General features: G+C 44.0%; 52 protein-coding genes, 2 pseudogenes and 1 riboswitch (1 of these 55 running past the window's edge). Of the genes and pseudogenes, 42 read left to right on the top strand and 12 right to left on the bottom strand.

The window, feature by feature from the left end:
• The 7 genes and pseudogenes from G603_RS0113990 to G603_RS23255 all read left to right on the top strand — a co-directional run.
• Positions 1-832 carry the 3' portion of a hypothetical protein gene (locus G603_RS0113990; RefSeq protein ID WP_026670620.1) on the top strand. Its footprint begins 725 nt before the window's first position, so only the last 832 of its 1,557 coding nucleotides appear in the window; its start codon lies beyond the left edge, outside the window; it ends in the stop codon at positions 830-832.
• A 211-nt stretch (positions 833-1,043) separates the two neighbouring features.
• Positions 1,044-1,271 (top strand): FeoA family protein, encoded by a 228-nt coding sequence (locus G603_RS0113985; protein WP_026670619.1) that lies wholly within the window; start codon positions 1,044-1,046, stop codon positions 1,269-1,271.
• Positions 1,268-3,301 (top strand): ferrous iron transport protein B, encoded by a 2,034-nt coding sequence (gene feoB, locus G603_RS0113980; RefSeq protein ID WP_026670618.1) that lies wholly within the window; start codon positions 1,268-1,270, stop codon positions 3,299-3,301. Before G603_RS0113985 ends, feoB begins: the two co-directional genes overlap by 4 nt.
• Positions 3,302-3,307: 6 nt before the next feature.
• Positions 3,308-3,580, top strand: a complete 273-nt coding sequence (locus G603_RS20500) for an Lrp/AsnC family transcriptional regulator (protein ID WP_035793345.1) — start codon at positions 3,308-3,310, stop codon at positions 3,578-3,580.
• Positions 3,581-3,591: 11 nt separating this feature from the next.
• Positions 3,592-5,391 (top strand): ABC transporter ATP-binding protein, encoded by a 1,800-nt coding sequence (locus tag G603_RS0113970; RefSeq protein WP_026670617.1) that lies wholly within the window; start codon positions 3,592-3,594, stop codon positions 5,389-5,391.
• Positions 5,369-7,102: an ABC transporter ATP-binding protein gene (locus G603_RS0113965; protein ID WP_026670616.1), complete on the top strand. Its 1,734-nt coding sequence runs from the start codon at positions 5,369-5,371 to the stop codon at positions 7,100-7,102. Before G603_RS0113970 ends, G603_RS0113965 begins: the two co-directional genes overlap by 23 nt.
• 64 nt (positions 7,103-7,166) lie before the next feature.
• Positions 7,167-7,298: pseudogene (locus tag G603_RS23255) on the top strand (diguanylate cyclase); the annotation flags it as partial.
• Here G603_RS23255 and G603_RS23320 read toward each other — a convergent pair.
• Positions 7,286-7,525, bottom strand: a complete 240-nt coding sequence (locus G603_RS23320) for an AraC family transcriptional regulator (RefSeq protein WP_196808080.1) — start codon at positions 7,523-7,525, stop codon at positions 7,286-7,288. The pseudogene G603_RS23255 and the gene G603_RS23320 overlap by 13 nt on opposite strands.
• A gap of 151 nt (positions 7,526-7,676) precedes the next feature.
• Here G603_RS23320 and G603_RS22450 point away from each other — a divergent pair, with 151 nt between their 5' ends.
• On the top strand, positions 7,677-7,841 hold the full coding sequence (locus tag G603_RS22450) for a hypothetical protein (protein WP_155830959.1): 165 nt from the start codon (positions 7,677-7,679) through the stop codon (positions 7,839-7,841).
• Between the two features lie 38 nt (positions 7,842-7,879).
• Positions 7,880-8,644, top strand: coding sequence for a helix-turn-helix domain-containing protein (locus G603_RS20495; RefSeq protein ID WP_051207903.1), 765 nt, complete (start codon positions 7,880-7,882; stop codon positions 8,642-8,644).
• Here G603_RS20495 and G603_RS0113950 read toward each other — a convergent pair.
• Positions 8,628-8,810 (bottom strand): hypothetical protein, encoded by a 183-nt coding sequence (locus G603_RS0113950; RefSeq protein WP_026670615.1) that lies wholly within the window; start codon positions 8,808-8,810, stop codon positions 8,628-8,630. The two genes, G603_RS20495 and G603_RS0113950, sit on opposite strands and share 17 nt — an antisense overlap.
• A 62-nt stretch (positions 8,811-8,872) precedes the next feature.
• A complete protein-coding gene (locus G603_RS20490) occupies positions 8,873-9,559 on the bottom strand; it encodes a helix-turn-helix domain-containing protein (protein ID WP_081669944.1) in 687 nt (228 codons plus the stop codon).
• Positions 9,560-9,888: 329 nt separating this feature from the next.
• Between G603_RS20490 and G603_RS0113940 the strand changes: the two are divergent.
• From G603_RS0113940 to G603_RS0113930, 3 genes and pseudogenes are all read left to right on the top strand, one after another.
• A pseudogene (locus G603_RS0113940) lies at positions 9,889-10,707 on the top strand (ABC transporter ATP-binding protein); the annotation flags it as partial.
• Complete coding sequence (locus G603_RS0113935) at positions 10,704-11,495, top strand: ABC transporter permease (protein ID WP_026670613.1); 792 nt, start codon at positions 10,704-10,706, stop codon at positions 11,493-11,495. The pseudogene G603_RS0113940 and the gene G603_RS0113935, both read left to right, overlap by 4 nt.
• Positions 11,496-11,506: 11 nt before the next feature.
• Positions 11,507-12,307, top strand: coding sequence for an ABC transporter permease (locus tag G603_RS0113930; RefSeq protein WP_026670612.1), 801 nt, complete (start codon positions 11,507-11,509; stop codon positions 12,305-12,307).
• A 133-nt stretch (positions 12,308-12,440) separates the two neighbouring features.
• Here the strand turns inward: G603_RS0113930 and G603_RS0113925 are convergent, their stop codons facing one another.
• Positions 12,441-13,127, bottom strand: coding sequence for an MIP/aquaporin family protein (locus G603_RS0113925; RefSeq protein ID WP_026670611.1), 687 nt, complete (start codon positions 13,125-13,127; stop codon positions 12,441-12,443).
• Between the two features lie 152 nt (positions 13,128-13,279).
• On the opposite strand from G603_RS0113925, the gene G603_RS0113920 reads away from it, so the two are divergent.
• Entirely contained in the window at positions 13,280-14,140 is an 861-nt protein-coding gene (locus G603_RS0113920; protein WP_035793343.1) for a DNA-3-methyladenine glycosylase family protein, read from the top strand.
• A gap of 31 nt (positions 14,141-14,171) precedes the next feature.
• Positions 14,172-16,634: a glycoside hydrolase family 2 TIM barrel-domain containing protein gene (locus tag G603_RS0113915; RefSeq protein ID WP_026670609.1), complete on the top strand. Its 2,463-nt coding sequence runs from the start codon at positions 14,172-14,174 to the stop codon at positions 16,632-16,634.
• An 86-nt stretch (positions 16,635-16,720) separates the two neighbouring features.
• On the opposite strand, the gene G603_RS0113910 is transcribed toward G603_RS0113915, so the two are convergent.
• The 4 genes from G603_RS0113910 to G603_RS0113895 form a co-directional block, all read right to left on the bottom strand.
• Positions 16,721-17,473 (bottom strand): amino acid ABC transporter ATP-binding protein, encoded by a 753-nt coding sequence (locus G603_RS0113910; RefSeq protein WP_026670608.1) that lies wholly within the window; start codon positions 17,471-17,473, stop codon positions 16,721-16,723.
• A gap of 25 nt (positions 17,474-17,498) precedes the next feature.
• Complete coding sequence (locus tag G603_RS0113905) at positions 17,499-18,155, bottom strand: amino acid ABC transporter permease (RefSeq protein WP_026670607.1); 657 nt, start codon at positions 18,153-18,155, stop codon at positions 17,499-17,501.
• 21 nt (positions 18,156-18,176) lie between these two features.
• Positions 18,177-18,968, bottom strand: coding sequence for a transporter substrate-binding domain-containing protein (locus G603_RS0113900; RefSeq protein ID WP_026670606.1), 792 nt, complete (start codon positions 18,966-18,968; stop codon positions 18,177-18,179).
• 195 nt (positions 18,969-19,163) lie between these two features.
• Positions 19,164-20,609, bottom strand: coding sequence for an alpha-L-fucosidase (locus G603_RS0113895; RefSeq protein WP_035793341.1), 1,446 nt, complete (start codon positions 20,607-20,609; stop codon positions 19,164-19,166).
• Positions 20,610-20,839: 230 nt separating this feature from the next.
• On the opposite strand from G603_RS0113895, the gene sdaAB reads away from it, so the two are divergent.
• From sdaAB to G603_RS20485, 3 genes are all read left to right on the top strand, one after another.
• Positions 20,840-21,508: an L-serine ammonia-lyase, iron-sulfur-dependent subunit beta gene (gene sdaAB / locus G603_RS0113890; RefSeq protein ID WP_026670604.1), complete on the top strand. Its 669-nt coding sequence runs from the start codon at positions 20,840-20,842 to the stop codon at positions 21,506-21,508.
• A 3-nt stretch (positions 21,509-21,511) separates the two neighbouring features.
• Positions 21,512-22,393 (top strand): L-serine ammonia-lyase, iron-sulfur-dependent, subunit alpha, encoded by an 882-nt coding sequence (sdaAA, locus tag G603_RS0113885; protein ID WP_026670603.1) that lies wholly within the window; start codon positions 21,512-21,514, stop codon positions 22,391-22,393.
• Between the two features lie 165 nt (positions 22,394-22,558).
• On the top strand, positions 22,559-24,196 hold the full coding sequence (locus tag G603_RS20485; protein WP_051207901.1) for a methyl-accepting chemotaxis protein: 1,638 nt from the start codon (positions 22,559-22,561) through the stop codon (positions 24,194-24,196).
• Between the two features lie 119 nt (positions 24,197-24,315).
• Here G603_RS20485 and G603_RS0113875 read toward each other — a convergent pair whose 3' ends face one another.
• Entirely contained in the window at positions 24,316-25,161 is an 846-nt protein-coding gene (locus G603_RS0113875; RefSeq protein ID WP_026670602.1) for a hypothetical protein, read from the bottom strand.
• Positions 25,162-25,332: 171 nt separating this feature from the next.
• Positions 25,333-25,557: riboswitch (cobalamin riboswitch) on the top strand.
• A 131-nt stretch (positions 25,558-25,688) separates the two neighbouring features.
• Here G603_RS0113875 and G603_RS22895 point away from each other — a divergent pair.
• The 19 genes from G603_RS22895 to G603_RS0113780 all read left to right on the top strand — a co-directional run bounded on the left by G603_RS22895 (position 25,689) and on the right by G603_RS0113780 (position 46,365).
• The gene (locus tag G603_RS22895) at positions 25,689-27,383 is read left to right on the top strand and encodes a sirohydrochlorin cobaltochelatase (protein ID WP_242834886.1); all 1,695 of its coding nucleotides are present in this window, start codon (positions 25,689-25,691) and stop codon (positions 27,381-27,383) included.
• 6 nt (positions 27,384-27,389) lie between these two features.
• Positions 27,390-28,895, top strand: coding sequence for an ABC transporter substrate-binding protein (locus tag G603_RS20475; RefSeq protein WP_051207899.1), 1,506 nt, complete (start codon positions 27,390-27,392; stop codon positions 28,893-28,895).
• Between the two features lie 84 nt (positions 28,896-28,979).
• Positions 28,980-30,461: a cobyric acid synthase gene (locus G603_RS0113860; protein ID WP_026670601.1), complete on the top strand. Its 1,482-nt coding sequence runs from the start codon at positions 28,980-28,982 to the stop codon at positions 30,459-30,461.
• 69 nt (positions 30,462-30,530) lie between these two features.
• Positions 30,531-31,157 (top strand): precorrin-8X methylmutase, encoded by a 627-nt coding sequence (locus tag G603_RS0113855; RefSeq protein WP_026670600.1) that lies wholly within the window; start codon positions 30,531-30,533, stop codon positions 31,155-31,157.
• Positions 31,158-31,165: 8 nt separating this feature from the next.
• A complete protein-coding gene (cbiD, locus tag G603_RS0113850) occupies positions 31,166-32,296 on the top strand; it encodes a cobalt-precorrin-5B (C(1))-methyltransferase CbiD (protein ID WP_155832685.1) in 1,131 nt (376 codons plus the stop codon).
• Between the two features lie 13 nt (positions 32,297-32,309).
• On the top strand, positions 32,310-33,077 hold the full coding sequence (cobM, locus tag G603_RS0113845) for a precorrin-4 C(11)-methyltransferase (protein ID WP_026670598.1): 768 nt from the start codon (positions 32,310-32,312) through the stop codon (positions 33,075-33,077).
• Complete coding sequence (locus tag G603_RS0113840; RefSeq protein WP_026670597.1) at positions 33,070-34,098, top strand: FecCD family ABC transporter permease; 1,029 nt, start codon at positions 33,070-33,072, stop codon at positions 34,096-34,098. The genes cobM and G603_RS0113840 overlap by 8 nt, the downstream gene beginning before the upstream one ends.
• Positions 34,088-35,170 carry an ATP-binding cassette domain-containing protein gene (locus G603_RS20470; protein ID WP_051207897.1) on the top strand — a complete coding sequence of 361 codons (1,083 nt, stop codon included), beginning with the start codon at positions 34,088-34,090 and terminating at the stop codon, positions 35,168-35,170. Before G603_RS0113840 ends, G603_RS20470 begins: the two co-directional genes overlap by 11 nt.
• Positions 35,157-36,152, top strand: coding sequence for a cobalt-precorrin 5A hydrolase (locus G603_RS20465; RefSeq protein ID WP_051207895.1), 996 nt, complete (start codon positions 35,157-35,159; stop codon positions 36,150-36,152). Before G603_RS20470 ends, G603_RS20465 begins: the two co-directional genes overlap by 14 nt.
• On the top strand, positions 36,142-36,882 hold the full coding sequence (gene cobJ, locus G603_RS0113825) for a precorrin-3B C(17)-methyltransferase (RefSeq protein WP_035793338.1): 741 nt from the start codon (positions 36,142-36,144) through the stop codon (positions 36,880-36,882). Before G603_RS20465 ends, cobJ begins: the two co-directional genes overlap by 11 nt.
• Complete coding sequence (gene cobK / locus G603_RS0113820; RefSeq protein ID WP_026670595.1) at positions 36,872-38,935, top strand: precorrin-6A reductase; 2,064 nt, start codon at positions 36,872-36,874, stop codon at positions 38,933-38,935. The genes cobJ and cobK overlap by 11 nt, the downstream gene beginning before the upstream one ends.
• 78 nt (positions 38,936-39,013) lie before the next feature.
• Positions 39,014-40,411 (top strand): cobyrinate a,c-diamide synthase, encoded by a 1,398-nt coding sequence (locus G603_RS0113815; RefSeq protein ID WP_026670594.1) that lies wholly within the window; start codon positions 39,014-39,016, stop codon positions 40,409-40,411.
• Positions 40,404-41,525, top strand: a complete 1,122-nt coding sequence (locus G603_RS0113810) for a nicotinate-nucleotide--dimethylbenzimidazole phosphoribosyltransferase (RefSeq protein ID WP_026670593.1) — start codon at positions 40,404-40,406, stop codon at positions 41,523-41,525. Before G603_RS0113815 ends, G603_RS0113810 begins: the two co-directional genes overlap by 8 nt.
• Entirely contained in the window at positions 41,526-42,065 is a 540-nt protein-coding gene (locus G603_RS0113805) for a bifunctional adenosylcobinamide kinase/adenosylcobinamide-phosphate guanylyltransferase (protein WP_026670592.1), read from the top strand. It begins immediately after the preceding gene.
• Positions 42,052-42,822, top strand: coding sequence for an adenosylcobinamide-GDP ribazoletransferase (locus tag G603_RS0113800; protein ID WP_026670591.1), 771 nt, complete (start codon positions 42,052-42,054; stop codon positions 42,820-42,822). Before G603_RS0113805 ends, G603_RS0113800 begins: the two co-directional genes overlap by 14 nt.
• A 19-nt stretch (positions 42,823-42,841) precedes the next feature.
• Positions 42,842-43,828: an adenosylcobinamide-phosphate synthase CbiB gene (gene cbiB, locus G603_RS0113795; protein ID WP_026670590.1), complete on the top strand. Its 987-nt coding sequence runs from the start codon at positions 42,842-42,844 to the stop codon at positions 43,826-43,828.
• A 15-nt stretch (positions 43,829-43,843) separates the two neighbouring features.
• Entirely contained in the window at positions 43,844-45,001 is a 1,158-nt protein-coding gene (locus G603_RS20460) for a pyridoxal phosphate-dependent aminotransferase (RefSeq protein WP_081669943.1), read from the top strand.
• On the top strand, positions 44,998-45,444 hold the full coding sequence (locus G603_RS0113785; protein ID WP_026670589.1) for a hypothetical protein: 447 nt from the start codon (positions 44,998-45,000) through the stop codon (positions 45,442-45,444). Before G603_RS20460 ends, G603_RS0113785 begins: the two co-directional genes overlap by 4 nt.
• A gap of 108 nt (positions 45,445-45,552) precedes the next feature.
• Positions 45,553-46,365 (top strand): hypothetical protein, encoded by an 813-nt coding sequence (locus G603_RS0113780; RefSeq protein ID WP_026670588.1) that lies wholly within the window; start codon positions 45,553-45,555, stop codon positions 46,363-46,365.
• An 86-nt stretch (positions 46,366-46,451) separates the two neighbouring features.
• Here the strand turns inward: G603_RS0113780 and G603_RS22640 are convergent, their stop codons facing one another.
• Both G603_RS22640 and G603_RS0113770 read right to left on the bottom strand, forming a co-directional pair.
• On the bottom strand, positions 46,452-47,639 hold the full coding sequence (locus G603_RS22640) for a response regulator transcription factor (RefSeq protein ID WP_026670587.1): 1,188 nt from the start codon (positions 47,637-47,639) through the stop codon (positions 46,452-46,454).
• Positions 47,640-47,646: 7 nt separating this feature from the next.
• Positions 47,647-49,329, bottom strand: coding sequence for a sensor histidine kinase (locus tag G603_RS0113770; protein ID WP_196808079.1), 1,683 nt, complete (start codon positions 49,327-49,329; stop codon positions 47,647-47,649).
• Positions 49,330-49,472: 143 nt separating this feature from the next.
• Here G603_RS0113770 and G603_RS0113765 point away from each other — a divergent pair, with 143 nt between their 5' ends.
• Genes G603_RS0113765 through G603_RS0113750 form a run of 4 tightly spaced genes read left to right on the top strand, consistent with a single transcriptional unit; the run spans position 49,473 to position 55,328 of the window.
• Positions 49,473-50,378, top strand: a complete 906-nt coding sequence (locus G603_RS0113765) for an ABC transporter permease (RefSeq protein WP_026670585.1) — start codon at positions 49,473-49,475, stop codon at positions 50,376-50,378.
• A gap of 55 nt (positions 50,379-50,433) precedes the next feature.
• The gene (locus G603_RS0113760; RefSeq protein WP_035793325.1) at positions 50,434-51,321 is read left to right on the top strand and encodes a carbohydrate ABC transporter permease; all 888 of its coding nucleotides are present in this window, start codon (positions 50,434-50,436) and stop codon (positions 51,319-51,321) included.
• A gap of 33 nt (positions 51,322-51,354) precedes the next feature.
• Positions 51,355-52,968 (top strand): extracellular solute-binding protein, encoded by a 1,614-nt coding sequence (locus G603_RS0113755; RefSeq protein ID WP_026670583.1) that lies wholly within the window; start codon positions 51,355-51,357, stop codon positions 52,966-52,968.
• Between the two features lie 20 nt (positions 52,969-52,988).
• Positions 52,989-55,328, top strand: coding sequence for a glycoside hydrolase family 31 protein (locus G603_RS0113750; RefSeq protein WP_026670582.1), 2,340 nt, complete (start codon positions 52,989-52,991; stop codon positions 55,326-55,328).
• A gap of 112 nt (positions 55,329-55,440) precedes the next feature.
• Here G603_RS0113750 and G603_RS0113745 read toward each other — a convergent pair whose 3' ends face one another.
• Positions 55,441-56,595: a glycosyl hydrolase family 8 gene (locus G603_RS0113745; RefSeq protein WP_026670581.1), complete on the bottom strand. Its 1,155-nt coding sequence runs from the start codon at positions 56,593-56,595 to the stop codon at positions 55,441-55,443.
• A gap of 227 nt (positions 56,596-56,822) precedes the next feature.
• Between G603_RS0113745 and G603_RS0113740 the strand changes: the two genes are divergently transcribed.
• Positions 56,823-57,275, top strand: coding sequence for a C-GCAxxG-C-C family protein (locus G603_RS0113740; RefSeq protein WP_026523853.1), 453 nt, complete (start codon positions 56,823-56,825; stop codon positions 57,273-57,275).
• A gap of 101 nt (positions 57,276-57,376) precedes the next feature.
• A partial coding sequence (locus G603_RS23250) for a transposase (protein ID WP_026670580.1) occupies positions 57,377-57,671 on the top strand: 295 nt, incomplete at its 3' end.

The following is a 57,671-nucleotide window of genomic DNA, read 5'->3' as shown; positions in this document are numbered from 1 at the left end:
TGGCGGAATCATGACAACAGGTGGTGGTATCACAGAGGCATCAAATCTTACCATTGAGACTAGCGGAAGATCTTCAGCTGCCATAAGAACTGACCGTGGTGGCGGTACAGTTACAGTCGACGGTGGCAGCTATACAACAAATGGACTTGGATCACCTGCGATTTATTCAACCGCAGATATTACAGTTTCTAACGCAACACTCACTTCAAATTTGTCAGAAGGTGTATGTATTGAAGGAATTAATTCCATTACATTAAATGACTGCGACATGACGGCAAACAATACAGATACCAACGGTAATGCCACCTTTTATGACACTATCATGATCTATCAGTCTATGTCCGGAGATGCGGACAGTGGAACTTCCACATTTACAATGAATGGTGGAACACTGACGAGCAAAAATGGTCATGTTTTTCATGTGACAAACACACAGGCTGTGATCAATCTTGATAATGTAAAGATTGTTAATGAGGATTCAGCGAATGTTCTTCTCTCGGTTTGTGCTGATGGATGGAAGGGAGACAGTAACGTTGCTACAGTAAATGCAAGCAATCAGACACTTGATGGAACAATTCTCGTAGGAAGTGATTCTGAGCTTACTTTAAACCTTACTGATGGTTCAGATTTTACAGGTGCAATTGATGGTAATATCACAAATGCCAAGGGTGAGAGCGTTTCTACAGAAGTAGGAACAGTTTCAGTATCTATCGATAAAAGCAGTACATGGACACTTACTGCAGACACATATATCACATCTTTTGATGGAGATATGTCCAGCGTGAATACAAATGGATATACACTTTATGTAAATGGCGAAGCTATGAATTAAACAGAACTGTCCCAGGGGGACGGGATATGGAGTTAAAATAAACGACTCTGTACCCCGCCCCTCATTTTTTATTAATCCTAAAACGGCAGAGCAGATGCAGGAGGAGCAAATGGTTGAGAACTTTTTTCATTAAACTCAAAACATCATTTAATATAAGAAAAATGTGCTATCATTCAGTTAGCATTCGCTAACATTGAGAGAGGAGAAAGTTATGAGTTTAAGTGAAGTAAGGGAAAACAACGATGCTGTAATCACAGCAATCAATGGCGACACAAGATTTATGAGCCGTATCACATCGATAGGTTTGACACCCGGATGCAAGGTCAGTGTCATCAAAAATGATAGTAATAGACCCATGCTTGTCTATTCAAGAGATACCATGATCGCACTGAACCGCAGAGAATGCAATGGAATCATGGTTGAGGAGGTGACAGTATGAGCGCAGCTGCAACTATAGCCCTCCTGGGACAGCCTAATTCGGGCAAGTCAACTTTGTTTAATGCGCTTACAGGCCTTCGTCAGCATGTCGGCAACTGGCCGGGTAAGACAGTTGAGAAAAAAGAAGGCTCTTTTACCTATGGTGGAAAAGAGTATAACGTTGCAGATTTACCGGGATCATACAGCTTATCGGCAAACTCCGATGAAGAGGTCATCACGAGAGACTTCATCACTTCAGGAAAAGCAGATGTGGTCTGTATCCTGGCAGACAGTTCACAGCTTCAGAGAAGCCTTTTCATGCTGGCTGATTATGCCGGAATCAATGCACCATGTTTTCTATTGCTCAACATGGCGGATGTCGCTGCAGATCAGGGGAAAAAGATTGACGCAGCAGCTATAGAGGAGAAGCTTGGAATTCCGGTAATACCCTTTTCGGCAACAGATGTGAAGTCCTACGATGAATTTTATAGGACCTTGGAAAAAGCTATCAGGAAGGATTCAAGACTTGATGTTTCGGGGCTTAAAGAGCAGTACGAGAGCATTAAGGAATATCAGGAAATCTGTAACCTGATTCCGGAAGGCATTATTCCGGGATATTCTTCAATGTGGCTTACTTCTAAGGTTTTGGAGAACGACAGAGTAGTAGTGGGAAAACTGGGTAATGCACTCGATGCAGAAACGTTCGACAGAATAAAGGAAATAAGAAAATCGTCTCAGGGGGCTGTGGCAGTCGGAGGCTGCAAGTTTGCATGGATTGATGATGTTATCGATGGTGCAATCCAGTCTAAATCAGTAAAAGTGACCCTTGGTAAGCTTGACCGTATTTATACAAGTAAGGTCTGGGGAAAGCCTGCAGTTATTCTTACGGTTCTGTTGGGGCTTATAGCATCTTTTATTCCGGCTATTCCGCCTATGATCATTGGCGAGCTCGTTCTAATGCTTAAAGAGCCTGTCGCTGCAGGATTATCAGCTATTGGATGTGCTGAATTCATAATTCTTATCGCTACAGATGTAATTATCCAATCATTTTCATATATTTTCAAAATGTTGGGATTTGTTTTTGGAGTAACTCTTGTATTTGGCCTTCTTGAGGAGGTTGGCATCATGGCCCGCATCTCCTATGTGTTTGACAATACAATGGGGAAACTGGGACTTCAGGGCAAATCTGTTATGCCTTTCCTTGTAAGCTTTGGTTGCACTATGGGTGGTGCGGCAGGAGCAAGAGTTATCGATAACTGGGGGCAGAAGGTTTTGACAATCGCTCTAGCATGGGCAGTTCCCTGTGGCGCAGCATGGGCTACTATCCCTATGCTTTCATCTATATTCTTTGGACCCGGCGCAGTTTTGGTGGTCACTGTAATCCTTCTTACAATGCTTTTACATATGTATGTGACAGCAAAAATCTTTGGGGCAAAGCTTGTTCAGAAAGAAGATCGCTACGGAATGATCATGGAACTTCCTCCGTATCACAAGCCGAAGTGGGGAGCACTTTTCAGATATGTATTTGGAAGAACAAAAGAGACATTTATCAGAGTAACAAGTGTGGTACTGCTTGTCTGTGGTGTATTCTGGCTCCTTAGCTATTCTCCATCGGGAACAGGCGGAATCCTGTACACAATCGGTGTAGCGATAGAGCCTGTAACAAAGTTCTTTGGTATGCCATGGCAGTTATTCCTCTCATACTTAGCATCGGCTATAGGAAAAGAGGGCGCTATCGGTGTTATCAGCGCACTTTATAGCGGTGGTTCATACAGTGCTGCATTTACCAATGCTATGAGTGGTGCCGGATCAACAGCAAATATGGCAAATGGTGTGACCTTAAGCTCTATTCTTCTTGCAAACGTAACAAAGCCGGAAGCATTAGCATTTATCTTTGCCATGACCTTCAACATGCCTTGCGTTGTTGCTCTGGCAGCGACATATCAGGAGACACATTCAGCGAAATGGACAGGAAGGATTGTGCTGTATTACACGGCAGTGTCTCTTTTGCTGGCGTTTATCGCATATCATGTTGGAATGCTTATTTGGTGATGAAAAATGGAACAATTATTGGAATTACTTAAGGATGGCCATGCCAGAACTACGAAACTTCTTGCAATGGAACTTCATACCAGTGAGGAAGATGTTTCCAGACAGATGGAATATCTCGAGAACATGGGAATCATAAAAAGAGTTATCTTTTCATCGAAAGGATGCTCAGGGTGCAGTGGATGTTCATCCGGAAGTCACTCAGATGGACATACCTGTAAAGGATGCCTTCCTCAGGATGGATTTCAAAACATGGGCCAAATGTGGGAAGTCGTGAAATAAGAAGGGGAAAAATGAATAGAAATAAAAGTGTTATATCGCAGCTATTGGATTACGCAGGTAATCACAAGTATTTAACTATCAGTTCATGGATTCTGGCCGCAATAAGCGCCTTGGTTGCATTGGTGCCGTTTTATTATATCTGGTGCATCATCAAGGAAGTTGTGGAGGTCAGACCTGATTTTTCAAAGGCAACGCACATAGTCAGCTATGGCTGGAGCGCCGTGGGAATGAGTCTTCTTGCGATGTTTCTGTACATCTCAGCGCTGATGTGCTCCCATTTAGCAGCCTTCAGAGTTCAGACAAATATGAGAAAAGCCATGATGGAGCACGTTATGAAGCTTCCTATGGGGTACATTGAATCCGAAGGAAGCGGCAAGATCAGGAAAATCGTGGCTGAGTCCAGCGCAGCAACGGAGACGTTTTTGGCACACAGTCTTCCGGACAAGGCAGTCAGCTACGCCACACCGGTTGGTCTTATCGCGATGCTCCTAATATTTGACTGGAGGATCGGCCTTATCTGCCTCGTGCCTGCGGTTTTAGCCTTCCTTATGATGGGAGGAATGATGGGGGAAAAGATGCAGAATGACATGAAAGAGTATCAGAATGCTCTTGATGAGATGTCTGCAGAAGCGGTTGAATATGTCAGGGGAATTCCCGTTGTAAAGACCTTTGGTCAGTCAGTTTTTTCTTTCAAAAGATTCAAAGAAGCCATCGATAAATATGAAAAGTGGACAATCACCTACACCATCGGCATGAGAATGCCTATGATAGGCTTTACCACAGCTGCGAATGCAGTGTTTGCAGCCCTTGTGGCCTGCAGTTTTATCTTCGCAAGAAACGGCGTTTCAAATACATTCCTATACAACATTCTCTTTTACATCATCATCACACCGATCCTGACGGTTACCCTCATGAAGGTGGCCTATGCCGGTGAGAGCCAGATGATAGTAAAAGATGCTCTAAACAGAATGTATGAGCTTCTTGATGTAGAGCCTCTTAAGGAAGCTTCTAATCCGCAAAATCCCAAGGATAGCAGCATAAAGATTGAAAATATCATATTTACATACGATGAAAAGAAGGCCAACGCCATTGACGGCATAAGTCTTGATATTAAGCCCGGAGAACATGTGGCATTCGTCGGTCCTTCCGGCGGCGGCAAAACAACCCTCGCTTCCCTTATCGCAAGATTCTGGGATGTGAAGCAGGGCAGCATCAAAATCGGCGGCGTAGATGTAAAGGATATTTCCTCGGCAGATCTGATGAAAAATGTATCCTACGTTTTTCAGGACAGTAAACTCCTTAAGATGTCCATCCTTGATAATGTCAGGATGGGAAAGCCTGATGCCACAGAAGCAGAAGTGGTGCAGGCCCTTAAAGACGCCATGTGCTGGGATATTATCGAAAAGCTGCCTGATGGCATACACACCATGATAGGTAGCAAGGGAACCTATGTCTCAGGCGGAGAAGCTCAGCGAATTTCTATAGCGAGAGCTTTCCTTAAAAATGCTCCGATCCTTATTCTGGACGAAGCCACAGCCTTTGCAGATCCTGATAATGAGATCATGGTCCAGAAAGCCTTCGCAAATCTGTCTAAAGATAAAACAGTCATCATGATTGCGCATCGCCTATCAACTGTGGTGGATGCAGATAAAATCTGCGTTCTTTCAGATGGCAAAATTGTAGAAAGTGGAAAGCACGATGCCCTGCTTGCAAAGGGCGGAATTTACGACCACATGTGGAATGAGTATAAGAAATCAGTTAATTGGAAAATGGGAAGGGAGCAGGACAATGATAGAAAAGTTACAGCATAAATATGCGCTCTCTGAGCAGGGAGCAAAAGATATGGTAAAGGCTTTCGGAGCCTGCACCTTAGCAAATCTGGCACAGATGATGCCAGTAGGAATTCTTTTCATGATGACGGGAGATCTACTAAACGGCGAGATTCCGGGAAATCATGTAAGAATATTCATACTGGGTTCCGTGATATGCCTTTTACTTGTAGCATTTACTGAATATTTGCAGTACAATGCCACTTTCTTTTCAACCTATGTAGAAAGCGGCGTAAGAAGACGTTCTCTAGCTGAAAAACTTAGAAGAATCCCGCTTTCATTTTTCGGAAAAAAGGACTTAGCTGACCTTACAAACACTATCATGGCGGACTGTGCAATGCTTGAAACCGCTTCATCGCACTGGCTTCCGGAGCTGGTTGGTGCCTTCATTTCAACTACCATTGTAGTCATCAGCCTTTTCTTCTTTGATGCCAGAATGGCCATAGCTGCAGTGTGGGTGCTCCCTATAGCCTTCATTATTGTCTTTTCATCAAGACATGTAATGCACAAGGTGAACCGAAAGGGAAGCAAATACAAGGTTGCCTGCCTAGACGGTATTCAGGAAGCGCTGGAAACAGTGAGGGATTTAAAGGCTTATAACGCCCAGGACACATATATGGTGGGACTTAATAAAAAGATTAAGGCTGTTGAGTCCCACACTATTTTCACAGAATTCGTAAACGCAGCATTTGTCAGCAGCTCCCAGATGATTCTGAAGTTAGGAATCGGAACGGTGGCTATTGTTGGTTCATCACTTCTTATGAAAAATGAGATAAATGTCGTTACTTTCTTTATGTACCTGCTGGTGGTTTCAAGAATGTATGAGCCACTGCAAATATCTCTGATGAATTTCTCGGCCCTCATCGCAACCGATACTCAGTGCGAGCGAATGGATGAGATTTTGTCTCACTATGAGCAGACCGGAAGTGATGAGCTGACAAATCAGAACTATGATATTGAATTTAAGAATGTGCGGTTTTCATATGAGGATGGGGAAACAGTGCTTAAGGATGTGAGCTTCGTCGCCAAGCAGGGGGAGGTTACAGCCCTTATTGGTCCCTCCGGCGGTGGAAAAACAACGGTTTCAAGGCTTGCTGCCAGATTTTGGGATATTGAAAAGGGACTTATCACTGTTGGAGGCATGGATATTTCCAAGATTGACCCTGAGAAGCTCCTTTCCATGTATTCAATAGTTTTCCAGGATGTCACGCTTTTCAATAATACTGTTCTTGAGAATATCCGAATCGGCAAGAAGGAAGCTACGGATGAAGAGGTCAAGGCTGCAGCAAAACTCGCCCACTGCGACGAATTCATTGAAAAACTTCCTGAAGGCTACAACACACTTATTGGTGAGAATGGTTCAGAGCTTTCAGGGGGAGAGCGCCAGAGAATCTCTATCGCCAGAGCCTTCCTCAAGGATGCGCCTATCATACTGATGGACGAAGCCACCGCATCTCTTGATGTGGACAACGAGTCGCTGATACAGGAAGCAATAAGCGATCTCATCAAGAATAAGACAGTGCTTATCATCGCCCATCGCATGAGAACTGTGGACGGCGCCGACAAGATAGTAGTTCTCAAGAATGGAAAAGTGGCAGAGTCAGATTCACCTGCAAAGCTGAGGGAAGCTGACGGAATTTACAGTCATATGCTTGCAGTTCAGATGCAGACTGAAAATTGGAAAATGGCATAATTAATCTTTGCGCACAATTAGATTGGACATTGACACGGCGTGTAAGTCGGTGCTATATTCATGAAAGCATCCCCTTGAGAAGCTTGGAATTGAAGGCGATTTTGAAGGAATCGGACACTGCGCTCTTGGATATGCAGCAGAACCTGCTAAGGATGCTGCTCCCAGAAAGGCTAATTACGTTTATTACGCAGAATAAATAAGAATATAGAGATAAAAACATTCTGAACAAGTGTAAAACAGACCATTATTAGTGTAATGATGGTCTGTTTTTTTTCGTGAAATGTGGTGCTTATACTCTCTATCCCGGAACTGTTTTGGAGTTATTCCATTCTTTTTACGGAAGGCCTCTGTGAAGTGGCTCTGAGAGCCAAGAGCCAGAAAGCTGCTTATCTCGGAGCAGGAGTATAAATAACTTAGAAACAAACAAGGCAAGCGCTTCAAGCAATGAACAACAAATAGAAACAAAAACAAATGAATATTATGTTTTCAAAACCGGTTAAGAAGCATAATACAGACATAAGGAAACACAAACAACCAATCAACCAGACAATAAACAATTTTAGGAGGAAGTACCATGAGATTTAACGACGTTCAGGATACAAGAAAAGCAGAAGTAAAAAAAGAGCAGAGAAATGCAGCAGTTCAGAAGATGTATTCACAGTTTATAGAGAGTCTTTTCTGCATAACAATGTGCAACAGAAAAGCTATCATGGCATTTGGAGCTACATTCACAATCTGATACAATTAAATAAAAATTGTCTACTAAGGAGTGGGTGGATGCAGGATAAAGTGGTAAAACAGATGGAAGTGGCGCTTTCTGATTATCTGTTCAAGCAGAGAGAAGAGGAATTTGTCCATGCGACACTGAGTCAGGAAATGTCCGGATTTGATTTCGTAAAAAACGGTGATATATCCGGCTTAAAAAGGTTCCTAGTAAAGCATAGAAAGGCAAAATTTCCAAAGCTTTCACAGTCTCCTGTACTACAGGAAAGATACCTTTTTGTATCAGTAATAACCACATGCTGCAGAGTCTGCATCGAGAGCGGCATGCCATCCGATGAATCCTATGGATTATCTGACTTATATATTCTGAAGATGGACAAATTAAACTCGGCTGATGAAATAAAGGCTCTGTATGAGGAGATGATGCTGGATTATGCAGTAAGAATGAAGGCATATCATGAAAAGTCGACTGATTATTCGCCCAGAATCCTTCTATGCATGGAATACATCGAAAACCACATGCATGACAGAATAACCGTACAGACACTTGCAGATGAGCTTGAAATGAATGCATCATGGCTGTCTACTGTCTTTGCTAAGGAAGTTGGAGTCTCGGTATCAGACTTTATCAGGCAGAAAAAGATCTCCGCTGCGAAATTTCTTCTTTCATACAATGAATACACCTGTACTGACATTGCAGAATATTTAGGTTTTGCCGGGGAGAGCCATTTTTCTACTCTTTTCAAAAAATATGAAGGAGTCACGCCTAAGGAATACAGAAAGAAAACCTATAACAAAACATTTACAAATTTGGCATAAGCAAGCGGTATTTGTCAGTGTTTTCCCAAGCCTTAAGTATATTTAATGCCATTTTCAAATCTACAAGTGCGTCTTCTCTGTCGTAGGTAAAGTTTTCCGGGACAGAATCGAACAACTCAATGTTTTCAAGCTGTCCCAAAATGAAATTCTTTTTTCTGTATACCATATCTTCTCCCATCTCCAGTTTATGAGGCTCATTTTAAAACGCATAGGTCTGTTTTATTATGATTACTTCCCGCCGATTTTCCCAAACAGCATATCAGCTGTCTTTTCAAGCTCCATCCTCTCCTTGGTATTGTCGTAGGATGTTTCCTTATCGTCAATTCCCTTAACGACATCAATTGAGAAAAGACCGTCTCTATTGCAATAGAAAAAGATTTTGCGCACGCCGCTTATCTTGAATCTGGCATCTGCGCTTCCTTCAGGATAGAGCTTTACCATCTGAATTCGATCCGGGGAAGATGCTGCAATAAAGGATATGTAGTGATCCTTGGTCATTTCGTGGTCGATTCTGACATAATACTCATCTTCAACACGTTCAATGAAAATCATGTGGTTTTCATCGGTCTGCTCCGGCTCTGCGGGGAGGAGCTGCACGCCATGGCACTGAATCACTGCCTCGCCCATGCTGTGAATTGCATTTCCGCAAACGGGACAAACATAGAATTTTGAACGCATCATGTTTGCGGATACATTTTCGTTTTTGATCTTGTTGCCGGAAATCAGCTCTGTCACTGAAATTCTGAAGGCGTCCGCAATTGGCTCAAGGAGGGTTATGTCAGGATAACCTTTTCCCGTTTCCCATTTTGAAACTGTTTTATCGGTCACGCCAAGAAGCTCAGCAAGCTGGAGCTGTGTCATTTTCTTTTGTTCGCGCATTTCCTTAATTACTGCGCCTGTTACATATTGATTCATGGTCTATACCTCCATAAGTTCATTATCATTAAAGCTCTTATAGAAATATTAACGTAGCAAGCATACCATAACCACCTACGGAAAGTAGAGTTATTTTCTAATTCTTTTAACAATTAATGCGAGAATTTGGTAGAATATTCTGAGGCAATCAGAAAGTTTTTGTTGGATTAAAGGGAAGCATAATGAGTTATATAGAAGTTAACAACTTACAAAAGAGCTTTGTTGTTAAGAAGAAACGTGAAAAAGGAAGGCTTTTAAGGGAAAAAGATACGGTCAACGCCCTTAAAGGCATTTCTTTTTCTGTTGATAAGGGAGAACTTGTAGGATACATAGGTCCCAACGGAGCAGGAAAATCAACTACAGTTAAAATTCTTTCGGGAATTCTTACGCCGGATGGAGGAAGTGCTACTGTGGGCGGTCTTGTACCATGGCATGAGCGCAAGGCACATGTAAAAAATATCGGAGTAGTGTTTGGGCAGCGAAGCCAGCTGTGGTGGGATGTTCCCATTATAGACAGCTACTCACTTCTTAAGGATATTTACAGGATTCCGCAAAGGGACTATGAATCGAGATTAAAGGAGCTTTCTGAGGCCCTTCAGCTTGAGGAATTCATGAAAACTCCCTTAAGACTTCTAAGTCTTGGTCAGAGAATGAGAGCTGAGCTATGCGGATCCCTTCTGCATAGACCCGAGCTCCTTTTTCTTGATGAGCCTACGATAGGCCTCGATGCAGTAAGTAAGCTTTCACTTCGTGAGTTTTTAAAATGGGAAAATAAAGAGCATGGCACCACAATCATGCTCACAACCCACGATATGGAGGATATTGCGGCGCTGTGTTCCAGAGTTATGGTTATCGGCCATGGGCAGAAGCTTTTCGATGGAAAATTAAACGATCTTCTTGAACGCTTCGATACCGTGCGTAATGTGCGGGTTAAATATGATGGAGCACTTCCTGAATTATCACTTCCTGATGGAGTAATATGTAGTAAAACAGAGGATGGAATAGAGCTTAGCTACAAGCCTGCAAAGCTTCCTACTGCGGAGCTTCTTTCAATTTTGCAGGATGCGGGAAACATCAGCGAGCTTACTTTACAGCCTGAAAACACGGATCATCTGATTGCTGCCATGTACAAGGAGCTTGACCTATGAGAGCTTATTTATCTGTATTTAAAATGCGCCTTCGCATGGAACTTCAGTATCGCGGCGCAATGATAGGAGGAATCCTCTGCCAGATGTTTTTTGGGCTTATTCTTGTGGCTCTGTACAGGGCACTTTATGAGGGTAAGCCTCAGTCTGTTCCCATAGAAAGTGTAGCCACTTATGTTTGGCTTCAGCAGGCATTTTTCAGAATGATGGTGGCCTCTGATGCGGATCTTTTAGATAAAATAAGGTCAGGTGATATATCCTATGATCTTTGCCGCCCGGTAAATATGTATGGATTTTACTATATGAGGGTTATGGCACAAAAGCTCATGGGCAGCGTAATGCGTGCGGTTCCGATGCTGATAATGGCATTTCTTTTGCCTAAGGGATGGGGCCTGGAAATGCCCTCATCATTCGCTGGATTTTTGGCATGTATTCCGGCTCTGGCTCTTGGACTTTTTTGCATGTGTGCCCTTGAAAACATAACCGTGGCATTTACCATGAGAACCCTTGATCCCAGGGGGATGCAGGGGCTTCTCAATCTTTTGATGATGACGTTATCAGGGAATCTTTTTCCGCTTAATCTTTTTCCTGAGAGTTGGCAAAAGATCATTACATTTTTCCCTTATGCGCAGCTTCTTGATGCGCCGATCAGACTATATACAGGGGAATATGCTCCCGCTAGTGCTTTTAGGGTATACGGACTACAGGCATTTTGGGTAGTTGCCCTTATATCTTTAGGCGCAGCTATGTGGAATGCAAACAGAAAGCGAATGATTGTGCAGGGTGGTTAAAGGAAAATCTAATGGACATATTCAGACTATATACAAAATCAATAGGAATGCTTCTAAAAAGCCATCTCCAATATACAAGTTCATTTATCATGCAGACTCTTGCCCAGCTTGTAATGGAGGGCGGAGAGATGATGGTGGTCATCCTGATCGTGGACAGATTTGAGAACCTTAAGGGATGGACCGGCGGGAATCTGTATTTCTTTTTTGGAATGATGTCGGTATCATTTTATCTCACGGAGTTGTTCGGAAGAGGAATAACAGGGGATTTTCCCATGATGGTAAGGACAGGGCGCCTTGATACCTTCCTTGTGAGGCCTAGAGGCGTGCTTACGCAGGTTCTTTGCGGAGGAACCGACCCCAGGAGAATCACTTGCATAGCAGTTGGAACGGCAGCGCTTGTAATGGGAAGCCGTCTTTCGGGGATGTCCTGGAATCTGCTGAAGGTATTGGCACTTGTGGAATCTATAGCAATGAGCATGCTTCTTATATTGGGATTATTTATGATAGAGGCGATATTCAGTATTTTCAGTGTAAAATCAGTGGAGCTTGTAAATGCAATTACCTACGGCGGACGAAGCGCATGCCAGTATCCGATAGATATTTACCCGCTTCCCCTTAGGGCTCTTTTTACAGTAATAGCACCCTTTGCGCTTACTCTTCATGTGCCGGCAGCATGGATTATGGATAAGCCGCTTTATGGATGGCCCACGTGGACAGCCTTTGTAACACCGCTTTCAGGTGCTGTGGTGTTTATAATCATGACAGCGCTGTTTCACCTTGCAATGAGACATTACAGATCGACAGGAAGCTGAGCAGAGCGCGAGTATTTCGCAAACGAAATTGTATTTAAAAAAGGCTGCCTACGGGATTAACCCGTAGACAGCCTGACTTGTTTTATGAAGTAATTATCAACTTATTTTAAAATCCGATAATGCTTACCGTGTATCAATCCTCAAGATATTTGTAAACGATAGCTGCCAGAGCTGCGCCTACAAGAGGACCTACGATGAATACCCAGAGAGCAGCCAGTGGAGCTGAGTTGCCTGAAATAGCAGCAAATATAGCGGGGCCTAAGCTTCTTGCAGGGTTAACGGATGTGCCTGTAAGGCCGATGCCAAGGATATGTACAAGAGTAAGGGTAAAACCGATTACAAGGCCGCCAAATGAGCCGTGATCTGCTTTTTTAGATGTAACACCAAGGATTGTAAGAACAAAGATGAAGGTGAGAATGATCTCAACAAGAAGTCCTGCTACGGGATTGCCTCCTACGCCTCCAAGACCGTTTGCGCCAAATCCGCCGGTTTTATCTACAACTCCGCCGGTTCCAAAGATAACAGCAAGAAGACCTGATCCGATAAGAGCGCCCAGGCACTGAGAAACAACGTATCCGATGAAGTCACTCTTTTCCATTCCGCCGCTTAACAGAACGCCAAGAGATACAGCGGGATTGATGTGACAACCTGAGATATTTCCTACACAATATGCCATACCTACAATGGTAAGACCAAATGCAAGAGCAGTCAGAAGGTAACCACTGCCGTTTGCTGCATCACAGCCCACCAGCATCGCTGTACCACAACCCAGGACAACAAGTACACAAGTTCCAATACATTCTGCGATATACTTCTTCATACCACAACCTCCTTAAAATAAATCATAGCATCCCCAAATAGCGATGAAAAATATACGTTTCACCATTATTTTACCCCTAAGAATTTTTCTATGGAAGCCTTTTTTAATAATTGGTAGAATTATTTATTATCAGTGTTAAGGAAGATATAATAATGAAAAATATCATTCAGATAGAAGATGACTTTGATCTTGAAAAAATAGCTGAAAGTGGACAGTGCTTCAGATGGCAAAGGCTGGATGAATATTGCGATGAAAAGCAGGCTACGGGGACACCGGAGAGGAAAAAGTACCGCATTCCCTATCGCGACAGCTGCCTTATCATCAGCGAAGCCGGGGATAAAAACTACGAGATTGACTGCAGCGAGGAAGAATTCAGAGAAATATGGTGGGATTATTTTGATCTTGGGACGAACTATGAGAAGGTCAGAAAGAGAATCCGCAAAAAGGACGATCCATTCCTCTACGAAGCGGCTAAGAGCTGTATGGGTATCAGAATTTTGAAGCAGGATCCCTGGGAGACACTTATCAGTTTTATCATTTCCCAGAACAGAAATATACCGGCTATAAAGCGCTCAATAGAGATACTTTGCAGCATAACGGGTGATACGAAAAAGGATTCTGAAGGACGAGAGTACTACGCTTTTCCCGGGGCTGAAGCGATAATGGCCATGAGCAGTGAGGAGCTTTCAGAATGTAAGCTTGGCTACAGAGATGAGTACGTGAGACTTGCCGCTGAGAATATAAAGAGCGGAGTCCTTAACCTTGAGGAATTATCCGCCATGAATGCAGATGACGCCATAGAAGGACTTATGGCTCAGAAGGGTATAGGACTTAAGGTTGCATCCTGCGTGGCACTTTTTGGACTTCATCAGCTTGATGCTTTTCCCGTTGATGTTTGGATAAAAAAGGTCCTTGCCAACGAATATCCAAATGGCTATCCTAAGGAGAAATACGCTCCCTATAGCGGCATTTATCAGCAATATATGTTTGCATATTACAGAGCAAAATATTGATTTTTTGAGCAATGGCAGGAGGAAATATTGTATGAAAAAACTAGAGTTGGATAAAGAATGGATGTTTCGAAGGGGATATTTGGATAGCATTACAATGCTTGAGAATACACCCGGAACGCTTGTTAATCTGCCTCACGATGGAATGATCGGGACTCCTGTGTCCGCTGATGCTCCTGCAGGTGTGGACATGGGCTATTTTACAGGCGGAATTTCGTGTTACACGAAATATGTTTATTTTCCCAAGGAGTGGGAGAGTGAGTGCATGGGTCTGTTATTTGATGGGGCTATGATGAACGCTACCGTTGAGATTAACGGAAGTAAAGCAGCCCTTTGGCATAACGGCTATGCACCTTTTTACTGCGATCTGACGGATTATGTGACCTTTGGCGAAGAAAATAGGATTACAGTACACGTAAATACAAGCATGCAGCCCAATTCCAGATGGTATACGGGATCAGGTCTGTACAGAGGCGTAAAGCTCCTCCATGGGCCAAGAGTTCACATCGTTCCTGATGGAATTTATGCTTATACAAAAGAAGTTTCGGACGGCTATGCTTTCCTGGAAGCCCTTGTGGAGGTAGAAAATGCCGGACTTGGAAACAGGATGGCGGAGATAACCGTGGACCTTATTAGCGACGCAACAGGCGAGACTGTTACGGAGACAAAGCGTGTTATTCAGGTATGTTCCGGCGTAATTGAGACTGCCAGAATGGCGTTTAATGTAGAAAATCCCATGCTTTGGGACACAGAACATCCAAATCTGTATCGTATTAAGGCTACAGTTAAGGATATTGGTGCCTACAGAACGCATTTTGTTGGAGAAGAGAATGGAACCACAGATGAGACTGAAGTACTGTTCGGAATACGCACAGTTACTGCGGATTCTGTGCGGGGACTTCGTATCAATGGAAAGAGTGTAAAGCTTAAGGGCGGTTGCCTTCATCATGATAATGGATTACTTGGCACAGTAACACTTCCTAAGATTGAGGAGAGAAAGATAAAGAAACTTAAAGAACTGGGCTTTAATGCGATCCGTACTTCTCATAATCCGCCTTCAGCAGCCCTTATTGAGGCCTGCGACAGAATAGGTATGTATGTCTTTGATGAGGCTTTTGATGCGTGGTCTATGGGAAAAAGAGGTGGAGACTACAACCAGTTCTTCGAGGCTGACTGGGAAAGAGATCTCACTGCTTTTGTAAAAAGAGACAGAACACACCCTTCAGTCATTATGTGGTCCACCGGTAACGAGATTCCGGAACGCGGAGGCCTTGGCGGTGGCTATACAAGGGCTACAAGGTTAGCACAGACCATAAGATACCTCGATGGCACAAGGCCTGTAAGCAACGGAATCTGTTCATTTTGGAGCGGCCTTGATGACGAGCTGGCAAAGGGACAGAATCAGGCTCAAAATGCCAGCGACGGCCTTAATACGAACCTTTGGGAAAAGGCCACAGAGCCTTTTACAAACGGAATGGATGTTGTGGGCTACAACTATATGGAAGACCTTTACGAGCGGGATCATGAGATGTTTCCTGAAAGAGTTATTTTGGGCTCAGAGAATTTCCCTAAGGAAATTGGCTTTAGATGGCCTCTTGTTGAAAAACTCCCTTACGTAATTGGTGATTTTACATGGACCGCATGGGATTATCTTGGTGAAGCCGGTATCGGAAAGGCTGTTTATTTTGATAAGGACGATCCAAATGCGCCAAAGCATCCATGGGATATAATGCCTCAGGGCACTTCTCCTTATCCCTGGAGAACAGCCAATGATGCGGATTTTGATATTAATGGAACGATGCTGCCTCAAGGCGCATACAGAAGCATAGTATGGGGAAGCGACAAGACTCATCTCTATTCCATGCATCCGGATACTTTCGATAAAACAGAGCTTATAAGTATGTGGGGATTCCCAGGAGTGATTTCATGCTGGAATTACAATGGATATGAGGGAAAGCCTGTTGAACTGGTGGTATTTTCAGGAGCTGAGGAAGTAGAAATCCTGGTAAATGGCACAAGTATCGGAAGGAAAAAGGTTCTGACAGAGAGACCTTTGCCTAACAGCGTTCGCTTCGAGACGGTTTATCAACCGGGAAGCGTAGTTGCCATAAGCTACCGTGATGGAAAAGAGATAAGCAGAGATACGCTTAAGACCACGGGAGAACCTGCAGAAGTAAGGCTTATTCCTGAAAGTACTGAAGCTCTCGCAGATGGTCATGACCTTATTTATGTTGCAGTAGAGATTGTTGATAAGGATGGATGTGTTGTTCCTGATGCAGAGGTGCCTCTTAAGGCTCAGGTCAGCGGAGAAGGCACGCTTGCAGGATTTGGATCTGCCAACCCCATCACAGAGGAAGATTATACGGATTCTCTGGCTGTGACCTACAGAGGACGGGCTATGGCCATTATCCGCTCAGGATATGATGCAGGAAGCTGCAGCCTGAGAATTGATGCAGAAGGATTAGGAAGCGCAGAAATAGGTCTTAATATGGCGTAAAAACCGCAATAAAACAGTGATAAGAAAAACAGACAGAAATCCGAATTTACCGAATATCTGTCTGTTTTTAGTTACAATGATAGTATTTACGAATTCAGTCTTGAGAGGAACTGCCTGGTTCGCTCCTCCTTGGGATTATTGATAAGATCTTTCGCAGGACCTTTTTCCAGGATTATTCCATCATCCATGAAAATAGCTTCGTCAGCTACGTCTCTTGCGAAGGTCATTTCGTGTGTAACGATGATCATTGTGGTGTGACGCTCGGCAAGGCGCTTGATAACTCTTAAAACTTCACCTGTAAGCTCGGGATCAAGAGCTGAAGTAGGCTCATCGAAGCACAGGATATCAGGCTTAAGTGCAAGAGCGCGGGCAATAGCTACACGCTGCTGCTGACCGCCTGAGAGCTGATGAGGATAGTTATCCATTCTGTCGGCAAGACCCATCTGATTCAGGAGTGATCGTCCATTTTCCATGATCCATTCTTTGTTTTTCGTATCCGCGGTCATGAGAGGCGCAAGTGTTACGTTCTCAAGGGCAGTGTACTGCGGAAACAGATTGAACTGCTGGAAAACAAGACCAAAATGAAGCCTGTTTTTCCTAAGTGCCTCCGGATCTGTTATAGGTGTTGAAGCGTCAAAAAGCTTCTCGCCGCGGACAGTAATTGTTCCCTCGTCCGGTGTCTCAAGGAAGTTAAGGCAGCGCAGAAGAGTGGTTTTTCCGCTTCCTGATGATCCAATGATGGATATGGTCTGTCCTTCCTCTAAGTCAAAGCTTATTCCCTTCAGGATTTCTGTATTATCGAAACTTTTTTTAATGTTTTTTACTTCTAAAATCGGCATATTTTTCACCAGTCTAACTAAATTATTATCTGAAATAGCTCAGCTTCTTCTCTATGTAACCAAACAGCAGTGTGAGAAGTCCGCTGAAAATGAGGTAGAATGCGCCTGTGTAGAACAAAGGCCAAATGATTCCGCTGCTCTTAATGAAGGCCTGACCGTTCCAAATGATCTCATATACGGCGATTACTCTTGCAAGAGACGTATCTTTTACAAGGGTGATAACCTCGTTTGAGATGGGCGGAACGATTCTTTTAATAACCTGAAGCAGGATAATCTTGCGGAAAATCTGACCCTTGGACATACCAAGTACCTGTCCGGCTTCGTACTGACCGACAGGTATTGACTGGATTCCACCTCTGTAAATCTCTGAAAAATAGCAGGCGTAATTTATTACGAAAGCCACCAAAGCTGCCAGAAATCTGCCTGAAGTGTCAGAACCCCATACATTTAGCCCCAGAAAAATACCGGGGCCGTAATAAATGATGAGGAGCTGAAGCATCAGCGGTGTTCCTCGTATGATCCATATAATAAATCGTATGGGATATTTGATCAGAGCTGTTTTACTCATGGAGCCAAAACTGATAAGCAGTCCCAGCGGCAGAGAAAACAGCAGTGTCAAAGCAAAAAGCTTAATTGTTCCCAGAAACCCTTCCAAGAGGGATAAGGTAACAGTCCAAAACATCTAAAAAATAACTCCTATCATTTACTGTGCGATCAGTGCATCCTGAACGCCATAAGTCTTGGCGATATCAATCATTGATCCGTCTTTATAAAATGCTGCAAGCTGATCGTTGATGTAAGAAGCAAGATCAGAACCCTTGCGGCATCCGATACCGTATTCCTCGGTTGTAAGCTCTACAGTGTGTGTAAGATCTGCGTAGCTTGTTCCCTCGCCTACCATAGCGCCTGCCATAAGAAGGTCGATGATGCATGCGCCTGATGTGCCTGCGTCTACTTCCATAACGGCATCAGCCTGTGATGTGAGAGAAGTGTACTCAAAACCGTTATCGATAGCTGCCTGCTCACCTGCTGAACCTGACTCAACAGCGAAGCTGAGACCTGATACAGAATCCTTGTCGCTGTAAGAAGCTGCATCAGCAGCGGGTACAACTACTACCTGTGCATTGTTGAGGTAAGGCTTTGTGCACTCCATGGCACTTGTAACCTCACTTGTGAGGGTCATTCCGTTCCAAACAACGTCGATTGACTTGTTCTCAAGCTCAAGAATCTTGTTGTCCCAATCGATTTCTACGAATTCAACCTTTACGCCAAGGGATTCAGCTACCTTTGAAGCCATATCAGCGTCAAATCCGATCCAGTTACCGTTGTCATCCTTGTAATCCATGGGTGCGAAATCTGTGATTCCAACGATAAGTGTGCCCTTATTCTTGATGTAGCTAAGGTCACTGTCAGCAGATGATGCGCTTTTGCCGCATCCTGTCATGCTCATTACCATTACAACCGCCATTGCCATAGCGAGTATCTTCTTTTTCATAATACAATTCCTCCTCTAAAAATTTAGTCTTGTAACACTTTACCATACTAAAATCTAATTGTAAACATAAGTTTTAACAAAAAAGCAATCTCTCCTAAAAAATAAAGAGAGATTGCCTTACTTTACAGTTTTTATTATGAATAATTTGCAATAAAAACCTTTCCGGTTAAGAGCCGGAGTGACGGTTTATAAAGATCAGAAGCTGATCTTAAGTGCTCCTGGCATGTGGGTATCGCGTCTTTCGGGAAGATCTACTACCAGAACTCCTGAGTGCTGGGAGAAGGTTACGTTTCCGCAGCCAAGATACTCTACGTTTTTAACTTCTTCTTCAGGCTTTAATGAGGTGATAACCGCTGTGTTTCTGCCTTCATTTTTCATTACAAAGGCATATAGAGTACCGTCTTTTTGTACAAAGCGGAAATCGTCGTCCTGCCAGTCAACCTGATCCTCGCGGAAGCCATCGATTATTACACCGGCATGACCTTCGCCTGATACACGGAACGGTCTGGTGCCATAGACAGCCTCGCCGTTAACTGCAAACCAGTCTGTAAGCTCTGAAAGGATGTATTCTGCCTCTTCATCGATGGTTCCATCCGGGCGCTGCAGGATGTTCAGCAGCATGGTGCCGTTTTTGGAGATGGAATCAATGAGAATATCAATGATGTGACGAGGCTTTTTGTATATGGCCTTTTTATCGTAGAACCAGCCGCCGATACAGGTCTCAGACTGCCACGGTACAGGTGAGATATCGGGAAGCTGGCTTCGCTCGATGTCAAGGGTTCCCACGGTATAGATATTCTCATTGCGGTTTTTCTGAGTGTAGATTGCCTGGTTTTTGCCATGGAGCTTCTCAGATGTGTTGTAAAGATGTGCAACAGCGTCAAGACCGTAGCGGTAGAGGCTGTTGTCATCCGGAATATCGTTGTCTTCAAAGGGAAGAGAGCTGTCGGAGTAGAGCATATCGGGCTGATAAAGGTCAATAATCTCGTGCATAACCTTCAGCCAGTACTCATGAAAAGCGGAGTTCTGAGTGAGCCATACCCACTTATCCTCTTCGCCTTCCTTTGCCACGTGCTCATAATTATCATGGTAAAAATCGCGGTATGCAGGATCATTTCCGTCATAGGGAATTCCCTTGTAGGGGCCGTAGGAATCGGCACCCTTATTGGAACGCCACCATGCAAAGGATGCGCCAAGGTGCTCGGTTAAGCCAAAGGGCAGATTGTATTTTTTTGCAGCTTCTTTCCAAAGACCGCAGATGTCTTTGTGAGGACCTACTTCCACGCTGTTAAAGCGGTTAAGTTTAGAAGCATAGTTGAAGAAATGATCATGGTGTGAGGCCTGTGCCACGAAAAATCTGGCGCCTGCTTTGTAATATTTCTCCATAAGTGCATCGGGATCGAAATTCTCTGCTTTCCAGAGTGCGCAGATATCCTTATATCCGAATTTTGAGGGATGACCGTAGGTACGAAGGTGATATTCGTACTGTTCAGTTCCCTGAATATACATATTTCTGGCATACCAGTCGCCACACATGGGAACAGACTGGGGACCCCAGTGACTCCAGATGCCGAATTTCGCATCACGGAACCAGTCAGGGCATTCGTGTTTTTTAAGTGATTCAAAGCTGGCTTCAAACATATTAAAGATCCTCTCTTAAGAAAGTTTATTTTCATTCGAGTAATATTTTAACCTATTAGTATTTTAAAAAATATGGTAAATATTGTTCCAAAAATGGGGATATTTTCATAGGTTTAATGGTGTGAAAAACATGCCAATTAACAAGCTTTTGATTTATAATTATGGAAGAAATGACACGTAAAAACGTAAGTCAGATCAGGTTTCTGAATAATAAAGGAGAGACTGTTAACGTGAATGTTTTTGACATTATCGGCCCTGTGATGATCGGGCCTTCAAGCTCACATACTGCAGGAGCGGTGCGGCTTGGAAGAGTCGTTAATAAACTTATAGATGACAGACCGCTAAAAAAGCTGGAGATTACTCTGTCAGGTTCTTTTGCCAAAACCTATAAAGGCCATGGAACTGACAGAGCTTTGCTTGCGGGAATTATGGGATATAAGAGCTATTCTCCGGAAATCAGGGACGCCCATGAGATTGCAAAAAAGCGTGGAATTGACTACACCTTTCTAAAGGAAAATATAAAGGGAGCACATCCCAACACAGCGCGGATTCAGTACTTTCTTGAGGATGGTACTGATGGCGTAATGCAAGGCGCAAGTATCGGCGGTGGCAATATCCTGGTTCAGCGGATAAATGGAATGAACGTTGATTTCAACGGTGAGAATACCACAATCCTTGTTATGCACGAGGATAAGCCCGGTGTAATCGCCAGCGTGACCAACATGATGCACTGGGAGTATGAGGATCTTAACATCTCCAATTTCCACCTCTCAAGGCAGGAAAAGGGCGGCGAAGCAATCATGACTATTGAGATAGACGGTCTGCCCCCGGAGACAATTGTTGATGAGATAAGAGGAATCGAGCACGTGAAAAATGCGATTCTGATAAGAAGGGTATGAAGAATGCTTAAATATAATTCTGTAAACGAGCTTGCCCTGGAAGCAGAGAAAAGGGGCATAAAAATCAGCGAGCTTGCCCTTGAGGATCAGGCTAAAAGCATGGAGATATCCCAGCAGGAGCTCTATGAAAAAATGGAAATCAGCTTTGAAGTAATGAAGCAGTCAGTAATTGATGGTATGAAGAAGGATCAAAAATCCATGTCGGGACTGACAGGCGGAGAGGGCTATCTTATGAATTCCTATGCTCAAAACAGTGGCGGGGGCCTTTGCGGTGACTTTTTATCCAAGGCTATTGCCAGAGCTCTCGCCGTTGCCGGCTGCAATGCTTCCATGGGAAGAATTGTTGCTGCTCCGACTGCGGGAAGCTGCGGAATTTTGCCGGGCTGCCTGGTATCACTTTATGAAGACAGGAATTTTGATGAGAAGACCCTGATAATGTCCATGTTTACAGCAGGAGCCGTAGGAATGGTTATTGCGAACCGCGCCAGTATAGCCGGGGCAGAGGGCGGATGTCAGGCTGAGTGCGGAAGTGCCGCAGCAATGGCGGCAGCTGCTCTTGTTGAGGTTATGGGAGGAACTCCGTCAGCCTGTGCCGATGCCTGTGCCATGGCTCTGTCCAATCAGATGGGGCTTGTTTGCGACCCGGTAGCGGGACTTGTGGAGATTCCATGTATTAAGAGAAATGTATCGGGCCTTGTCATCGCTTTTTCCTGTGCAGATATGGCTCTTGCCGGAATCAAGGCGAAGATTCCCTGCGATGAATGTATTGATGCCATGAAGGAAGTGGGAGATGTCATGGCTACTACACTTAAGGAAACTGCAGGCGGCGGACTTGCCACCACACCTACGGGAATAAAGCTGAAGGAAAAAGTATTTGATGAGTGAAGTTATTTTTATCAAACAATATAACGTTATTTAGTTTATAGAAATATAATTATTTCGAATCTATTAGTATGCTATGATATATGCGTAAGTCAGCCAAAGAGATAGTTCTACATGGAAAAATCAACAAATTAAAATGGTGTACAACGCGTAAGGAGGCGTACGAACATGAAGCATTTTTCCGTTAAAACCAAGATCCTGGCAATAGCAATAGTTCCGTCGCTTATTATCGCGGTGGCATTGCTCATCACCGGAGTTTCATTTATGAAATCCGGTATGGAGGGGGAAGTCATTAAAGGACTGCTTTCCTCAGCGTACACATACAAAGACATCGGGGTGCAGATCACCGACAGAGATGCCGGTGACAATGATGTTGAAACTAGTTTGAAGCAGAGTACCGGCTACGATTTTACTTGGTTTGACGGAGATTCACGTAAAAATTCTTCTCTTGGAAGTTCCGTAATAGGGACAAAGGCGGCAGATACCGTAATAAAGGCGGTTATTAATGGTGGTAATTCTTTTACTTCAACCAATACCCAGGTTGCAGGAGAGCCTTATTTTGTAGCATATGTTCCGGTTAAGGATGCCTCAGGTAAAGTTGCAGCCATGGCGTTCACCGGAGTCTCCAGGGCAGCTGTTCAGGCACAGATTATGAAATCAATAATTGTAATGTGTCTTATCGGTGTAGTGCTTATGGTTCTGACAATTGCAGTAGCTACCTACGCTTCTATGGGTATGTCAAATGCCATAGCAGTAATGAATGACAGCATAAGCCATCTTGCAAAAGGAGAATTCAAGAAGTCTGACAAATATCTTGATAGAAAAGATGACATAGGTGTTGCACTTAATAATACCAATGCTCTTGTAACCAAGCTTGAAGAAATAGTTACAGGAATAAGGGAATCTGCAACTCTTGTGGGAACATCATCAGAAGATCTTTCAGACATGGCCAACCAGATTTCACAGACCGCAGAAGATGTTTCAACTGCTGTTCAGGAGATTGCTTCAGGTGCCACTCAGCAGGCAGATGAGATACAGAACGCTGCGGAAAATGTTGGACTTATCGGAGAGGCAGTCGGAAATGTGCAGACATCAACAGGTGATCTGGACACCCTTGCCGGAAAGATGAAAGAGGCTTCCGAAGTATCAAGTTCTTCACTTACTTCACTAAAAGATGCATCTACTGAGATGACCGAAAAGATAGATGAGATTTCAAATGCAATCCAGAGAACACAGGATGCTGTTACAACCATTTCTTCCAAGGTTGAAGGAATAACATCTATCGCTACACAGACTAACCTTCTGTCCCTCAATGCTTCAATCGAAGCTGCAAGAGCAGGAGAGGCAGGAAAAGGCTTCGCGGTTGTAGCAGGAGAGATCGGCAAACTGGCAGAAGACTCCCGTACCATGGCAGACGAGATCAGAAAAGAGATGGAAGTATTGCTTGAAGAGTCAAATGCAGCAGTTCATGCCGCTGATGATGTAAGACAGGGCAACCTGGATCAGCAGAGCGCTCTTGAGGGAACCATAGATTCTATAAATGGAATGTTGGAAGATATCAATTCCACAGTTGGTGGCGTTCATTCTATCAGCAGAGGCGCAGACCAGTGCGAATCCTCCAAGAATGCAGTAGTTGATACCATGAGTGCATTGTCTGCTATTTCTCAGGAAAATGCGGCATCTTCAGAGGAGACAGGAGCATCCATGCAGGAGCTTTCAGCAACCGTTACCATGCTTGCAAGCAATGCCAACAACCTGAAGAAAGTTGCTGAAGAACTGAATCAGGATATAGCATTCTTCAAGTAATTACGGACGGATAATATCCATCATAAAAACATAAAGCGAATAAAATACTTCCCACATCAAAACGGCTTGATTGCCGAAATGATGTGGGAAGTTTTTTGATTGAATATAATGCCGGTCTCTTACAGGGCGGCGCTGAAAACTTTGATTTCAGAAATCAATTTTCCCGAATCGTCATAAATTTCAAGTATGACATCGTGAAATTCCTTATCGCTTGTATAGATTCTGACTTTCCAGCCATCAAGGAGCTTTGGAATGTCAGCAGAGTAGTAGAGTCCATCCTCGTCTATCATGTGGAAAAGATACTTGTCATCATCTGACAGAGGAATGTCGAAGGAATATTCTTTACCTAATTCTTCAGGCTTTACCATGGCCGTGCCCCACACGCTTGTCTTGCGATTTTCCGGGGTATCCCTGATAATCCATACACTTGATGGAGCGACATCATCAACGATTGTTACGTTTATTTTTTGAGTGAATTTTTCTATAGCTTCCGAAAAAGCCTTTCTGGTATCGCTGTCCATGCGCAGATCCCAGGCCCCATCCGGCTTTTTATCCCACATAAGCTCTGCAGAATAACTACTGTTATCCATAAAACCATCCATCACTTTGGAGCCGGCGGCCTTGTGTCTTACGAATTCACAGCCCTCTAACAGCTTCAGTGTCGCATCGTACTCTGCACCTATAATCTCAACCTCTGTAACTACCTGCTGCTTTAGTTCTTTATCAAAAATATCAGTCTCTGCATAGTATTTTTTATCTCTTTTTCTAATGGTGTACTGATCATAAATGTAGCCATAGTCAGAGCTCTGGGTTCCTGTCAGATAGGTGGCCCTGGTAATCTCATAGAGCTTTGGGTCAGTTCCTACCACATAGGTCTTAAAAAAGCGCATATAAACAAATCTCCCTGTGAAAATCAAAGCAATCAGAATGATTATGATTAAAATGAAAAGTCTCAGTTTTTTCATTATTTCCCCCTAAATAAAAGACAAAAGAGCGTCCCTACGCTTAATTATAAGTGTGGACAATCAGTGGTTCAACCGCTTTTCCTTCTAATCTATATGAAAAGAGCAAGACTTGTGTTATCATGGACACAAGATTTTCCGAAGCGATAATGAAAATCAGTTTTAGAAAATCCACAACTTAATTAGACGGAAGGTGTTTGTGGAAGGCACAGCCTTTGCACAAGTGAAAAGGGAAGCGGGTGAGAATCCCGCACGATCTCGTCACCGTGTTTCGAGAGCTTATTCTCATTACCACTGGATCAAAGTGTGGTTGCACAGATCTGGGAAGGGAGAATGGGCGCAGCGCGTATCAGCGCTATATCGATCAGCCGGGAGACCTGCCTGTCGTCGTACATGGGAAACCGGGTCACGAGGAATTGGCTGTACGAAACTATTGTGGTAAATGTCATCTGGCATTTGCCTTATCGTCTTGTGTCCAAATTTCTTACAAAATCCCAAGCCCCATGAGAACACATAGGAGGCATAGTATTATGAAAAAAAAGGTACTGGCAGTGATAATGACTGCAGCACTGGTCATGTCCGCAGCAGGATGTGGCAACAAGGATGCGGCTAATACCGCAGAAACAGAGACAGCAGCAACTGAAGAGGCGATTGAAGCTGTCGAAGAAACAGAAGAGGTTACTGAGAGTGGAGCTCAGGAAAACGCAGATGAGACAGAAGAAGCTGAGGAAGCGCAAGAGACAGCAGAAACAAGCGATAGCGCTGAACTCCAGGATGGCACTTACACAGCTACTTTTACAACAGACGGCAGTATGTTCCATATCAATGAAGCTTATGATAATAAGGGAACACTTACAGTAGAGAACGGAGAGATGACAATTCATATCACTCTTCCTTCACAGAACATCGTTAATCTTTTCCCCGGAACAGCTGAGGATGCACAGAAGGACGGCGCTGAACTCCTTCAGCCCACAACAGACACTGTTACCTATGACGATGGAACAACTGAGGAAGTATACGGCTTCGACGTTCCTGTTCCTGCAATTGATGAGCCTTTCCAGCTTGCACTTATAGGTACAAAGGGCAAGTGGTATGACCACGAGGTTATAGTTTCAGATGTAACCGAAGGCGAAGGTGATGCGGAAGGAAGCAGTGAAGATATGGCGGCAGCAAAGGAAGTAGCAGATCTTATCGATTCTATATATGTTCAGACCCGCGATGAAAACACAGATGAGCTCTGTGCTAAGGCTAAGGAAGCATGGGATGCCCTTACAGATGAGCAGAAGGAGCTTGTTGAGGGTGAAGAAGCAGATCCTGATTATTTCGGAAGAGATACAGGTGATGCATCCAAGGATGATCCGCTTAATGGCGATGATATCGGCGAGAACGAGCTTCTTGTTGTAAGCTTTGGTACATCCTTCAATGACAGCAGAGCTCAGGATATCGGTGGTATCGAAAAAGCTCTCCAGAAGGCATATCCCGACTGGTCAGTAAGAAGAGCCTTCACAGCTCAGATCATCATCAACCACGTTCAGGCAAGAGATGATGAAAAGATCGACAACGTGGAGCAGGCTCTTGACAGAGCAGTAGAGAACGGTGTTAAGAACCTTGTTGTTCAGCCTACACACCTTATGCACGGTGCTGAGTATGACGAGCTTATCGATGTTCTTGAAGGATATAAGGATAAGTTTGAGTCAGTTGCAGTAGCTGAGCCCCTTCTTGGCGAGGTTGGTTCTGATGCAACTATCATCAATGAAGATAAGAAGGCAGTAGCTGAGGCTATCACAGCTGAGGCAGTAAAAGAGGCAGGTTATGACAGCCTTGATGCAGCAAAAGAAGATGGTGTAGCTTTTGTTTTCATGGGCCATGGTACATCACATACAGCTAACGTTTCTTACAGCCAGATGCAGACACAGATGAACGAGCTCTCCTACGAGAACGTATTTATCGGAACAGTAGAGGGTCTTCCTGCTGAGACAGAGCTTTCAGCTGTTATCAACAGCGTTAAGAGCGCAGGCTACAAGAAGGTTATCCTTCGTCCCCTTATGGTTGTTGCAGGTGATCATGCAAATAACGATATGGCAGGCGATGATGACGATACCTGGAAGAGCGGATTCCTTGCAGACGGATCCTTTGACAGTGTAGATTGTCAGATCGCAGGTCTTGGAAGAATCGAGGCTGTTCAGGAGCTTTATGTAAAACACACAGGTGAAGTTATCAAGTAATTAAACATGAATAAAAAGCGGGAAAAAGAATTCTTTAGTGTAAAAATTCTGCTGATCCTGCTGATTTCACTATGTATTACAGGATGCGGCAGTATTTCCGATGGGGAGTACGCCGCATCTGTTACCCTGACGGGAGGCAGCGGCAAAGCTGGCATCGAGTCTCCCTGCAGGGTTACTGTTACAAATGGGAAAGCAGAGGCAGACATAATATGGAGTAGCCCTAATTACGACTATATGATCGTGGGCGGTGAGACCTATCATCCTATAAACACAGAGGGCAATTCCGAGTTCGTGATACCTGTAGAGCTGGATAAAGATATGGAGATTCAGGCTGATACTACAGCTATGAGTAAGCCACATCTCATCGACTATACCCTCAGAATATCCATTTTTGACGATGCGAAGGAAAAGGATGAGGATGCTGAGCCGGTTCCGGATTCAGTTAACGGGGAAGCTTTAAAAACAGCACCCGAAATCCCGGGTCTGTCCTACATCTCTACCGATGAAAACGCATTTGCAGAATGCTTTGCGATACACCGATATGAAGACGGCTATGCTGTTATCAGTGTTGATGACGGCAGAAATTATCTGATTGTACCGGAAGGCAGGACAACAGAACTAAAAAGTGATAATAATATAACTATAATACAAAAACCTTTAAATAAGATTTATCTTGCAGCATCCAGTGCAATGTGTCATTTTGACGCTGTTGGCGCAGTGGAAACCATCGCGCTTTCAGGAACAGAGAAAGAAGACTGGTATATTGCGGCTGCAAAAGAAGCCATGGAGCAGGGAACCCTTCAATATGGAGGCAAATACAGCGCTCCGGACTACGAAAAAATGGTGATAGATGATATAGATCTTGCCATAGAAAACACAATGATACTCCACGTTCCGAAGGTACAGGAGAAGCTTGAAAAGCTGGAAATCCCGGTATTTATTGACAGATCAAGCTATGAGGCAAAACCCCTTGGGCGATGCGAGTGGATAAAAGTATATGGTCTCTTAACAGACAAAGAAACCGAGTCAGACGAGAAGTTTCAAGAGCAGGAGGAGCTTATAACCTCCATAAAAGACAAGGAATTATCAGGGAAAACTGTGGCGATTTTCTCGGTTAATTCTAATCATCAAATAGTTACAAGGAAAAAGAACGATTATTTTGCCAGAATGGTCAGCATGGCAGGCGGCACTTATCTTTTCCCGCAGGAAGAAGAGGATGAGAAGGCAAATACCCAGACCACAATAAGTATGGAAGCTTTCTATGATTATGCCAGAGAAGCGGACATTCTGATCTACAATGCCACCATAACGGATGCGCCTGAGTCCCTTAATGGACTTGCGGACCTTAGCGAGCTTTTTACAGACTATAAGGCTTATAAGTCAGGAGCAGTCTGGTATACAGATAAATCACTGTATCAGTTTGCAGACAAAACAGGCACAATAATCGATAATCTATATAGAATAATTTCTGAAGATAAGGAAGATACAGAGTTTTTCCATAAGCTGAAATAGGACCCACACAGAAGTAACCCCGTGATGGTCTGATGGCGGCAGTTTGGAATTAACGGATAAACAAAGATATAGAGGAGAGCACTTTTGGCGAAAAATCTGATGATCCAGGGCACCATGTCCGGAGCAGGAAAAAGCATATTGACGGCGGGAATACTAAGAGTCCTTCGCCGGGACGGCTTTAGGGTAGCACCCTTTAAATCGCAAAATATGGCCCTAAATTCCTTTGTTACGCCGGATGGTCGGGAAATAGGAAGGGCACAGGCTCTTCAGGCCCAGGCGGCGGGAATGGAGCCTTCTGCGGATATGAACCCCATTCTTCTAAAGCCCATGGGTGATACCACCTCACAGATAATCGTTAATGGGCTTCCCATAGGAAATATGCGAGCTGCAGAGTATTTTAAGATGAAAAAAGACCTGATCCCGGATATAAAGGCAGCATACAACAGACTTGCAGCTGACACCGACATCATCGTGATAGAAGGGGCAGGCAGCCCTGTTGAGATAAATTTAAGAGAAAATGACATTGTAAACATGGGTCTTGCGGAAATGCTGGATGCACCGGTGCTTCTTGCAGGTAATATTGATCCCGGCGGAGTTTTTGCGCAGCTCCTTGGAACCGTGCAGCTTATGTCAGAAAGTGAAAAGGCCAGGGTTAAGGGGCTTATCATCAATAAATTCAGGGGAGATGTATCCCTTCTTGAGCCCGGACTTAATATGTTCAGACCATATCTGGACATTCCCTTTGCAGGAATTGTGCCCTATGTGGAGCTTGATCTTGATGAAGAGGACAGTGTCTCTGAGAGGCTTAAAGTCGGGAAAAAGCTGGGTGTGGGCAAAAATATAACGGGCGATATTGTTGAGATAAAGGTGGTAAGACTGCCATTTATCAGTAATTACACAGACTTTACAATCCTTGAGGGAATATCTGGAGTAAGCCTTTCATACGTAAATAAGCCGGAGGACCTTGAAGGCGCCGATCTTATCATTTTACCCGGGACCAAGAACACCCTAAGTGATCTTAAATGGCTGAAAGATGCTGGATTGTATGACAAGATAACAGAACTTTCCGACATAGGAGCTCTTATAGTCGGCATCTGCGGCGGTTTTCAGATGCTTGGCAGAGTCGTAAGGGATAAATCCGGTGCGGAAGGCGGCGGAGAAGAGAAGGGACTGTCTCTCCTTCCGATTGATACGGATTTTAAGGACGAAAAGACTTTGTCTCAGGTTTCCGGTGAGATAGGAGCTCTTGAAGGAGTCTACAAGCCGCTTTCAGGATTAAACGTCGCAGGCTATGAAATCCATATGGGAGAGACCTTCGCGGAGAGAGCAATTTTCCCTGTGATAACCGAAGGAAATGTCTTTGGAACCTACATGCACGGCATTTTCGATACTGCGGATTTTACAAAGGCAGTTCTGAAGATCATTTATGAAAAACGAGGAATAAATGCAGAGGTTCCGGAAGTCGAGGCAGCGGCGGTTCACCAGGATAAGGAGCTGGATAAGCTGGCAGATGTGCTTAGAGACAGTCTTGACTGGAAGTTGATTTACAATGCGATCGGAATCTGATGCAGATAGCGTCATCGAAGAATAGATGGATTTTTATGGCGGTTAAACGTCATTGCGTGAGGAAAAATATTGAATATCAAACACATACTTCCTTCCGACATTGAGAAGGAGAGCTTTAGGATCATAAAAAGTGAACTTGATGCCATGGGCAAGTCAGTGCCGGAAGAGCTGCTTCCCACTGTTTTGAGGGTGATACATACCACGGCAGATTTTGAATATGCAGACACAATGCGGTTTTCAGAGGATGTCATTGAGAAGGCAAAGGCTGCCATCAGGAGCGGAGCACACATCGTAACCGACACAAACATGGCCCTTAGCGGAATCAGTAAGAAAACCCTTGAGAAATACGGAGGAGAAGTCCACTGCTTTATGGCAGATGCGGATGTGGCTACGAAGGCGAAGGAGCAGGGGGTCACAAGAGCTACCGTCAGCATGGATAAGGCATCCGAAATAGATGCACCCCTGATTTTTGCAATCGGTAACGCGCCTACGGCGCTTATAAGACTCCATGAGCTTATAAATGAAGGAAAAATCAGACCTCTTCTCATAATCGGAGTCCCTGTGGGCTTTGTGAATGTGGTCGAAGCCAAGGAGCTGATTTTGAATGGAGATGTTCCGTATATAGTTAATGAAGGCAGAAAGGGCGGAAGTACTGTAGCAGCGGCTATCTGCAATTCCATTTTATATAACCTGTAGGATTATTTATGAGTGACGTTTTTATCGAAAAAGGCGGGAAAAAGTTAAGATGCGGATTTACCACGGGAAGCTGCGCCACGGCTGCGTCCAAGGCGGCTCTTTTGATGCTTCTTACAGGTGAAAATATGCATCATGTAAGTATCATGACGCCAAAGGGAATCCCTTATAATGCGGAGATTGTGGATATTCACAGGAATGATGCTCTAGAATACGTATCCTGCGCCGTGATAAAGGATGGCGGCGATGATCCTGATGTCACAAGCGGAGCCAAGATATTTGCCAGCGTGTGCCTTACGGATGAAGAAGGCGTCGAGATTGAAGGAGGAGAAGGCGTAGGCAGAGTTACCAAGCCTGGCCTTGATCAGCCAATCGGCGAAGCTGCCATAAATTCGGTTCCACGGAAAATGATCAGGGAAAATCTGGAGGAGGTTCTTAGCCTCTGCGGTATCACAGGAAAAGGTGTAAGGACCATTATCAGTGTTCCTGATGGGGAATATATTGCCAGAAAGACCTTTAATCCCAAGCTTGGAATCGTGGGAGGCATCTCAATTCTTGGAACCACCGGAATCGTAGAGCCCATGAGTGATGCTGCCTTAGTGGAGACCATAAAAACTGAGATCAATGTTCGAAAGGCTGAAGGAAGAGAAATCCTTCTTGCAGCTCCCGGTAATTACGGCCTTACCTTTTTACATGAGGTATACGGCATAGATGAAAACATAGCTGTAATGAGTTCCAATTTTATCGGGGACACAGTGGAGAATGCAGCTGACAGCGGCTTTTCCAAGCTCCTTTTTGTGGGACATATAGGAAAACTCGTAAAGGTAGCAGGTGGTATCAAAAACACTCACTCTATGTACGGGGATCACAGGATGGAGATTTTGTCTGACATCGTAATAGACGTGGCCGGATATGGCCTTGAAAAAAAGATTTTGTCCTGCGTAATGACGGATGAAGCGGTGAGAATAATAAATGAAGAAGGAATAGGCGATTTAGTATTCGAGGAAATGGTCAGCCGGATCAAGAAGAACATGGAGGAGTGGACTGACGGCCGGGTACAGGTGGAAGTGATCGTTTTTTCCAATGAAAATACAGAGCTTGTGGCAACAAAAAATGCCCATGAATGGCTTAGCAAAATATAGAGGAACAGGGAATATGGTACATTTTGTGGGAGCAGGTCCCGGCGCGCCGGATCTTATAACCATTAGAGGAAAAAAACTGCTGGAGCAGGCAGACGTAATAATATATGCGGGATCACTGGTAAATCCCGAGCTTTTATCCTATGCAAAAGAAGGCTGTGAGATTCACGACAGCAAGGATCTGAACCTTGATGAAGTAATAGAGATAATGAAAAGAGCTGACAGTGAAGGTAAGGATATTGTGCGCCTCCATACGGGAGATCCCAGTATTTACGGAGCTGTCAGGGAGCAGATGGATATTCTTGATGAAAGCGGCATAGCCTACGAATCAGTTCCCGGAGTAAGCTCATTTTGCGGTGCTGCTGCGGCACTAAACATGGAATATACCCTTCCGGGGATCACACAGAGCGTCATTATTACCCGTATGGAGGGCAGAACACCGGTGCCTGAGGCTGAGTCCGTGGAGGCTTTGTCCAAGCACGGCGCTACTATGGTATTTTTCTTGTCATCAGGTGATACAAAGCGGCTCTCAGAGAGGCTGATGAATGCCGGAATGTCCGGGGATACGCCCTGTGCCATCGTTTACAAGGCCACCTGGAAGGATGAAAAGAAATACATTTGTACATTGGAGAGCCTTTTTGAAACAGCGAAGGCTCATGATATAAAGAAAACCGCACTAATCATAGTCGGTGAATCGGTGGCTCAGTCGGGCTATGAGAAATCAAGGCTCTATGCGCCTGAGTTCACCACGGAGTATCGAAAAGGAACGGACGCGGATGCATAAACAGAAAAACAGCCGCATAGCAGCGGTTTTTGTGGTTTTGACACTGCTGCTTATAGGCTCACTTGTGATCAATCTGTGCGTTGGAAATGTGCGCATAGATATAAAAACAGTGTTTGACATTCTCTTTTCCGGAGCGGGAGATGAGAAAAAAAGAAATATCATAATGAACATCCGTCTGCCAAGAACGATAATGACCTTTGTCCTTGGCGGAGCTCTTGCTGTGGCCGGATTCCTGCTTCAGACCTATTTTTCAAATCCCATTGCAGGACCTTATATTCTGGGTGTTTCCTCAGGAGCCAAAATGATGGTGGCTCTGCTTTTAATTGTTATCGCGGGAGGAAGAGGCAGCACAAAGGGATATATGCTGATTATCGCCGCCTTTGCGGGAGCACTTCTGGCGACGGGCTTTATTATTCTGATATCCAAAAGCGTTAAAAACATGGCGGCCCTTTTGGCAGCGGGGATAATGATAGGCTACATCTGCAGCGCTATCACGGACTTTCTTATAGCTTTTGCTGAGGATTCCGATATTGTGAACCTCCACAGCTGGTCCCAGGGAAGCTTTTCGGGAGCAACAATGGAAGGGGCCATTTACTGTGTAGTAACAGTGTCTGTTTCCATGATTTTCGTCATGAGTCTCGGAAAAAGCTTAGATGCCCTGAGGCTCGGGGAAGCCTACGCCAGGAGCGTTGGTGTAAACATCAGACTTGCAAGGATATGCATCATAATTCTATCAAGCATACTTTCAGCCTGTGTGACGGCTTTTGCAGGACCGGTTTCTTTTATAGGAATAGCTGTGCCTTTCCTCATGAGAGAGTCCCTTAAATCCTCCAAGCCGGTAGTGATGATTCCCGCATCCTTTATTTCAGGTGCGATTTTCTGCCTTATCAGCGATCTGATAGCCAGAATGATATTTGCTCCCACGGAACTTAACATATCGGCGGTTACGTCGCTTTTTGGCGCGCCAATCGTCATTTTTATGATAATCAGGAGGCATAAGTTAAATAGCCATGAAAATTGAGAGTTTATGCGCAGGCTATCATAAAAAGATCATAGTAAAGGACGTAAATCTTGAGGTAAAAAAGGGCGAGATAATTTCCCTTATCGGACCAAACGGAGGCGGAAAATCCACGCTTTTAAAGAGTATTTCGGGAGAGCTTAAAACAATTTCCGGTACTGTTTATCTGGGAAAAGAGGATATCAGAAAAATCCCTTTAAAAGAACTTTCCAAAAAGATGTCCATTGTAAATACAGACAGGGTAAAGCCTGAGCACATGACGGCTTTTGATGTGGTACTGGCTGGGCGACTGCCCTACAGCGACGGCTTTGGCATGTTCTCTGAAAGTGACAGAGAAGCTGCAAAAAAAGCCTGTGAATTGATGAAAATAGCGAAATTTGAAGAAAAATCCTTCAGCGACCTGAGTGATGGTCAAAAGCAAAGAACGCTGATCGCAAGGGCGATCTGTCAGGATCCGGAGTTCCTTATAATGGACGAACCCACATCCTATCTTGATATAAAGCACAGATTTGAGCTTTTGGATGTGATAAAAGGACTGTCTGAACAGGGTGTGACGGTTATTATGTCTCTTCACGAGCTGGAGCTGGCACTTCAGATCTCACATAGGCTCCTGCTTATCAGAGATGATGGGAGCGTTAGCTGCAGTGATCCCGGCGAAGTTCTTCAAAAGGGAATGATAAAAGACCTCTATGGCATGTCAGATGAGATGTATGAGAGGGTAAAAAAACAGCTGGGAGTAGGGGCTGATGCCACTGACAACAGGAGTGAAAGCAGAGGAGCTGAAAAGTCCGGTAAGGAAATTGTTTCGACCGGTAGAGACGCAGATAGTCCTCGACATTCCTCATATTTTCTGAATAAAGAATGCGAATATTATCCCTGCCATGATCTGGCTGAGGAGAAATTCAGCTGCATGTTCTGCTATTGCCCTTTATATGACATGGAGGACTGCGGCGGAACCTATACCTACACTGAGAAAGGTGCAAAGAACTGTAAGGATTGCACTTTCCCTCACGATAGAGACAATTATCCGGCGGTCATAAAGAAGCTTAAGGAAAAGATGTATGGAAAGAATTGATGCGGGAAAATACAAGTTCATATGCTTTACAGATGCCGGATGCAAGCAGATGGTGAGTATTGCAGAGAAGCTACCGGCAGATGGGGTAGAAGTATTACCTGTCAGCAGCCTGTCAGAATGGACAGGAGAAGTGTTTTTCCAGGGAAATATCCTTGTTTTTATAGGTGCAATAGCCATTGCGGTTCGTGCTATCGCACCGTTTATCAAGGATAAAACCACAGATCCCGGAGTGATAGTAATAGATGAAAGAGGTCAGTTTGTCATTCCGATTTTGGCAGGACACATCGGCGGAGCCATAGATGCAACCTATGAAATTGCAGAACTTTTAGGTGCAGTGCCGGTTGTGACCACAGCTACCGATATTCGTGGCGAGTTTGCCATAGATGTATTTGCAAGAAGGCACGATCTTGAAATCGACGATATGAAGCTGGCAAAGGAGTTTACTGCAAAGCTTTTGTCCGGCGAAGATGCAGTGTTTACGGTATCGCCAAGGACAAGGGATAAGGCCGAGAGCTATAAGGTGGCAGGAAAAGCCTGGGATAAGGATGATTCAAAAAGTTCCAGCACCTGGGAAACAGGCCATAATCCCAATCTGATACCCAGATGTCTGGTGGTTGGTATGGGCTGCAGAAAAGGTAAGAGTTTTGAAGAGTTACATGATTTTTTGATGTCGATCTTATCGGAAAACAGGCTTGATCCAAGGGCGCTTAAGGCTCTTGTATCAATTGATATAAAGTGCGAAGAAGACGGGTTAAGACGCCTTTCAAATGAGTTTGGGATACCTTTTCTCACTTTTTCCGCACAGGAACTTATGGAGCAGAAAGGGGATTTTTCCTCATCAGAATTTGCCCTGAAAACCACCGGGGCGGATAACATCTGTGAGAGGTCTGTAATGGCCTATGGAGCAGGTAAAATGCTGGTTCGCAAAACAGCAAGAGATGGAATGACGATCGCAATCGGAGTGTATGCAGATGAAGAATAAGAAATTATGGGTTGTTGGAATAGGCCCCGGAAAAATAGAGGAAATGACCATAAGAGCAAAGGATGTCCTTGCTGAATGTGATGTTATAGCCGGTTATACGGTTTATTGCAACCTGGTGATGCCATATTTTCCTGAAAAGGATTACATCAGTACTCCTATGATGCAGGAGGAAAAAAGGGTCCAGATGGCTCTGGAAAAAGCAGATGAGGGTTATGAGGTAGCGCTTATCTGCAGCGGAGATGCAGGCGTCTATGGTATGGCAGGTCTCGCACTTGCCGCATCAAAGGACTATCCACAGGTTGAAGTTGAGGTTGTTCCCGGGGTTACGGCAGCTCTTAGCGGAGCAGCTCTTCTTGGAGCGCCGCTAATCCATGATTTTTGCCTGATAAGCTTAAGCGACAGGCTGACGCCTATGGAACTTATCGAAAAAAGGCTTCGCGCCGCCGCTGACGCGGATATGGTAATAGTGCTCTATAACCCGGAAAGCAAAAGCAGAAGCGGATATCTGGCACATGCCTGCGATGTTTTACTTGAGAAGCTACAGGGAGATCGCGTTTGCGGCATAGCCAGAAATATAGGGCGAGACGGCGAAGTCAAAGATATCATGACTCTTGAAAAGCTTAAAGAGTATTCTGCGGACATGTTTTCAACAGTTTTTATAGGTAATTCATCCACACAGAACATAGATGATTTTATGGTGACAGCGAGAGGATACAAAAGTGAGCAGTAAGGTACTTGTTTTTGGCGGAACCACCGAGGGCAGGGTTTTGGCAGGATATCTGAGAGATGCCAAGATTCCACATGAGGTCAGCGTTGCAACTGAATATGGCGGCGAGATTCTTAGAGATACCGGGGAGAACAGCTTTGTGGTTGGCAGGAAAAATGCAAAGGAAATCATGAAGCTTATTAAAAGCGATGATTTCACTGTTGTTGTGGATTCCACACATCCTTTTGCCACAGCGGTTTCAAAGGAGATAAAGAGTGCCTGCAAAAAAACAGGTGTCACCTATCTGCGACTTAAGAGAAACACGGATGCTGGTTTTGACAGTGATAAGCTGACGGTTTTTGTTGATACTCTGGAGGATGCCATTTCTGAGCTTTTGCCGGAAAAGGGCGTGGTACTACTGCTTACGGGCTCTAAGGAGCTTGAAAAAATTACGGCAGGCTTATCTGATGTATCCCGTGTATATGCAAGGGTTTTACCCAATGAGGAAAGTATCTCAAAATGCGTGGATGCAGGCCTTAAGGGCAAGCAGATAATTGCAATGCAGGGGCCCTTCTCAAGGCAGATGAATGTGGCGCTTATAAAGGAAGTAGGGGCATCGGTGATCCTTACAAAGGAGAGCGGAAAAACAGGAGGTCTTGATGAGAAGCTTGAAGCTGCAAGGGAATGCGGCATTAGGGCTGTTGTAATAAGAGACCCAGAAAAGCTTGCAGATAGCTGCGATGGACATGATATCAGAGAGGTTATGGAATATCTTGCAAAGGACTTTGGGGTATCTTCATCCGATTTAAATAGAATCCTCCGTTCGGATAGTGGCTCCGACGCTAAAGCGACGGCTCCTAGCAACCAAAAATCTGAAAAGAGTATCGTTCTTGCGGGAGTGGGCCCTGGAGATAGCAGTTTTTTTACTAATGAGCTTCAGGAAGCTCTTTCCAATGCGGATATTATTTTTGGTGCAGAGTCGGTTATTTCAAGGCTTGAAGGCATAAATGTCCCTAAGATTTCCAAATACAGAGGGGATGAGATATGTGAATTTCTTCGGGAAAATTCCGAATTTAAGAGACCTGTCGCTGTTTTTTCAGGCGATATAAGTCTTTGCAGCGGCGCGAAAAAAGCGGCAGAGATTCTGGAATCAAAGGGGTTCAATGTGGTGACCATTCCCGGAATATCCTCAGTTACGCTGTTTTTAAAGGTGCTTAGAGTCGGACTTGAGGATGTGAGAATCGTCAGTGCTCACGGAAGAAATTGCAATGTAAGCGGTTATGTCAGAGAGTGCGAGAATCTGATAGTACTGCCTTCTGATATGGCTGATGCAGCGAAAATATGCCGCGAAATCGAGCAATATACTGATAAAATCGTGATAGGCTACGAGCTTGGAACCTGTGAAGAGAAAGTATTTGAGTTTGATAATAATGAAGATTCTTTTGTGAATTTACCCGGAAAATGCCTTATTTATGCCCATAATGCAGAGGCTTTACTTCGCCCTGTAAGTGGCGGAATCTCGGATGATGAGTTTATCAGGGGCAAAACTCCAATGACAAAGGAGGAAATCCGCACTATTTCCCTGAGGAAGCTGGCATTAACACCGAATGCGGTCTTTTACGATATAGGAGCGGGAACAGGCTCTGTTTCTGTCGAAGCGGCCCTTACAGCACCGGAAATCCGTGTTTATTCAATAGAGAAAAAAGATACTGCCCTAGCGCTCCTTAAGCAGAATAAAGAGATGTTTAAAGCTTCAAATATGGAGATAATTGAGGGCACGGCGCCTGATGCATTGGTAGATCTGCCAGCGCCAACCCATGCTTTCATAGGCGGAAGCAGCGGCAATATGAAGAGTATCTTAGAGACTGTACTTGAGAAAAACAGAGGTGCCCGCATCGTTATAAACTGCGTCACAGCCGAGACTTTTTCTGAGGTTATGGGATGCGTTCAGGAACTGCCAGTTGGTGAACCTGATATTTTGCAGGTTTGGGCCAGCAGGCATAAAAAGGTCGGTGGTTATCACATGGCAGATGCCATTAATCCTGTATATATCATTACTTTGCAGGGTAAACAGTGAGAGTTGAGCGTTTAAACTAATAAATTCAGAACGCAACATCAAAGGAAATAAATCAGTATTAGTAAGGATGGAGCCAGAATGGGTAATAACGGGTCATTTAGAAGACTTATGATATGTGCGCCTGCCAGCGGAAGCGGCAAGACGCTTATTACCTGTGCCCTTTTAAGAATTCTCCAAAGAAAGGGCTTTAAACCCGCATCCTTTAAGTGCGGTCCCGACTACATAGATCCCATGTTCCACAAGCGCATGCTGGGAATTCCGTCAAGGAATCTTGATATTTTCCTTGCGGGAGAAGAAGGGGTAAAAAGGACCCTCTGTAAAGGCGCAGAGGAGCGTGATTTTGGCATCTTAGAGGGTGTTATGGGCTTCTATGACGGCTCAAATGCAGCGACTACTGAAGGCTCGTCCTATGAGATAAGCTGTGTAACCGATACTCCGGCAATCCTTGTCGTAAACTGCAGAGGAATGAGCAATTCCATAATCCCTCTCATAAAGGGTTTTGCTGAATATGGCCATGAAAAGAGGATTCGGGGCGTAATCCTCAACAATATTTCACCAATGATAGCGGGTGATATTTCAAATGGGATCCTTGAAAATACTGGAATTCCGGTGCTTGGAACTGTCCCTGTTTTGAAGGATGTGAAGCTTGAAAGCAGGCATCTTGGCCTGGTTATGCCATCTGAGGTTGAAGGGGTTCTTGCCATAATTGACAAGGTGGCGGATGCTCTTATGGAGAATCTGGATTTTGAGAAGCTTGTGGAGATTGCTGATAGTGCCGGTAGTTTTGATGACGCGAAAGAGGGAAATACTTTTTTGACATATTTTGCTGACAAAAACCTGAATAATACTTCCGGCATCGAGGTTAAGAATCCTATAAGAATCGGAATTGCCCGGGATGAAGCCTTTTGCTTCTACTATGAGGATAACCTTGATCTGCTTTGTGAGATGGGAGCTGAGCTTGTGCCATTTTCTCCTATTCATGATGAAAAGCTGCCAGAGGTTTCGCATCTAATAATCGGCGGCGGCTATCCTGAGCTTTATGCTAAGGAGCTTTCTGAGAATAAGACAATGATAGAAAGCCTCAAGACTGCGGCGGATTCAGGGATGCCGATACTTGCTGAGTGCGGGGGCTTTTTGTATCTTCAGGAGAGCATGCAGGATCCTGAAGGCGCAGTATATCCCATGGCTGGAGTCCTTTCAGGAAAATCCCACATGAGAGATAAGCTGTCCCATTTTGGCTACGTTAAAGTCACCAAAATCAAGGATAATCCGTACATTCAGGACGGGGAGGAAATCCGCGCCCATGAGTTTCACTACTACGACACCACAGAAAATGGTGATATTTGCAAGATGACCAAGCCCTCGGGAAAAAGAAGCTGGGAGGGCTACAGAGTGCAGAATAAGGTCTTTGCCGGATTTGCGCATCTGTATTATCCATCATGCATGGCATTTATCAGGAGGTTTTTAGATGCTTGATAAAAAGGCGTTGTTCGCCATAAATATAGAAGAACCTGACAGGGAAATCTATCAGAAGGCCCATGAAATCTGGGATGGGATCTCCAAACCAATAGACGGTCTCGGAGATTTTGAAGAGCTAATATGCAAAATAGCTGCGATTCAGCGCACCGAGAAGCCTGGAGCAGAGAAAAGAACGGCGGTTATTTTCTGCGCAGATAACGGCATAGTGGAGGAAGGAATTTCCCAAAGTGATAAGAGCATCACTAAAGCGGTAGCTGTTGCTCTTGGAAAAGGAATCAGCTCTGCCTGCACCCTGGCAAATTCCTCAAAGGTCTCGGTTTTACCTGTGGATATCGGCATTGACTGTGATGAAAAAATCGAAGGTGTCAGGGATATGAAGGTGTCCAAGGGAACAGCCAATTTCCTCAAAGCGCCTGCTATGACAGATGAAGAGGTGCTTATAGCAATTGAACGAGGCATAGAGCTTGTAGGTGAGCTAAAAGGTGATGGATACGACATCATCTCCGCAGGCGAGATGGGAATAGGAAATACCACCACTTCAGCTGCGGTTTTAGCTGCAATTCTGGGCATAGACAGCGACGATATTGCAGGAAGAGGTGCAGGCCTTGATAATGAAGGTCTTCTTCGAAAAATGAAGGTTATAAGGGAAGGCATCAAAAAGTATGGCTTCCGTCAGCATATTCAGGAATCAGGAGAAACCGGCGATAAAACAGACTCATCCATAGATCAGAAAAACAGGGCGTTTGAAGCTCTTAGATGTCTTGGAGGTCTCGATATAGCGGCTCTTACAGGCCTTTTCGTAGGCGGCGCAAAATATCACATTCCTGTGGTGATTGATGGAATAATAAGCTCTACGGCGGCTGTACTGGCAGATACTTTTGTTCCGGGATGCAGAGATTATATGATAGCATCCCACAGAGGCAGAGAGCACGGCAATGAGCTTGCTCTGAAAAGACTTGGTCTTAAACCGTATATTGATGGGAATATGGCCCTCGGGGAGGGAACAGGCGCCATTATGCTTTTTCCTTTGCTGGATGTGGTGCTGGACTATTACCTTAATGGGGCAAAGTTTGGCGATTACGAGATTGACGAGTACGAGAGGTTTTCATAAATGACAATTCTGGTAGTGGGTACGCCCGGTAGCGGCAAGTCGGAAAAGGCCGAAGAGTTGGCTGTTACCCTTTCGGAGGGCGTAAAAAAATACTATATTGCCACAATGATACCATTTGGAGAGGAAGGCGCACAGCGGGTTAAGCGACATCTTGCAAGACGGGACGGCAAGGGATTTTCTACTATTGAAAAGCCTCTGCGGGTTCAGGAGCTGATATCATCCGTGCCGGATTTAGCAGATTCCACCTGCCTTTTAGAGTGTATGTCCAATCTTATCGGCAATGAGATGCATGATGAAAATAATGCGGGGTTGAGCGATGATGCTCTTGCGGATTACATCACGGATTCAGTGAAAAAGCTTTGCAGCGTATCGAAAAACATGGTCATCGTCACGAATCATTTTCCCCTTGAAGATGAGAATTACGATGAAGATACCAAAAGGTACGCTAAACTGATCGATATGGTAAACAGCAGACTTAAGGCATTATCTGACACTGTTTATGAGATAAAAGACGGAGAATGGGTAATTGAAAATAATTAAGAGCATAATAATTTCATTTTCATTATATTCGAAGATTCCGATGCCCATATTTGAATGGGATGAGGAAAACATGAAGCATGCCATTTCATTTCTGCCCTTTGTGGGGGCTGTGATCGGCGGACTTTCCTACCTTTTGATATATGTAGGAGTCAGGCTGTCGCTACCTGTGATGGTGATGACACTCCTTTTGACGGCGCTCCCGCTTATCGTAACCGGCGGCTTTCATGTGGATGGATTCATGGATGTTCAGGACGCCCTGCATTCATATCAGCCTAAGGAGAAAAAGCTTGAAATCATGAAGGATCCTCATATCGGCGCTTTTGCGGTAATAAGTGTCGGAACATTACTCCTTATCTGGCTTGCGGCTCTCTATCTGCTCCTTGGATCAGCCATGGTTAAAGAGGACTTTTCACTGGTCTATATCTATATGGCATCCTATTTTCTGATAAGAGCTCTTTGCGGCATCACCAGCATAGTTTTCAGGAATGCCAAAAAGGACGGAATGCTTAACATGGAAACAGGGAAAAGCAGCAGCGGTGATGTGATTTTTCTTAGTATTCAGGCAGTTTTGGCTATAGCATTTATGGTATATCAGAATCTTTTGGCAGGCGTCGTCTGCGCAGCGGCAGGATGCCTTTTTTGCCTGTGGTATAAAAAGCTCTGTGACAAGCAGTTTGGCGGTGTAAGCGGTGATACTGCGGGATTTTTTGTGGTTATGGGCGAAGCCTTTTTGCTGATAGTATTAGCGATTTTGTGAGAGGATATTTATTAAATTGATGATTTATCATATAGCAGCGTTTTTCATCGGATTTTGCCTGGATCAGATAATCGGTGATCCCTGGAATATTCCGCATCCCATAAGGCTTATAGGTAACCTGATAAGCTTTTTGGACAAGACGCTTTTGGGAAAAACAGAGGGAAAAAAGAGGAATAACAGAAGCGAGTTCGTAAGAGGAGTTTTTCTATGCATAATCGTGACTATGCTGACTGTGGTGGTGACGCTGGGGTTGATGCGTGGCGTCTATGCAATTCATCCTTATGTAGGCATTGCTCTTGAAGCTGTGCTGACCTGCTACATACTGGCTGCAAAAAGCCTAAGGGTAGAGAGCATGAAGGTGTATTATGCGCTTCGGGATAAAACCATAGAGGATGCCAGATATGCGGTTTCCATGATTGTGGGCAGAGATACGGCTAACCTTGATGAAAAGGGCATTGAGAGAGCAGTTGTAGAGACGATTGCGGAAAACACCTCAGATGGCGTTATTGCGCCTCTCATCTACACCTTTATAGGCGGACCGGTTCTTGGCTTTTTATACAAGTCCATAAATACCATGGATTCTATGGTTGGCTATCACAACGACAGATATGAATATTTTGGCAGAGCAGCGGCAAAGCTTGATGATGTGGTGAATTATATACCTGCAAGGATCAGCGCTCTGTTGATGATTTTAGGAGCTTTTCTGGGCGGGAAAAGCTTCTCCGGAAAGGATGCATTCAGAATTTTTAAAAGGGACAGATATAACCACAAGAGTCCCAATTCTGCACAGACAGAGAGCGCCTGCGCAGGAGCTTTATCACTGCAGCTTGCAGGAGATGCCTATTATTTTGGCAAATTGGTGAAAAAGCCGTTCATCGGGGATCCTGTCAGAGAGATTGAGCTTGATGACATAAAGCGGGCCTGTACACTGATGTATATTACTGCGTATCTGTGCCTTTGCATGCTGCTGGCGATTGGATTTTTAGCGTGGTTTTTAATCAAATAATAAGATGAGTTTAGAATGAAGACGGCATATCTTGGTGGCCGGAGCTTGAATAACTGGAGGAACTTAGTGCTTCACGGCGGAGAAATATACGACAAGAAAATAGAATATGACTTTTCGGTAAATCTGAACCCGTATCCATGCCCGGAGCAGGTGATGAACGCCCTTCGCAATGCGATAAATGACGTAGATAAATATCCTGATATTACTCAGAAGCTCTTTAGAGAGAAGGTCGCAGAAGCGGAGAATAAGCATTTATCGGATTTTGCAGCCGCAGCAGGAGAGGAGACCGGGGATAGTAGTACTAAAAATCCGGATTTACGTCTTACATCAGAAAACATTATCGGCGGAAACGGTGCATCAGAACTGATTTTTGCCATAGTAAAGATGCTAAATCCCGGGAAAGTATTGCTTCCTGTGCCAAGCTTTTACGGATACAGGCATGCATTAATGGCATGTTGTGATGTCAATACATCAATGTATCAATGTATCGAAAATGAGGACTTTGAACTCAGAGAGGATTTTGCCGACAGAATCGATGAATCCACGGACCTTGTGATCATCACGAATCCAAATAATCCCACAGGAAGGTGCATAACACCTAAGGTACTTGATAAAATTGTGAAAACATGCGCCGTTACAGACACAGCACTTATCGTTGACGAGTGTTTTCTAAATCTGACAATGCAGAATCCAAGTGCAGTTTGCTATCTGGATTTGTGTCCGAAGCTTTTCATAATCAATGCATATACCAAGCTTTTCTCGATACCCGGAGTACGGGTGGGTTATGCCATTTCGTCTAAGGAGAATATCAGGAACCTGTCAAAATATCTTCCTGAGTGGAACATGTCTGTTTTCGCCCAGAGCGTAGGAGTAGCATGCGCAGAGCATCTTATGTCCGGCGATTTTGTGGAGAAGTCCAATAAGTACATAAAAGAAGAGAGAGCACAATTGATGGATGCTTTCATGCGCAAAGGCTGTAAAGTTTATCCTTCAGATACCAACTTTTTTCTGGTGTATAGCGAAGAAGATTTGTATGAGAAACTCTTAAACAGTGGTATACTGATTCGTGATTGCGCGAATTTCGAGGGCCTTGGGAAGGGCTACTATCGAATCGCGGTAAAAGATAAAGAAGCCAATAAAAGGCTGATAATACAAATGGAGGAGACATTATGAAAAACAACAAGAAAGGTATTATTATCGGAGGAGTAGTGCTTGTAGCACTTATCGCTATTTTTGCAGTAGTGGGAACAACGGCAAGCGCAGCAAACTATGACAAGGTGGCAAAGCGAATCTGCGCCAAGTATACAAAGGCGGCTAAAGCAGGTTCTTTTGTCGGCAAAGTAAAGGTCACTTACAAAAAGCAGAAAGGAGCATATAATTTCACTTTCACGCTTAATATGGATCAGGATGATTCAACCTTTGCCATGCTCAAGTTAATGGGCGGAAATTACTACAATGAAACCCGTGATTCTTTTAAGAGTACTACTACTAAGCTTAGAAAAGACATTAAGAAGCAGGGAATCAAAAAGGTCAATGTTACTTACATTGTTAAAGCCAAGGGGAAAAAACTCTGGGTGGCTAAAAATGGTAAGATCACATATGACAAATATAAATAAATTTAGCTAAAAAATGGAAATAGCAATTGCAGGCAAGCTGTAATTGCTTTTTCTTTGCATGCTATAATGGGAAAGGCTTTAAATAGCGCAGAAAGAGGTTTTTGAGATATGAAACATAACTGGATAAATGTTCTTGCCCTGGTATTGTCATACGTGGTCCTGTTTTTTCTGCCAAGGAATCTGACGGTTACATCCTATGTAATTCTGGGAATTTCCATATTTTTATTCATGATTGGCTACTTCAGGCTGCAGATGATATATGGGTGGTTTTCGGATCATATAGGCTACAGAATGACAAATGTTCTGAGCGATATCATAGGCATGGGGCTCATGGCCTTTGGCACAGTTTATCTTTATATCAGTCATTCGAATGGAAAAGGCATGGTTGTTGTGTTTTTGCTGATGATGGAAGGTCTTGCATTTATGGCAACGTCTGCGGGAGAGGTGATCGATCTTAAGGTGGACAGGAATATGGCGCTTGTCATGCGTATGTTTGCTCTGTGCCTTATAGCATTTGCTGTATTTTATATTGTCACGGATATTGAGAAGGGATTACCCTCTGCGGTTCTAATACTGATTGAAATTGTGATGGTACTTATAATGAGTAATATCAATGCTCACAAGGAACGAATCGCCAAGATGAAAATCTCCGTGAAGGAGTTTTGTGAAAAATACGGACAGGTGAAAACAGTCTTTGGTGAGCCCAGAGTCGGAGAAGCCGATGGCCACAAGGAATGTATCATTTATGGTCCTAATGAAAACGGCGTATTTGTTTATGGCTATTATATGCTTGGACAGTTTATTCTGGCCCTGGGATCTGAAGGAAACAGGGAAGTCTCCCATGAGGATGCCGAAGTACTCGATAGATATAAAGAAATGTTTGAGAACTATACAGCAACCGGTAAAATGAAATTTTCATGATTAAATAAAATCCCACAAAGGAAGTCCTACGAAACCGAAACGGTGACATCCTTTGTGGGATTTTTGTGTAGCACGACGAACCGGATTTATTTCCCCCTGAATTCCACAGGCGTTACACCAAAGCTTTTTTTGAAAAGTCTTGTGAAGTAGGAGTAGTTGTCATAGCCTACCTTCAGGGAAATGTCCCTGACAGAATAATCTGTAGTCTGCAGGAGCTTTCTGGCAAGATCCAAACGCTTTTCTATTATGTAATTCTTAAAACTCATGCCGGTTTCTTTTCTGAAAATCTTGGTGATATAATCCGGCGCAAAATAGAACAGCTCCGATAGATGCTCGCGGCTCATATCTTCCGTAAAATGTGCATCCACATACTGAAGCAGCGTAGTTACTGAGGTTTCATCTATGTAGATGATGGAAGATTCTTCATCAAAGGGCATGGTTCTCATGTTTAGCATACTGTCCAGAACATCCGGAATCTCGCTTACCTTCTTTTCAGAACTAAGGAAAAGCCTGAGATTAACTCCAAATTCATCTGACAATGAGTAATATAATTCGCCAAAAAGAGGTCGTAGTCTTGCACCTACGGCTTCATCACCATCTACAGGTATAAGAGCAAACAGAATGAAATCCTCTGACTGATAGGGGATAAGTACGCCCTGGGAGGTGAAAGCACTTCCGAAGATGGACTCGGTAATATGCCTTATGCGGGCTGCCATCATTCCTCTGTCATCATCCAGCTTACCGTCACCGAATTGGATAAGGCATGTTATGTATGAGGGAATTCCCTTTTCAAAGACCTGATGCCTGTTCATATCGGACATGAGAGCCTTATAGGTGATGCGCCTGTCTATCAGATAGTCATACCATAATTTGGACATGGAAGTGGCCATATCACGGCCATCGGAGGTTACCTCCAAAAGCGCCTGCTTTATGATTTTTGCCATCTCATCATAATCTATGGGTTTTAGGAAATAGTGGAAGGATCGCAGCTCCAGTGCTCTTTTTGCATAGGAAAAATCTGCGTAATTTGTTAGGAAAATAGCGGGTATGCTGTTTCCCTGTTCACGCAAAATACCTAAGAGGTCAAGACCGCTGCCCTGTGGCATGTCTATATCGCTGAGAAGCAGATCAACTGTGTTATTTGCCAGTATCTCCTGAGCTCTTTTAATATCATAAGCGGTGAAAACATTGGTAATACCAAGGCTTTCCCAGTCCATATTTTTTTCAAGTGCTGCGATGACAAAACGATCGTCATCAACCAGTAAAATGTTCATTCGTACCTCATTTTTCATTTACCGGGATTCGCAGAGTTATCTTTGCACCGCGGGGTTTGTTGTTCTCCGTAAGGAGCTTGAAATTGTTGTCATAAAGCAGTCCCAGACGCTTGATGCAGTTGGTAATGCCGATGTGGTTGCCATCTTCCTCCATATCTTCGCCGTTCCTTATCTTGGTGAGGACATCTCTTGAGAAGCCCTGGCCATTGTCGCAGATGACGATTTCCATGGCGTTGTGATTCATCATTCTACATTTTATCCATATCTTCAGGCTTTCACCCTCCGGAGGAACAGCGTGTTTTACGGAGTTCTCAATAAAAGTGATAAGCAGCAGGGGAGGAATCTCCATGCTGTTACACTCACTTGGAATGTCCGCTTCGTACAGCGTAGAGCGGCTAAGTCTCATGTTTTGAATTGACAGATAATCCTCTATATGTTGCACCTCATTTATGAGAGGCACTGTGTTCATGTCCACCTGGAAAAGATAGCGGAAGTACTTTGATGTAAACATCAGCATCTTTTTTGCTGCGTCGATATCACCAAGGCTCACCATGCTGTCCACAGTTGTGAGGCAGTTTAGGTAAAAGTGAGGTTTTATCTGCTGTTGCAGGAAGTGGATCATGAATTTGTTTTTATCAAGCTCAGCTTCATAAATGTCGATTCTGAGCCTTGTTATCTCATGGATCAGGTTCTTGAACTGCTCATTTATCTGGTTAAGCTCCTGAATCTTGCTGTCGGTAAGGTCCAGACCTTCACCATCGGAAACAGAGTCCATCTCAGAGAGACTCTTTGAAAACATCTTAATTGGCAGGATGACCTTTTTATAGCTCACAAGAATATATCCCGCCATTATGAAGCTCAGCATCAGGGCAGCAAGGAATACAATGACCTGCAGCACGAACAGTTTTCCGTAGTTTCCCAGAACTCTTGAATCGATGGCAAGAGAGAAGGGCAGACCGGATTTACTTGCAGGGAAATAAATCCTGTTGTACACACTTCTGATAATTCCTTCAGGGCCTTCCTTTGTTCTGTAGAAAGTCTCGCCATTTTCACTGATGGTGCTGATTGATCCATACTCGCCCAGATTCAGGGAATTGAGAGGCGAGAGAATATCTTCCATTGAAACAATGCAGGCAAAGGTTCTGTGCATGTAAGTGATCGTGTAATACAGGAATTCTTTGCCGCCAAAGGTGAAAGGCTTCCAGGAAAAGCTTCCTGTAGGGTCAGCCTTACTTTTCACATCCGATCTTATTTTTTCTCTGATCTCTTTATAGGTGTCGTAATCAACCTTGATCTCAGATGCATTGAAAAAGATATCCTTTTCATCCCAATAGAAAAAATACTGGTATTCATTTCCTGTGGAATATTGCATGTCACTTACGCGAAGGCGCAGCTCATTGCTGGCTTTTCTGTAATCGCCCATGTGCTTTTCCCTGGAAAAATCATCCAATATGGGATCGTGTACCACAGTCCACTGAATAAAGTGAGTTATGGCCGACAGTCTGTGCTCTAATTCAGTTTGATAGATATTTACGGTGTTCTCCACTGCCAGATTGTTCTGTTTTCTGATCTCTGAAAAAGAAAACCAGCTCACCACTACGAATAAAATGATGACCGGAATAGCGAGATACACAGTTTTGCTTAAAACCTGGACAACGGGGTATGACCGTGCGCGTTTCTTATTTTTCATGAATTCATTATATAAAGAAAAGATTGTGCAATCTATAGTTTTAAAAAACCTTGTCAAAAAAGTGCTATGCAGTGAACCAAAATGTGCTATTTTTACAAACTCAAAAAATCTATTATCTGATTCATGAACAAAAGGAGCGCACAATGAAAAACAAGTTAAGAAACGTAAAGAAACACTATCAACTTTATCTGTTACTCCTGCCATCGGCACTTCTTCTATTGTGTTTTGCGTACCTGCCGATGATAGGAATCGTGATTGCTTTTCAAGATTATTCACCTGCTTTGGGAATACTGGGGAGCAAATTCGTAGGCTTTAAAAACTTCATGCAGTACTTCAAATCCTATCAGTTTGGAGTGACCATCAAAAACACATTGGTACTAAGCCTTTACAGTATCGTTGTTGGATTCCCTCTTCCGATTCTGTTAGCGCTTATGTGTAATCAGATGAAAACAAAAATGTTCAAGAAGGTTTTTCAGGTAATTACCTATCTGCCTCATTTTATTTCAACGATGGTTATGTGTGGCCTGATACTTATATTCCTGTCACCTTCAAGCGGACTTTTTGCTAACCTGTTTAATCTTTTCGGAGCAAAATTTCCAAATCTGATGGCAAGTGCTACAGGTTTTAAGCATGTGTATGTGTGGAGTGATATCTGGCAGCATCTTGGATGGGACAGCATTATCTACCTTGCAGCCCTTGCGGGAATCGATCCCACATACTATGAGGCAGCCACAGTTGACGGAGCAAGTACACTTCAGAAAATCAGATTTATAGATATACCCATGATCCTTCCTACAGCCATGGTTCTGCTGATACTCAGAGCAGGAAGCATCCTTGGAATAGGCTTTGAGAAGGTTTTCCTTCTGCAGAACGTACAGAACATCATGAGCAGTGAGATCATCTCGACGTACGTTTACAAGATGGGTATGCAGAGCATGCAATACAGCTTGTCTACCGCCATTGGTCTTTTTAATACGGTAGTTAACGTGATAGTACTTTTGCTTGTAAATCTGATGTCGAGAAAGCTCACAGAGAGCAGTCTGTTCTAAATAATCCTGCGAAAGCATGAAAAAGAGCAGAACATCATTTGAGGAGATTATTTTCATGGTTAAGAAAAAAAGATTAACGCAGGATGCCGTGGTAAATATTGTGTTCCACGTGATCGCCGTCCTGATGATCATTATGGTTATATATCCGCTCTGGTTTGTAATAATTGCATCTTTCAGTAATCCTGCAGATGTAGCCAGCGGAAAAGTGTGGCTTTGGCCTAAGTCATTTGATGTAAGGGGATACCAAAAGCTTTTCGAGCAGAGCCAGATCTGGAAAAGCTATTTGAACACCATTATTTATACAATAGTCGGCACCTCGGTTGCTCTTGTGGTTAATATTACAGCCGGCTATGCAATGTCCCGAAAAGACCTTCCGGGAAGAAAGTGGATAAACATCTTTTATATCATACCAATGTTTGTAAATGGAGGACTGATACCAACCTACCTAATAGTCAAACAATTTGGACTCCTTGACACTTTCCTGGTTATGGTTCTGCCATTTTCGGTATCCACTTACAACATAATAGTAGCAAGAACTTTCTTTCAAAATTCTCTCCCTGAGTCCTTGTGGGAGGCAGCACAGATAGACGGCTGCAGCACCATGAGGTACTTCCTGCAATTCGCAGTACCGCTTTCAAAAGCGGTTATTGCGGTAGTGGGACTTTGGACAGCGGTGGGACACTGGAATTCCTGGTTCAACGCACTTATTTATCTGCAAAATGAGGAGCTTATTCCTCTGCAGCTTTTGCTCAGAAGAATTCTCATTGCTAATGAATCACTTCTGGGAGCAGCAACCGGAACCATGGCACAGGAGCTCAGACAGCTCTCGGACATGATGAAGTACGGTTCAATAGTGGTTTCTACACTGCCGATAATGATGCTCTATCCATTCTTACAAAAATATTTCAATCAGGGTGTCATGATAGGAGCAGTGAAGGGATAAATGATATACAATATATTTTATGAGAGAAGGAGTATGAAAATGCACAAAAAGTATGGTTTATTTGCCGGCGCTATGGCGCTCTCACTGACACTTACCGCTTGTGGTGGCGGTGCATCAACTCAGACAACAGAAGTAAATGACGGAGAAACACCTGTGGCTGCATCTGCAGGAGAAGCAGATGATAAGGCTGCAGAGGGTGGTTACAGAGTAGCAACAGTCAGATGGGCAGACTGGGGCGAAGATTATCACACAGGTTTTCCGGATGAGGCTGCAAAAGAAGCAGGAATCAGCCTTTCCTGGGATACAATCCTTAATTCAGACTGGGCTGACAAGAAGGCAGTTCTTCTTGCAGGCGGCGATCTTCCAGATGCATTCCTTGGATCAATCTGTTTTTCAGAGTCAGATATTTTGACAAATACAGGCTCATTCATCGCACTTGATGACTACATTGATGAGTACATGCCTAACTTCAAGGCTGTTATGGAGTCAGATCCTACAATGAAGGCTCTTGCAACATCTGCTGATGGTCACATCTATGGTCTTCCTTCCAAGAAGCCCTGCAGACCTACAGTAAGTAACCAGATGTTCATCAACAAGACATGGCTTGATAACCTTGGTCTTGAAGTTCCTACAACATATAAGGAATTCGAGGATTGTCTTGCTGCATTCAGAGACAATGATGCAAACGGCAACGGCGATCCGTCAGATGAGATTCCTTTCGGACAGGGCTATGCTGATTCAGTTATGTTCTTCTGCCTGCCCTTTGGAACAACAATTGGTGCTGACGGAACATACATGATGACAGTTAAGGATGGCTCACCGGTTTACATTCCTACATCTGAGGAGTACAAGGCAGGTATTGAGTGGATGCACGACTGCTATGTAAACGGTCTTATCGATCCCGAGCTTTTCACAGAGGATTCCTCAATGCGTGATGCCAAGCTCATGAATGAGACACCTATCGTTGGTGCTGCACCCGGATGGACAGCAGATTCAACCTTCGGTGCAAACGCAGGAGAGTATGTGGCTCTTCCCGCTCTTGCAGGTCCCGATGGCAATCAGTATGTATCTTCAGATCCTGAGCACATGAACTACTCAAGATATGAGTTCGTAGTGACAAGCAAGTGTGAGAATCCCGGTCCCCTTCTTGCATGGATCGACAAGTTCTACACAGAGGATGCTTCAATCCAGAACTTCTACGGATCATTTGGTATCGGTGTTGAGAAGGAAGAAGACGGAACTTATACAGTTCTTGAGCCTCAGGATGGCAACTCAGCTGATACATTTGCATGGATCCAATCAGTTCGTGACTTTGGTCCCAAGTATGTAGCTGAAGGATTTAACGATAAGGTTTCATACGCAGCTGAGAACGGTGATGCTTCCAAGCTTGCACTTGATAAGGAACTTGGAAAGTACGCTAAGGAAGCTTATCCTAACGTAAGTTACACAACTGATCAGCTGAACACACTGGCTACTCTTTTCACAGATATCGATGCTTATGTAACAGCTACACAGGCTACATGGGTAACAGAAGGCGGAGTAGATGAGCAGTGGAATGATTATATTGGAACCCTTGAAGCTATGGGTTATAATGATTTCATTCAGATACAGCAGGATGCCTATAGCACATATCAGGCCAACAAATAAGACAGAAAAGGATATTTAAAATGCAGACATTCAAATTAGGTGCAATTTGTCCGCAGGAGAATATTATTCAGGGAGCAGGTTATCGAATCAGTTTACTGACGGATAGCCTGCTCCGTCTTGAATATGAAAAAGACGGACACTTCACAGACAATGCAACTCAGACCGTTTTAAACAGAGATTTTCCCAAGGTGGATTTTGAGATCCTTGAGGATACTGACGAAAGGCTTGTTTTCAAAACCGCAAGACTTAAGGTTACTTATGACAAGAAATTCTTTACCTCTATGGGCCTTTCAATTGAGCTCCTCGAGGAGAAGGTGACATGGCATTACGGCGAGGTCGGACGAAATCTTAAGGGAACAGTCAGAACCCTCGATGAGACCAACGGTATCATTATCTACGGCAACGGCCTTATCTCCAGAGACGGCTACGCGTGGTTTATGGATGGGGACAGCTGCGAGCTTGAAGGCGAAGAGATCAAGGATAGAGAATATCCCGAGGAGGATGTATATTTCTTTGGCTATGGTAACGATTATTACCGTACCCTCAAGGATTTCTATTATCTTTGCGGCAAGACTCCCATGATCCCCAGATACGCCCTTGGAAACTGGTGGAGCAAATATGAAAAGTACACAGAAGAGAGCTACCTGGCACTGATGGATAAATTCGTTGAGGAGAAGGTTCCGATTTCTGTTGCAGTTATCGATATGGACTGGCACCTTACCGAAATCGATGAGAAGTATGGTACAGGCTGGACCGGATACACCTGGAATAAAGAGTATTTCCCGGATTACAGAAGATTTTTAAAGACTCTGAAGGAGCGTGGAAAAGCTATCACTCTGAATCTTCATCCCGCTGACGGAATCAGAGGTTTTGAGGAGTGCTACGAGAGAGTAGCAAAGAGAATGGGTGTTGATATGGAGAATGAGGAGGCTGTCAGCTTTGATCTGATGGATCCCAAATTCGTTGATACCTATTTTGAAGAAGTAATGCATCCCTATGAGGATGACGGCGTAGATTTCTGGTGGATTGACTGGCAACAGGGCACTAAAGCCCGTCAGGGTAATGTGGATCCCCTTTGGATTTTGAACCACTATCATTATCTTGATCAGCTTCGTCGCGGCAAGAGAGCCATGATTTTCTCAAGATATGCAGGAGTAGGAAGCCACAGATATCCTATAGGTTTTTCCGGTGATGCCTATGCCACATGGACAAGCCTTAATGTGCAGCCTTTCTTTACTTCTACCGCATCCAATGTGGGTTACGGCTGGTGGAGTCACGATATCGGTGGCCACATGCACGGAGAAGAGGATACGGAGAGAACCTGCAGATGGGTTCAGTTTGGTGTTTTCTCACCTATTATGAGACTGCACAGCTCAAGTAATCCATTCTTCTTTAAAGAGCCCTGGAATCTTCCGCAGCCCATGAGATCAGTGGTTGATGATTACATGAGACTTCGCCATAGGATGGTGCCTTACCTCTATACTGAGGGTTATAAAGCATGGAATAAGGATGTGCCTGTAATCAGACCTTTGTACTATGATTCACCTGATGTTCAGGGTGCTTATGAGTCCAGAAACGGTTACTATTTTGGTTCTGAGATGATTGCCTTCCCTATTACAGAAAAGCTTGATTCTGAGCTTCAGATGGCTCATGTTCATGCCTTCATTCCTAAGGGCAGATGGATCGATATTATGGGCGGCAATATCTATGAGGGTGAAGAAATTCGTAACCTCTATCGTCCCATCGAGAACATTCCTGTGCTCATAAAAGAAGGTGGAATCGTGCCCATGGACAGCGAAGCTTCAGAGGATATTAATAAGTGTCCCGAAGCCCTTGATATTTACCTTGGCGTTGGCGCTGACGGCGAATATGAGCTGTTTGAGGATGATGGAATAAGCAATGCTTATGCAGATGGTGTTGGAGCTTTAACTAAGATTACTCAGAAATACGATGCAGCTTCAAAGAAACTTACAGTAGAGATTTATCCTGCAACAGGAAATACCGAGCTTGTACCTGCTAAGAGACAAATCAGCCTTGTTCTCTGCGGAGTGGAAGAGGGTGCTTGTGTTAGCGGCACAGGTGAGGTTTGTTATGATTCTGTACGCAGACAGGCTCACATTGCAGGTATCACCTACAATTCAGGCGAGAAGACTACTATTGTTATCGAGAATGTTTGTCTTTCCGGAATGCATAGAGTTGATGAACTTTACAGACTTCTTAAGAGATGCGAGATCAGCTATGATCTGAAGGAAGTTCTTTACAAGAAGCTTCAGGAGGAGAACCTCGATAAGACAGCCTATATCAGATCCCTTGATGTGAAGGAAAATCTGAAGGATGCATTGCTTGAAATAATTGCGTAAGTTTATCGCATCAGGAAAAATATAACAAAACTCCCCTTGAGAGACTTTGATGGATATTTCCGGAGTCTTCTTAAGGGGAGTTATTTCATTAAAGCGGATATGGCTTTCCTTTTTACCAAATCCTGTATTTTCCTGAAAGAGCCAGCAGTGCGAACATGTAGAGGCAGTTGTCGTAGTATCTTCTGACACCTTTGCGAAGGGGCTGATTCCAAAACCATTCAACCCACTTTTTAGCTTCTGCAAAATCGCTCTTAGCGTCGTCGCTGTAAGGAATTGCCAGGGCACTCTGGGCGATTGTTGATAAAAGTCCAAGAGGGTGGAGGACAGGTCTCTCAAGAGGCGTTCCGTCTACCTTGTAGGCACATCTTACGGCCTCAAGATCTGTTCCGAAAAATCTCATCATTCTAAGAGGAATGTCATAATGTCCCTTGTCTTTTCCAAACCATTCAGCATCAAGGCCGATGTTTGCTGCGGTTCTGTAGGCATCGCTGAAGAAGTCGCCAAACTGTCCCCAGGGAAGAACCTTGTCCATAGGGCTTCCGTCAAAGTTGGCATATTCGGGATTAAGACCTGTTTTTTCGTGGCAGGTTGTTACAAGGAATTCTCTGCTTACTTCAGCTGCCTTTGCAAAGAATTCTCTATCCTCCTCGTTTGTCCATTCTGCAAAAAGCTCATAGAAATGGGGAAGGTGGTAGGAAGGATCTGTATGCGGGCATCCGGGAACGAACAGAATCTGATGATTTTCTCTGTTCCACATGGGCGCGCCGGCTCTTCCGTTTTCGCCTTTATGGAGGCAGGCTTTCAGGATATCTTTCGCCTGCTGACTGTAATTGAAGATGCCTTCGCCGTCACCCCATCTGTGGGATGCAAAAAACAGAGCCATGGCGTAGAATTCTTCTCCATCGGGAGCGGGGCCGTAGGCATTCTTTTTTCCGTCAGTCTGACAGGACCAGGCAAAATAGCCCTCATTTTCACCTTCATCCATATACATATAGGTCTTGGACCATTTCCAGATCCTATCGAATTCTTCCTTCATATCCAGCTGAACACACATCATCATGCCATAGGACATGCCTTCAGTTCTGGCATCATCATTTCCCGTGTCGGTGAGATATCCCATATCATCACCTGCTGTGTGGTAAATTCGTTCTTCCTCATCATAGAAAAAGGTCTGAACGGCCTCTTTTATTTTTACATCGATTTCTTCTTCGGTTTTTCCGATTTCTTTAAAAATATTTCTGTAAACACCAGTCTTGTATGCGCTCATTTTTCACCTCTGTAAAAGCTTGTTTTCCCAATTTTTTAAAATAGAATGCGGAAACGTCAATCATAATAATATTTTGTACAATTATTCTGCACGATTTAATATAATCTTTCTTGCTATTTATTGCGCAGATTACTCTTATTCTTGCCCTATGGATGTTCCATTATCTCTAAACAAGGGGACTTTCCTATGATAGAATGAAAAAGAAAATGATTTTGGAGTGATATGTAATGACAAGAAGAGAGATAGCAATGGCCAATTTCCTGAATGGATATAACTGTTCCCAGTCTATTGTACTGGCTTTTAAGGATTTACTTCCTATTGATGAATCCACACTTTCCAAGATGGCGTCATCCTTTGGAGGCGGTATGGGAAGACTTCGTGAAGTGTGCGGCAGCGTCAGCGGAATGTTCATGGTTACCGGCCTTTTATACGGATATGACGGTCCGGAAACCGGTGAAGTGAAGGCTGATCATTATGCAAGAATTCAGGAGCTGGCCCGTAGATTTGAGGAAAAACACGGCAGCATCGTCTGTCGCGACATGCTTGGACTTAGCGTAAAGCATGATGTTCCAACTCCTGAAGCAAGAACTCAGGAATACTATAAAAAGCGTCCCTGCGCCGAGATAATCGGAGATGCGGCAGAGATACTTGATGAATATATCAAGGAAAATCCGGTTTAAAGCAAAAAATAAGGGGCTGTGAAATAATCAGTCCATGAAAAAAGAGAAGTAATAGCTGGAAACAGCCAATTACTTCTCTTTTTTCATGGTAAAATATTACCATGAACAATCAAACCAATTCTTATAATACTATAAATCAGGGCGTTTTACCATTTTTTATTTCAGATTGTTTGGATATCTGTGATCCGGTTTTTACTTTTGACGAACTCGTGGGAGGTATGAATCTTGAGAAGTATCTGAAAAATGTGCCAGAGCATAAGCTTGGCAGAATCAGATATAATCCAGTCAAAATGCTGAAAACCGTACTATTCGGTTTTATGAGTGAAGGATATATTTCACTAAGAGGACTTCAAGAAAACTGTAGGGTTAACATTCGATTTATGTATCTTATGGACA

Source organism: Butyrivibrio sp. AE3006, assembly GCF_000424165.1.
Classification (GTDB): Bacteria; Bacillota; Clostridia; order Lachnospirales; family Lachnospiraceae; genus Butyrivibrio.
The sequence above is the reverse complement of the archived record's forward strand: the minus strand, read 5'-3'. Positions and strand labels throughout refer to the sequence as shown.

Coding starts and splice junctions, on each gene's coding strand:
- G603_RS0113985 (WP_026670619.1), top strand. CDS start 1,044: ATGAGTTTAAGTGAAGTAAGGGAAAACAACGATGCTGTAATCACAGCA.
- feoB (WP_026670618.1), top strand. CDS start 1,268: ATGAGCGCAGCTGCAACTATAGCCCTCCTGGGACAGCCTAATTCGGGC.
- G603_RS20500 (WP_035793345.1), top strand. CDS start 3,308: ATGGAACAATTATTGGAATTACTTAAGGATGGCCATGCCAGAACTACG.
- G603_RS0113970 (WP_026670617.1), top strand. CDS start 3,592: ATGAATAGAAATAAAAGTGTTATATCGCAGCTATTGGATTACGCAGGT.
- G603_RS0113965 (WP_026670616.1), top strand. CDS start 5,369: ATGATAGAAAAGTTACAGCATAAATATGCGCTCTCTGAGCAGGGAGCA.
- G603_RS22450 (WP_155830959.1), top strand. CDS start 7,677: ATGAGATTTAACGACGTTCAGGATACAAGAAAAGCAGAAGTAAAAAAA.
- G603_RS20495 (WP_051207903.1), top strand. CDS start 7,880: ATGCAGGATAAAGTGGTAAAACAGATGGAAGTGGCGCTTTCTGATTAT.
- G603_RS0113950 (WP_026670615.1), bottom strand. CDS start 8,810: ATGGTATACAGAAAAAAGAATTTCATTTTGGGACAGCTTGAAAACATT.
- G603_RS20490 (WP_081669944.1), bottom strand. CDS start 9,559: ATGAATCAATATGTAACAGGCGCAGTAATTAAGGAAATGCGCGAACAA.
- G603_RS0113935 (WP_026670613.1), top strand. CDS start 10,704: ATGAGAGCTTATTTATCTGTATTTAAAATGCGCCTTCGCATGGAACTT.
- G603_RS0113930 (WP_026670612.1), top strand. CDS start 11,507: ATGGACATATTCAGACTATATACAAAATCAATAGGAATGCTTCTAAAA.
- G603_RS0113925 (WP_026670611.1), bottom strand. CDS start 13,127: ATGAAGAAGTATATCGCAGAATGTATTGGAACTTGTGTACTTGTTGTC.
- G603_RS0113920 (WP_035793343.1), top strand. CDS start 13,280: ATGAAAAATATCATTCAGATAGAAGATGACTTTGATCTTGAAAAAATA.
- G603_RS0113915 (WP_026670609.1), top strand. CDS start 14,172: ATGAAAAAACTAGAGTTGGATAAAGAATGGATGTTTCGAAGGGGATAT.
- G603_RS0113910 (WP_026670608.1), bottom strand. CDS start 17,473: ATGCCGATTTTAGAAGTAAAAAACATTAAAAAAAGTTTCGATAATACA.
- G603_RS0113905 (WP_026670607.1), bottom strand. CDS start 18,155: ATGTTTTGGACTGTTACCTTATCCCTCTTGGAAGGGTTTCTGGGAACA.
- G603_RS0113900 (WP_026670606.1), bottom strand. CDS start 18,968: ATGAAAAAGAAGATACTCGCTATGGCAATGGCGGTTGTAATGGTAATG.
- G603_RS0113895 (WP_035793341.1), bottom strand. CDS start 20,609: ATGTTTGAAGCCAGCTTTGAATCACTTAAAAAACACGAATGCCCTGAC.
- sdaAA (WP_026670603.1), top strand. CDS start 21,512: ATGCTTAAATATAATTCTGTAAACGAGCTTGCCCTGGAAGCAGAGAAA.
- G603_RS20485 (WP_051207901.1), top strand. CDS start 22,559: ATGAAGCATTTTTCCGTTAAAACCAAGATCCTGGCAATAGCAATAGTT.
- G603_RS0113875 (WP_026670602.1), bottom strand. CDS start 25,161: ATGAAAAAACTGAGACTTTTCATTTTAATCATAATCATTCTGATTGCT.
- G603_RS22895 (WP_242834886.1), top strand. CDS start 25,689: ATGAAAAAAAAGGTACTGGCAGTGATAATGACTGCAGCACTGGTCATG.
- G603_RS20475 (WP_051207899.1), top strand. CDS start 27,390: ATGAATAAAAAGCGGGAAAAAGAATTCTTTAGTGTAAAAATTCTGCTG.
- cbiD (WP_155832685.1), top strand. CDS start 31,166: ATGAGTGACGTTTTTATCGAAAAAGGCGGGAAAAAGTTAAGATGCGGA.
- cobM (WP_026670598.1), top strand. CDS start 32,310: ATGGTACATTTTGTGGGAGCAGGTCCCGGCGCGCCGGATCTTATAACC.
- G603_RS0113840 (WP_026670597.1), top strand. CDS start 33,070: ATGCATAAACAGAAAAACAGCCGCATAGCAGCGGTTTTTGTGGTTTTG.
- G603_RS20470 (WP_051207897.1), top strand. CDS start 34,088: ATGAAAATTGAGAGTTTATGCGCAGGCTATCATAAAAAGATCATAGTA.
- G603_RS20465 (WP_051207895.1), top strand. CDS start 35,157: ATGGAAAGAATTGATGCGGGAAAATACAAGTTCATATGCTTTACAGAT.
- cobJ (WP_035793338.1), top strand. CDS start 36,142: ATGAAGAATAAGAAATTATGGGTTGTTGGAATAGGCCCCGGAAAAATA.
- G603_RS0113815 (WP_026670594.1), top strand. CDS start 39,014: ATGGGTAATAACGGGTCATTTAGAAGACTTATGATATGTGCGCCTGCC.
- G603_RS0113810 (WP_026670593.1), top strand. CDS start 40,404: ATGCTTGATAAAAAGGCGTTGTTCGCCATAAATATAGAAGAACCTGAC.
- G603_RS0113805 (WP_026670592.1), top strand. CDS start 41,526: ATGACAATTCTGGTAGTGGGTACGCCCGGTAGCGGCAAGTCGGAAAAG.
- cbiB (WP_026670590.1), top strand. CDS start 42,842: ATGATTTATCATATAGCAGCGTTTTTCATCGGATTTTGCCTGGATCAG.
- G603_RS20460 (WP_081669943.1), top strand. CDS start 43,844: ATGAAGACGGCATATCTTGGTGGCCGGAGCTTGAATAACTGGAGGAAC.
- G603_RS0113785 (WP_026670589.1), top strand. CDS start 44,998: ATGAAAAACAACAAGAAAGGTATTATTATCGGAGGAGTAGTGCTTGTA.
- G603_RS0113780 (WP_026670588.1), top strand. CDS start 45,553: ATGAAACATAACTGGATAAATGTTCTTGCCCTGGTATTGTCATACGTG.
- G603_RS22640 (WP_026670587.1), bottom strand. CDS start 47,639: ATGAACATTTTACTGGTTGATGACGATCGTTTTGTCATCGCAGCACTT.
- G603_RS0113770 (WP_196808079.1), bottom strand. CDS start 49,329: ATGAAAAATAAGAAACGCGCACGGTCATACCCCGTTGTCCAGGTTTTA.
- G603_RS0113765 (WP_026670585.1), top strand. CDS start 49,473: ATGAAAAACAAGTTAAGAAACGTAAAGAAACACTATCAACTTTATCTG.
- G603_RS0113760 (WP_035793325.1), top strand. CDS start 50,434: ATGGTTAAGAAAAAAAGATTAACGCAGGATGCCGTGGTAAATATTGTG.
- G603_RS0113755 (WP_026670583.1), top strand. CDS start 51,355: ATGAAAATGCACAAAAAGTATGGTTTATTTGCCGGCGCTATGGCGCTC.
- G603_RS0113750 (WP_026670582.1), top strand. CDS start 52,989: ATGCAGACATTCAAATTAGGTGCAATTTGTCCGCAGGAGAATATTATT.
- G603_RS0113745 (WP_026670581.1), bottom strand. CDS start 56,595: ATGAGCGCATACAAGACTGGTGTTTACAGAAATATTTTTAAAGAAATC.
- G603_RS0113740 (WP_026523853.1), top strand. CDS start 56,823: ATGACAAGAAGAGAGATAGCAATGGCCAATTTCCTGAATGGATATAAC.